Origin of the sequence: Streptomyces sp. AC602_WCS936 (assembly GCF_019049125.1) — a bacterium.
GTDB lineage: Bacteria > Actinomycetota > Actinomycetes > Streptomycetales > Streptomycetaceae > Streptomyces.
The window spans coordinates 110,274-166,892 of the sequence record NZ_JAGMUF010000066.1; the positions used below are offsets into that span (position 1 = coordinate 110,274).

At 72.9% G+C, this 56,619-nt stretch carries 50 protein-coding genes (2 of these 50 running past the window's edge); 26 read left to right on the plus strand and 24 right to left on the minus strand.

Annotation, left to right across the window (positions count from 1 at the left end):
• Positions 1-540 carry the 3' portion of a flavin reductase family protein gene (locus KUM03_RS22350; protein ID WP_254399710.1) on the plus strand. It extends 33 nt beyond the left edge of the window, so only the last 540 of its 573 coding nucleotides appear in the window; its start codon lies beyond the left edge, outside the window; its stop codon occupies positions 538-540.
• A gap of 37 nt (positions 541-577) precedes the next feature.
• On the opposite strand, the gene KUM03_RS22355 is transcribed toward KUM03_RS22350, so the two are convergent.
• Complete coding sequence (locus tag KUM03_RS22355) at positions 578-1,483, minus strand: IclR family transcriptional regulator (RefSeq protein WP_374225365.1); 906 nt, start codon at positions 1,481-1,483, stop codon at positions 578-580.
• Positions 1,484-1,729: 246 nt separating this feature from the next.
• Between KUM03_RS22355 and KUM03_RS22360 the strand changes: the two genes are divergently transcribed.
• Positions 1,730-2,494, plus strand: coding sequence for a glucose 1-dehydrogenase (locus tag KUM03_RS22360; protein ID WP_217251058.1), 765 nt, complete (start codon positions 1,730-1,732; stop codon positions 2,492-2,494).
• The gene (locus KUM03_RS22365; RefSeq protein ID WP_308406384.1) at positions 2,491-3,441 is read left to right on the plus strand and encodes an alpha/beta hydrolase; all 951 of its coding nucleotides are present in this window, start codon (positions 2,491-2,493) and stop codon (positions 3,439-3,441) included. Before KUM03_RS22360 ends, KUM03_RS22365 begins: the two co-directional genes overlap by 4 nt.
• On the opposite strand, the gene KUM03_RS22370 is transcribed toward KUM03_RS22365, so the two are convergent.
• The 7 genes from KUM03_RS22370 to hsaA form a co-directional block, all read right to left on the minus strand.
• The gene (locus tag KUM03_RS22370; protein WP_217251059.1) at positions 3,428-5,044 is read right to left on the minus strand and encodes an NAD(P)/FAD-dependent oxidoreductase; all 1,617 of its coding nucleotides are present in this window, start codon (positions 5,042-5,044) and stop codon (positions 3,428-3,430) included. The genes KUM03_RS22365 and KUM03_RS22370 overlap by 14 nt on opposite strands.
• A 16-nt stretch (positions 5,045-5,060) precedes the next feature.
• Complete coding sequence (locus KUM03_RS22375; RefSeq protein ID WP_217251060.1) at positions 5,061-5,843, minus strand: glucose 1-dehydrogenase; 783 nt, start codon at positions 5,841-5,843, stop codon at positions 5,061-5,063.
• 16 nt (positions 5,844-5,859) lie between these two features.
• Positions 5,860-6,642, minus strand: a complete 783-nt coding sequence (locus KUM03_RS22380) for an SDR family NAD(P)-dependent oxidoreductase (protein WP_217251061.1) — start codon at positions 6,640-6,642, stop codon at positions 5,860-5,862.
• A gap of 27 nt (positions 6,643-6,669) precedes the next feature.
• Positions 6,670-8,352 (minus strand): FAD-dependent oxidoreductase, encoded by a 1,683-nt coding sequence (locus KUM03_RS22385; protein WP_217251062.1) that lies wholly within the window; start codon positions 8,350-8,352, stop codon positions 6,670-6,672.
• A gap of 64 nt (positions 8,353-8,416) precedes the next feature.
• Entirely contained in the window at positions 8,417-8,917 is a 501-nt protein-coding gene (locus KUM03_RS22390; protein ID WP_217251063.1) for a flavin reductase family protein, read from the minus strand.
• Positions 8,905-9,798, minus strand: a complete 894-nt coding sequence (locus KUM03_RS22395; protein WP_217251064.1) for a VOC family protein — start codon at positions 9,796-9,798, stop codon at positions 8,905-8,907. Before KUM03_RS22395 ends, KUM03_RS22390 begins: the two co-directional genes overlap by 13 nt.
• Positions 9,799-9,893: 95 nt before the next feature.
• The gene (gene hsaA / locus KUM03_RS22400) at positions 9,894-11,060 is read right to left on the minus strand and encodes a 3-hydroxy-9,10-secoandrosta-1,3,5(10)-triene-9,17-dione monooxygenase oxygenase subunit (protein WP_217251065.1); all 1,167 of its coding nucleotides are present in this window, start codon (positions 11,058-11,060) and stop codon (positions 9,894-9,896) included.
• A 275-nt stretch (positions 11,061-11,335) separates the two neighbouring features.
• On the opposite strand from hsaA, the gene KUM03_RS22405 reads away from it, so the two are divergent.
• Positions 11,336-12,214 (plus strand): IclR family transcriptional regulator, encoded by an 879-nt coding sequence (locus KUM03_RS22405; RefSeq protein WP_308406385.1) that lies wholly within the window; start codon positions 11,336-11,338, stop codon positions 12,212-12,214.
• Between the two features lie 46 nt (positions 12,215-12,260).
• On the opposite strand, the gene KUM03_RS22410 is transcribed toward KUM03_RS22405, so the two are convergent.
• From KUM03_RS22410 to KUM03_RS22425, 4 genes are all read right to left on the minus strand, one after another.
• Positions 12,261-12,704 (minus strand): SRPBCC family protein, encoded by a 444-nt coding sequence (locus KUM03_RS22410; RefSeq protein ID WP_217251067.1) that lies wholly within the window; start codon positions 12,702-12,704, stop codon positions 12,261-12,263.
• A 135-nt stretch (positions 12,705-12,839) separates the two neighbouring features.
• On the minus strand, positions 12,840-13,634 hold the full coding sequence (locus KUM03_RS22415; RefSeq protein WP_217251068.1) for an SDR family oxidoreductase: 795 nt from the start codon (positions 13,632-13,634) through the stop codon (positions 12,840-12,842).
• Complete coding sequence (locus tag KUM03_RS22420) at positions 13,627-13,854, minus strand: ferredoxin (RefSeq protein ID WP_217251069.1); 228 nt, start codon at positions 13,852-13,854, stop codon at positions 13,627-13,629. The genes KUM03_RS22415 and KUM03_RS22420 overlap by 8 nt, the downstream gene beginning before the upstream one ends.
• A gap of 1 nt (position 13,855) precedes the next feature.
• Positions 13,856-15,043: a Rieske 2Fe-2S domain-containing protein gene (locus tag KUM03_RS22425; protein ID WP_217251070.1), complete on the minus strand. Its 1,188-nt coding sequence runs from the start codon at positions 15,041-15,043 to the stop codon at positions 13,856-13,858.
• Between the two features lie 322 nt (positions 15,044-15,365).
• Between KUM03_RS22425 and KUM03_RS22430 the strand changes: the two genes are divergently transcribed.
• The 8 genes from KUM03_RS22430 to KUM03_RS22465 all read left to right on the plus strand — a co-directional run bounded on the left by KUM03_RS22430 (position 15,366) and on the right by KUM03_RS22465 (position 27,059).
• Entirely contained in the window at positions 15,366-16,256 is an 891-nt protein-coding gene (locus KUM03_RS22430; protein ID WP_308406386.1) for a tyrosine-protein phosphatase, read from the plus strand.
• A gap of 226 nt (positions 16,257-16,482) precedes the next feature.
• The gene (locus tag KUM03_RS22435; protein WP_254399712.1) at positions 16,483-18,825 is read left to right on the plus strand and encodes a beta-N-acetylglucosaminidase domain-containing protein; all 2,343 of its coding nucleotides are present in this window, start codon (positions 16,483-16,485) and stop codon (positions 18,823-18,825) included.
• 98 nt (positions 18,826-18,923) lie between these two features.
• Positions 18,924-20,165, plus strand: coding sequence for a sensor histidine kinase (locus KUM03_RS22440; RefSeq protein WP_217251073.1), 1,242 nt, complete (start codon positions 18,924-18,926; stop codon positions 20,163-20,165).
• On the plus strand, positions 20,162-20,857 hold the full coding sequence (locus KUM03_RS22445; RefSeq protein WP_217251074.1) for a response regulator transcription factor: 696 nt from the start codon (positions 20,162-20,164) through the stop codon (positions 20,855-20,857). The genes KUM03_RS22440 and KUM03_RS22445 overlap by 4 nt, the downstream gene beginning before the upstream one ends.
• Positions 20,858-20,996: 139 nt before the next feature.
• Positions 20,997-21,818 carry an ABC transporter ATP-binding protein gene (locus KUM03_RS22450; protein ID WP_217251075.1) on the plus strand — a complete coding sequence of 274 codons (822 nt, stop codon included), beginning with the start codon at positions 20,997-20,999 and terminating at the stop codon, positions 21,816-21,818.
• The gene (locus KUM03_RS22455) at positions 21,815-24,334 is read left to right on the plus strand and encodes an ABC transporter permease (protein WP_217251076.1); all 2,520 of its coding nucleotides are present in this window, start codon (positions 21,815-21,817) and stop codon (positions 24,332-24,334) included. The genes KUM03_RS22450 and KUM03_RS22455 overlap by 4 nt, the downstream gene beginning before the upstream one ends.
• 37 nt (positions 24,335-24,371) lie before the next feature.
• Positions 24,372-25,841 (plus strand): MFS transporter, encoded by a 1,470-nt coding sequence (locus KUM03_RS22460; protein ID WP_217251077.1) that lies wholly within the window; start codon positions 24,372-24,374, stop codon positions 25,839-25,841.
• A 3-nt stretch (positions 25,842-25,844) separates the two neighbouring features.
• Positions 25,845-27,059: an FAD-dependent monooxygenase gene (locus KUM03_RS22465; protein ID WP_217251078.1), complete on the plus strand. Its 1,215-nt coding sequence runs from the start codon at positions 25,845-25,847 to the stop codon at positions 27,057-27,059.
• Between the two features lie 90 nt (positions 27,060-27,149).
• Here KUM03_RS22465 and KUM03_RS22470 read toward each other — a convergent pair whose 3' ends face one another.
• Positions 27,150-29,636: a glycoside hydrolase family 3 protein gene (locus tag KUM03_RS22470; protein WP_217251079.1), complete on the minus strand. Its 2,487-nt coding sequence runs from the start codon at positions 29,634-29,636 to the stop codon at positions 27,150-27,152.
• A gap of 151 nt (positions 29,637-29,787) precedes the next feature.
• Here KUM03_RS22470 and KUM03_RS22475 point away from each other — a divergent pair, with 151 nt between their 5' ends.
• Positions 29,788-30,480 carry an alpha/beta fold hydrolase gene (locus KUM03_RS22475; RefSeq protein ID WP_217251080.1) on the plus strand — a complete coding sequence of 231 codons (693 nt, stop codon included), beginning with the start codon at positions 29,788-29,790 and terminating at the stop codon, positions 30,478-30,480.
• A gap of 106 nt (positions 30,481-30,586) precedes the next feature.
• Here KUM03_RS22475 and surE read toward each other — a convergent pair whose 3' ends face one another.
• From surE to KUM03_RS22495, 4 genes are all read right to left on the minus strand, one after another.
• Complete coding sequence (gene surE / locus KUM03_RS22480; RefSeq protein ID WP_217251081.1) at positions 30,587-31,639, minus strand: 5'/3'-nucleotidase SurE; 1,053 nt, start codon at positions 31,637-31,639, stop codon at positions 30,587-30,589.
• 110 nt (positions 31,640-31,749) lie between these two features.
• Complete coding sequence (locus KUM03_RS22485) at positions 31,750-33,048, minus strand: MFS transporter (protein WP_217251082.1); 1,299 nt, start codon at positions 33,046-33,048, stop codon at positions 31,750-31,752.
• Between the two features lie 247 nt (positions 33,049-33,295).
• The gene (locus KUM03_RS22490) at positions 33,296-34,321 is read right to left on the minus strand and encodes a LacI family DNA-binding transcriptional regulator (protein ID WP_217251083.1); all 1,026 of its coding nucleotides are present in this window, start codon (positions 34,319-34,321) and stop codon (positions 33,296-33,298) included.
• A gap of 160 nt (positions 34,322-34,481) precedes the next feature.
• Positions 34,482-34,967 (minus strand): VOC family protein, encoded by a 486-nt coding sequence (locus KUM03_RS22495; protein WP_217251084.1) that lies wholly within the window; start codon positions 34,965-34,967, stop codon positions 34,482-34,484.
• Between the two features lie 314 nt (positions 34,968-35,281).
• Here KUM03_RS22495 and KUM03_RS22500 point away from each other — a divergent pair, with 314 nt between their 5' ends.
• From KUM03_RS22500 to KUM03_RS22510, 3 genes are all read left to right on the plus strand, one after another.
• On the plus strand, positions 35,282-36,595 hold the full coding sequence (locus KUM03_RS22500) for an MFS transporter (RefSeq protein WP_308406387.1): 1,314 nt from the start codon (positions 35,282-35,284) through the stop codon (positions 36,593-36,595).
• A 31-nt stretch (positions 36,596-36,626) separates the two neighbouring features.
• The gene (locus tag KUM03_RS22505) at positions 36,627-37,469 is read left to right on the plus strand and encodes an aldo/keto reductase (protein WP_217251085.1); all 843 of its coding nucleotides are present in this window, start codon (positions 36,627-36,629) and stop codon (positions 37,467-37,469) included.
• Between the two features lie 214 nt (positions 37,470-37,683).
• On the plus strand, positions 37,684-39,468 hold the full coding sequence (locus KUM03_RS22510) for a beta-ketoacyl synthase (RefSeq protein WP_217251086.1): 1,785 nt from the start codon (positions 37,684-37,686) through the stop codon (positions 39,466-39,468).
• 25 nt (positions 39,469-39,493) lie between these two features.
• On the opposite strand, the gene KUM03_RS22515 is transcribed toward KUM03_RS22510, so the two are convergent.
• On the minus strand, positions 39,494-40,102 hold the full coding sequence (locus KUM03_RS22515; protein WP_254399714.1) for a TetR/AcrR family transcriptional regulator: 609 nt from the start codon (positions 40,100-40,102) through the stop codon (positions 39,494-39,496).
• A gap of 88 nt (positions 40,103-40,190) precedes the next feature.
• Here KUM03_RS22515 and KUM03_RS22520 point away from each other — a divergent pair, with 88 nt between their 5' ends.
• The 3 genes from KUM03_RS22520 to KUM03_RS22530 all read left to right on the plus strand — a co-directional run bounded on the left by KUM03_RS22520 (position 40,191) and on the right by KUM03_RS22530 (position 43,955).
• Positions 40,191-41,174: an NAD(P)-dependent alcohol dehydrogenase gene (locus KUM03_RS22520; protein ID WP_254399715.1), complete on the plus strand. Its 984-nt coding sequence runs from the start codon at positions 40,191-40,193 to the stop codon at positions 41,172-41,174.
• Between the two features lie 474 nt (positions 41,175-41,648).
• The gene (locus tag KUM03_RS22525) at positions 41,649-42,959 is read left to right on the plus strand and encodes a phytase (protein ID WP_217251088.1); all 1,311 of its coding nucleotides are present in this window, start codon (positions 41,649-41,651) and stop codon (positions 42,957-42,959) included.
• Between the two features lie 69 nt (positions 42,960-43,028).
• Positions 43,029-43,955, plus strand: coding sequence for an NAD-dependent protein deacetylase (locus KUM03_RS22530; protein ID WP_217251089.1), 927 nt, complete (start codon positions 43,029-43,031; stop codon positions 43,953-43,955).
• 12 nt (positions 43,956-43,967) lie between these two features.
• Here KUM03_RS22530 and KUM03_RS22535 read toward each other — a convergent pair whose 3' ends face one another.
• The 6 genes from KUM03_RS22535 to KUM03_RS22560 form a co-directional block, all read right to left on the minus strand.
• Positions 43,968-44,777 carry an endonuclease/exonuclease/phosphatase family protein gene (locus KUM03_RS22535; protein ID WP_217251424.1) on the minus strand — a complete coding sequence of 270 codons (810 nt, stop codon included), beginning with the start codon at positions 44,775-44,777 and terminating at the stop codon, positions 43,968-43,970.
• A gap of 176 nt (positions 44,778-44,953) precedes the next feature.
• Positions 44,954-46,546, minus strand: a complete 1,593-nt coding sequence (locus KUM03_RS22540) for a hypothetical protein (RefSeq protein WP_217251090.1) — start codon at positions 46,544-46,546, stop codon at positions 44,954-44,956.
• Between the two features lie 197 nt (positions 46,547-46,743).
• Positions 46,744-47,757 (minus strand): DUF2891 domain-containing protein, encoded by a 1,014-nt coding sequence (locus tag KUM03_RS22545; RefSeq protein ID WP_217251091.1) that lies wholly within the window; start codon positions 47,755-47,757, stop codon positions 46,744-46,746.
• Positions 47,757-48,407, minus strand: a complete 651-nt coding sequence (gene pcp, locus KUM03_RS22550; RefSeq protein WP_217251092.1) for a pyroglutamyl-peptidase I — start codon at positions 48,405-48,407, stop codon at positions 47,757-47,759. The genes KUM03_RS22545 and pcp overlap by 1 nt, the downstream gene beginning before the upstream one ends.
• A gap of 14 nt (positions 48,408-48,421) precedes the next feature.
• Positions 48,422-49,396 carry a DUF979 domain-containing protein gene (locus tag KUM03_RS22555; RefSeq protein ID WP_217251093.1) on the minus strand — a complete coding sequence of 325 codons (975 nt, stop codon included), beginning with the start codon at positions 49,394-49,396 and terminating at the stop codon, positions 48,422-48,424.
• Entirely contained in the window at positions 49,393-50,112 is a 720-nt protein-coding gene (locus KUM03_RS22560; RefSeq protein WP_217251094.1) for a DUF969 domain-containing protein, read from the minus strand. Before KUM03_RS22560 ends, KUM03_RS22555 begins: the two co-directional genes overlap by 4 nt.
• Before the next feature lie 194 nt (positions 50,113-50,306).
• Between KUM03_RS22560 and KUM03_RS22565 the strand changes: the two genes are divergently transcribed.
• The 7 genes from KUM03_RS22565 to KUM03_RS22595 form a co-directional block, all read left to right on the plus strand.
• Positions 50,307-51,059: a LamB/YcsF family protein gene (locus KUM03_RS22565; RefSeq protein ID WP_217251095.1), complete on the plus strand. Its 753-nt coding sequence runs from the start codon at positions 50,307-50,309 to the stop codon at positions 51,057-51,059.
• Positions 51,056-51,718, plus strand: coding sequence for an allophanate hydrolase subunit 1 (locus KUM03_RS22570; protein WP_308406389.1), 663 nt, complete (start codon positions 51,056-51,058; stop codon positions 51,716-51,718). Before KUM03_RS22565 ends, KUM03_RS22570 begins: the two co-directional genes overlap by 4 nt.
• On the plus strand, positions 51,715-52,572 hold the full coding sequence (locus tag KUM03_RS22575) for a biotin-dependent carboxyltransferase family protein (protein ID WP_217251097.1): 858 nt from the start codon (positions 51,715-51,717) through the stop codon (positions 52,570-52,572). Before KUM03_RS22570 ends, KUM03_RS22575 begins: the two co-directional genes overlap by 4 nt.
• A gap of 100 nt (positions 52,573-52,672) precedes the next feature.
• Complete coding sequence (locus tag KUM03_RS22580; protein WP_217251098.1) at positions 52,673-53,050, plus strand: TraR/DksA C4-type zinc finger protein; 378 nt, start codon at positions 52,673-52,675, stop codon at positions 53,048-53,050.
• A 42-nt stretch (positions 53,051-53,092) separates the two neighbouring features.
• The gene (locus KUM03_RS22585; protein ID WP_217251099.1) at positions 53,093-54,154 is read left to right on the plus strand and encodes a P1 family peptidase; all 1,062 of its coding nucleotides are present in this window, start codon (positions 53,093-53,095) and stop codon (positions 54,152-54,154) included.
• Positions 54,155-54,299: 145 nt separating this feature from the next.
• The gene (locus tag KUM03_RS22590; protein WP_217251100.1) at positions 54,300-55,214 is read left to right on the plus strand and encodes a diiron oxygenase; all 915 of its coding nucleotides are present in this window, start codon (positions 54,300-54,302) and stop codon (positions 55,212-55,214) included.
• A 23-nt stretch (positions 55,215-55,237) separates the two neighbouring features.
• A protein-coding gene (locus tag KUM03_RS22595) for an FAD-dependent oxidoreductase (protein ID WP_217251101.1) crosses the window boundary here: on the plus strand, positions 55,238-56,619 show its 5' portion. 142 nt of this gene lie beyond the right edge of the window; the window shows 1,382 of its 1,524 coding nt (coding positions 1-1,382); the start codon lies at positions 55,238-55,240; its stop codon lies beyond the right edge, outside the window.

A 56,619-nucleotide genomic window follows, 5' to 3' on the forward strand; every position in this document is an offset into this window, starting at 1 on the left:
TGCCAGGAGACCGACCCGACACCCCAGCGGATGCGCGGTGCCCTCGGGACGTTCGCGTCCGGGGTCACCGTGGTGACGGGGGTCGGCCGGGACGGCACCCCGGTGGGTTTCGCGTGCCAGTCCTTCGCGTCGGTCTCGCTGGAACCGGCACTGGTGCTGTTCTGCGCCGATCACCGGGGGCGCGCGTGGCCGAGGATCAGGGAGTCGGGGCGGTTCGCCGTGAACATCCTGGCCGCCGAACAGACGGATCTGTGCGGCCGGTTCGGTTCGGGCAAGGGGCGCAAGTACGAGGGCCTGGACTGGGAGCTGTCCCGCTGGGGGACGCCGTCGCTGCCCGGCGTCCTGACCCGGGTGCACGCCGATGTGTACGACGTGCACACCGCGGGCGACCACGACGTGGTGGTGGGCCGGGTCCTCGCCCTGGAGACGGTGACCGACCGGGAGCCGATGCTCTTCTTCCGCGGCGGGTTCGGCGTCGAGAGCCCGGCCTCCGGCCCCCTCGCCCCGGAGCTGTGGGGCTGGGGCGACAACTGGGGGTGAGCCGTGGTCGCCCCGCGGGTGGCGCCGACGGCCCGCCCTACTGCCAGTCGCCGTACTGACCGGCCGCCAGGAGGCGGTCCATGGTCTGGGGCGACCAGGTGCCCTCGGCGGCGTCCGTCGCGCGGCGCGGCGGTCCGGCCTGGATCTCCGCCTGGGCCTCCGCGCCGGGGAACAGTTCCCGGGACACCTGCCGGGCCGCGTCCACGACCAGCGGGGCGACCTTCTCCAGCGGCGACCAGGCGTCTCCTACCAAGGAGATCGCGGCGACGGGTCCCTCGGGGCCGCGGACGGCGGTGGCGACGCACGCGATGTCCGGGAAGCACTCGCCGCGCTCGAAGGCCAGGCCGTGACGGCGCCGGATGCGGTTCAGCTCCTGGTGCAGCGTGCCGAGGTCGCAGATCGTGCGCTGGGTCAGGCGGCCGATGGTGCCGCCCGCCCTGGCCTCGACGTCCTCCGGTTCGAGCCAGGCGAGCATGGCCTTGCCGAGGGCCGTGGAGTGGGCCGGTGCCCGGCCTCCGACTCGCGAGGGGACGGTGGTGGCGAACCGGCCTCCGACCTTGTCGAGGTAGTAGACCTCCGCCCCGTCCAGGACGGCCAGGTGGACGACGAGACCGGTCCTGATCTGCAGGTGGTGCAGTCGCGCGGCGGCCGCCTCACGAATCCTGCTCTGCGACCCGTCTCCCCCGCCGAAGCCGAGTGCCCGGCGGCCGAGTCCGTAGCCCAGGCCGGTGTGCTCGAGCCAGCGCAGCCGCACCAGCTGGTCGAGTATCCGGTGCGCCGTCGACCTGGGCAGCCGGGTGCAGCGGGCCACTTCCTCCAGGGACAGCCGGGCCGTGCGGCCCTCGAACAAATCCATGATGAGCGTCACCCGCTCGACCATCGACGGCGGCAACTCGCGACGGGCCGGCGCGTGCGTGGTGGGAAGGCCATCGACAACCGTCATGGGAGCCTCCAGTCACAGACTGAAATGAATTCTTGTTTTCCGGAATGTAACAGCGCGCCCGTGCCTGGAGAAGACATGCGCACGTGCTGTTTCGTACGAGACCTCCGGGAAGCGGCTCGCCGCCCCTCCCACTCACCGGGAAAGGACACTGCCGCCGCCGCGGCCCCTACCGGCACGCTCGAAGGGCGCCCCGCGTCGGTGAGACACGGGGCGCCTTCCGAGCAACCGCCAGAAGGGGAGACGCTGATGCCCGTCGATCTGACAGGGAAGGTCGCGCTGGTCACCGGCGCGGCGCGTGGCATGGGCCGGGCCGAGGCGCGCCTGTTCGCCGCGCTCGGGGCCGAGGTGGTCCTCACCGACGTGCGGGAGGACGAGGGCCGGGCGACGGCCGCCTCCCTCGGCCCGGCCGCCCGTTTCGTACGGCACGACGTGACCGACGAGAAGTCCTGGGAGGCCGCCGTGGCCGCCGCCGTGGACGCCTTCGGCCGGCTCGACGTGCTGGTCAACAACGCGGCGATCTACACCACCTCCCCCGTCGTCGACGAGGACCCGGCCCGCCTGGAGGCGCTGCTCCGGGTCAATCTCATGGGCCCGTTCCTCGGCATCCGGGCCGTCGCCGCGGCCATGCGGGCCGGCGGTGGCGGGTCCATCGTCAACATCTCCTCGCAGGCCGGTTTGCAGGGCATCTGGGGGCACGGTGCGTACGGGGCCGCCAAGTGGGGGCTGCGCGGCCTGACCAGGACGGCCGCGTTGGAGCTGGGCGCGGACGGCATCCGGGTCAACTCCGTGCACCCGGGGGCCATCGCCACGGCGATGACCGGCCACCTGGAGACCAAGGAGCACCCGGGCGCTCCGCTCGGGCGGGTGGGGGAGCCGGAGGAGGTCGCCCGCCTCGTCGCGTTCCTGGCCTCGGACGACGCGTCGTACCTCTCCGGTGCGGAACTCGCCGTGGACGGCGGGGCGTCGGCGGGTCGGATGCCGGTCTTCGGGCAGAAGGGGGCGGTGGCGTGATCCGGCCCGCTCCCGAGGTGCGGGCGGTCATCGACCTGGCCGCCGCGCACTTCCCGCCGCTCGGCACGGAGATGACGGACATCGCCGAGGTGCGTGCCTTCTTCGACGCGCGTCCCCGGCCGGCCGGCGTGCCGCATCCCGTCGCCCGGGTTTCGGACCGGGACGCGGACGGTGTACCGGTGCGCGTCTACCACGGGAGCCTCGGCGAGGGCGCCCCCGTGATCGTGTTCTGCCACGGCGGCGGCTTCGTCGTGTGCGATCTCGACAGCCACGACGGCCTGTGCCGGTCGATGGCCGACGCCACGGGTACGGTCGTCGTCTCCGTGGACTACCGCCGCGCCCCCGAGCATCCCTTCCCCGCCGCCCCCGAGGACGCGTACACGGCCCTGCTGTGGGCGGCACGGACGTTCCCGGGCCGCCGGATCGCCGTCGCCGGGGACAGCGCGGGCGCCACCCTCGCCACGGTCCTGACGCTGCTCTCCCGTGACCGGGGCGGCCCCGCGATCGCCTTCCAGGCACTCTACTACCCGATGCTCGACCCCGCCCGCTCCCGGCCCTCCCACCGCGAGAACGGCCAGGGCTACTTCCTCACCGGTGACCATCTGCGCTGGTACTGGGACGCGTACCTGCCGACGGCGGCCGACCGGACCCACCCCTACGCCGCTCCCCTCCTGCGCGCCGATCTGACCGGGCTGCCTCCGGCGTACGTCGTCACGGCCGGCTTCGACCCGCTGCGGGACGAGGGCCTGGCCTACGCGCGGGCCCTGGACGCGGCCGGAGTGCCGGTGACGGCGCGCCACTACCCGGGGATGTTCCACGGCTTCCTGTCCATGGCCTCGGCCCTGCCGGAGGTGGCGGCGGCCTGCGAGGCCGCGTTCGCCGCCCTGCGCACGGCGCTCGTCGGCGAACGGCCGCCGGGCGCGGCGCCGCATCTCAACGGTTCCTGATCAGGTCGAAGCCCTTGTACCCCGAGTCCGCCACGTCCGCGATGATCTCCCCGTACGTCCCGAGTCCGCCGATGAACGGCATGAACACCCGGGGCTTGCCCGGTATGTTGGCGCCCAGGTACCAGGAGTTCGCCGACGGGAACAAGGTGGCGTCCGCCCGGTCGCGGCACTCCGCGACCCAGTCGTCGACGGCCTCCTCGGTCGCCTCGATCGCGAGGTGGCCGTGCTCGCGGAGGTGGTGCAGGCAGGCGCCGAGCCAGTCACCGTGCTGCTCGGCGCACAGCACCACGTTGGCCAGTACGGACGGGCTGCCGGGCCCGGTGAGGTTGAAGAGGTTCGGGAAGCCGTCGACGGCGAGGCCCAGGTAGGTGCGCGGGCCCGCAGCCCAGGCGCTCCGCAGTGTCCGGCCGGCGCGGCCACGGACGTCGATCCGGTCGGCCGCGCCGGTCATGGCGTCGAACCCGGTCGCGAAGACGATGGCGTCGAGTTCCACCAGCGTGCCGTCCGCCAGCACGAGCCCGGCCGGGTCGATCCGTTCGATCGGGCTCGCGCGCAGGTCGGCCAGGCGCACGTGGTCGCGGTTGAACGTCTCGTAGTAGTCGGAGTCGGTGACGATCCGCTTGGTGCCGATCGGGTGGTCGGTGGGGACCAGCAGGTCGGCGGTGGCCGGGTCGTCGACGAGGGCGCGGACCTTCTCCTCCCAGAAGGTGCGCGCCGCCTCGTTGGCCCGCGGGTCCGTCAGCTGGTCCGGGAAGGTCTTCGAGTACAGGACTCCGCCGAGTTGCCAGCGCTTCTCGTATGCGGCCCTGCGCTCCTCCTCGGACACCTCGAAGGTGCGGGACGGGTGCGTGCTGTGCGGTGAGCCGCCGCCGCTGCTTCGAGACAGCCGCCGCCGCTCGGCGTAGTCCGCCTTCAGCCGCCTGCGCGTCTCGTCGTCCAGGGGCTTGTTGCCGGCGGGGATGCTGTAGTTGGCGCTGCGCTGGAAGACGGTCAGGTGCGCGGCCTGTGCGGCGATCAGCGGGACGGACTGGATGCCGGAGGAGCCGGTGCCGATCACGCCGACGCGCAGCCCCGTGAAGTCGACGCCCTCGTGCGGCCATTCGCCCGTGTGGTGGGTGTCTCCGGCGAAGTCCCCGGCTCCGGGGATGTCCGGCGTGTGAGTGCTGGAGAGGCAGCCGACGGCGAACACGCAGTACTGGGCGGACACGGTGTGCCCGCGGTCCGTGCGCACCGTCCAGCGCAGCGTCTCCTCGTCCAGTTCGGCCGAGGTCACCGAGGTGGCGAAGGTGTAGTCGCGTCGCAGGTCGAAGCGGTCGGCGACATGCCCCAGGTAGCGCATGATCTCCGGCTGGGTGGCGTACTTCTCGCTCCAGTCCCAGGTCTGCTGGAGGTCGTCGTCGAAGGAGTACGAGTAGTCCACGGACTCCACGTCGCAGCGGGCGCCGGGGTAGCGGTTCCAGTACCAGACGCCGCCCACGTCGGCGCCGCGTTCGAAGCCGCGCACCCGGAAGCCGAGTTCGCGCAGCCGGTGCACGGTGTACAGGCCGGTGACGCCGGCTCCGACGACCACGACGTCGGCCGTCTCGGTGATGCGGTCGTTCACGTGCGTACGCTCCTCATCATTTGCTGTTGATGTCCCGGCCGGTGAGCTGCTGGACCGTGGGGCCCGCGGTCCAGCCGCCGTCGACGGCCAGTTCGGCGCCGGTGACGTAGGAGGCGGCGTCCGAGAGCAGGAAGGCCACCGCCTCCGCGATCTCCGGGGCCTCGCCGACCCTCGCCATGGGCGTGCGCGGGTACTTGCCCTCGCCCCGCTCGATGCCGAGGTGGGCGGTCATGGGGGTGTGGACCATGCCGGGGTGGACCGAGTTGACGCGGATGCGGGCCGTGCCCAGCTCCACCGCGCCGACCTTGGTCAGTCCGCGCACGCCCCACTTGGCCGCGCCGTAGCCGGCGGTCAGGGCGAGGCCCATGAGCCCTGCGGCGGAGGAGATGTTGACGATGGAACCGCCACCGCCCTCCCTCATCACCGGGATCACGGTCCGCATGCCGATGAAGACACCGGTGAGGTTGACGTCGACCACCCGGCGGAAGTCGTCCACCGACTGCTGCTCCAGCGGGTGCGAGCCGCCCGATACGCCCGCGTTGTTGACCAGCCCGTCGATCCGGCCGTACGCCGCCACCGCGAGGTCCACGACCTCGCGCCAGCCGTCCTCGCAGGTGACGTCGTGCCGGACGAACAGCGCGTCCACGCCGAGCCGTTGTGTGGCCTCGCGGCCCTCTTCCTCCCGTACGTCGGTCAGCACTACCCGGGCCCCCGCGGCGGCGGCCGCCCGGGCGGCCGCCGCGCCGATCCCCCGGGCCCCGCCCGTGACGATCACCGTCCTGCCCCGCAGATCCGTCATGAAGCTTCCCTCCCGTTCACATGTGGGTGCCGCCGTCGACGCGGATCTCGGTGCCCGTGATGAAGGCGCCGTCGTCGGAGGCCAGCATCGCGACGACGCCCGCGACGGCCTCCGGGGCGGCGAAGCCGGTCGCCGGGTCGGCGAAGCCCTCCCCCGCGAGGGCGGGCCGCAGCTTGGCGTACAGGTCCCAGTCGGTGTCCTCGGGCAGCCCCGGGTCAGCGGTCATGCCGCTGGCGATGCTGCCCGGCGCGACGCACACCGCCCGCAGCCCCTGCTTGGCGTACTCGGCGGCTATGGCGTGGGTGAAGGACTGGATGCCGCCCTTCGTCGCCGCGTACGCCGCCATGTAGGGGTGGGCGAAACTCGCCGACGTGGAGCTGAAGTTGACGATTACGCCCCGTCCGGCTGCCAGCAGCGCGGGCAGCGCCTCCCGGGTCATCAGGAATGTGCCGGTGAGGTTGACCGCGACGAGCGTGTTCCAGAAGTCGAGCGTGGTGTCGTGGGTGTGTGACGAGCGCAGGACGCCGGCCGCGTTGACCAGGACGTCGAGGCCGCCGAGGCGCCCGGTGGCGGCGCCGACCGCGTCCCGCACGGAGGCCTCGTCGGCGATGTCCACGACCACGGTGGCAGGCGGTTCCGCGTGGCCGGCGGCCAGGGCGGCCGTCTCCTTCAGCCCGGCCGCCGAGATGTCGGCGGCCACGACGGCCGCACCCTCCGTCAGGAGCCGCAGCACCGTCGCCCGGCCGATGCCCGACCCGCCGCCGGTGACCAGCACCCGTCGGCCTTCGAAACGCCGCATGTGCGCTCCCTCCCCTTCTCTCCTCAGTCAGCGCGCGTCACGTGGCCACGTGCGTGCGATGTGGTTGACGGCGATCCAGCTGAACGTCATGGCGGGACCGATGGTCGCGCCGGGCCCCGGGTACGTCTCCCCCATGACCGCGGCCGAGACGTTGCCGGAGGCGTACAGGCCGTCGATCGCCGTCCCGTCCTCCCGCAGCACCCGGGCCGTGGCGTCCGTGACCAGTCCGCCCTTGGTGCCGATGTCACCGGGGTGCACGGGGATCGCGTAGTACGGGCCCTTCTCCAGCGGCGCGAGGTTGGGGTTGGGCAGGGTCGGGTCGCCGTAGTAGCGGTCGTAGACGCTGTCGCCGCGGTGGAAGTCCTCGTCGCGGCCGGCGCGGGCGAAGCCGTTGAAGCGGTCCACGGTGGCGCGCAGCCGCTCCGGGGGCAGGCCCGTGCGGGCGGCCAGCTCCTCGACGGTCCCGGCCCTCTTGACGAACCCGCTCTCCAGCCACGGCTTGGGAAAGGACTGTCCCGGGAAGAGCCCCAGGACGATGTAGCGCGACTTGGACGTCGCGTCGAGGATCATCCAGGACGGCACGGTGGACGCCTCGGGCCGGTGGTGCGCGTACATCGCGTCGACGAACTCGTGGTACGGCGCGGCCTCGTTGGCGTAGCGCTCCCCCGCCGAGTCGACGATCACCATCCCGGGGACGCCGCGGTCGGCGACGAGGAAGAAGGGCCTGCCGCCCGGCGGCACCACGGACGGTGCGCCCCACACCCGGTCCATCAGGTCGACGGCGGCCCCGACGGACTGGCCCAGTTCCAGCCCGTCGCCCGTCTGGCCGTCGGCCGCCGAGCTCCACTCGGTGGACGTGGGTGCCGGGAGGTACTTCTCCCGCAGGCGCTGGTTGTGGGAGAAGCCGCCGGAGGCGAGGACCACGCCGCCGGTCGCCCTGATCGCGCGCTCCCAGCCGCCGTCGCGGGTGACCCGGACGCCGGTGATCCGGCCGTTGTCCTCCACCAGTGAGGTCAGCGGTGCGGAGAGCCACAGTTCGCCGCCGAGGACGTCCAGGGAGTGCCGCATCCGGGCGATGAGAGCCTCGCCGAGGGACAGCGGCTTCCGGCGGAGCAGGAGGGCCCCGGCCGCTCGGGCGGCGACCCTCACCGAGGTCCGCCGGCCGGCCCAGGTGCGCGCGACCATGTTCAGGTGGCGGAAGTCCTTGGAGGTGATGGTGAGTCCGTAGGTGGGGAGCCCGGCCCGGTTCAGGGTGGCCCGCTGGTCGGGCGGGAGCTTGGTGAGGTCGAAGATCCGCGGTTCGATGGAACGGCCCTCGGGGAAGCCGCCGAGCCGCTCGGGGTAGTAGTCGGAGTATCCGGGGGTGTGGACGAACCTCACGGCCGTGCGGTCGTGGAACTCGCGCACCATCCGCGGCCCGTGCGCGACGTAGGCGTCCTTTCGCTCGGCCGGGACCCGGTCCCCGACGGTGGCGTCGAGGTAGGCGCGGGCCTTCTCGGGTGTGTCGCCGAGTCCGGCGGCGTCCAGGTGGAAGTTGTCCGGTACCCAGACGGCGCCGCCGGACAGGGCGGTCGTGCCGCCGTAGACGTCGTTCTTCTCCACCACCAGGACGGTCAGTCCGCGCAGCCGGGCGGTGATGGCCGCGGCCATGCCTGCCGCGCCGGAGCCGACCACCACCACGTCGTAGGTGTGGTCCCACCTGTCGTTCATCGCTTCCACCTCGTCGTGTCGTTGCGGTGTGCGGGGTGCGGGGGCCGGGTACAGGGAGGAACGCTCAGCTCGGGAACGTGCCGGTGGCGTAGCGGCTGCGGAAGTAGAGCAGGGGCAGCCCGTGCTCCCGTGCGGCGAGGTCGACCACCTCGCCGGTGACGATGTAGTGGTCGCCGGCTTCCTGAACGGCGGCCAGGCGGCAGTCCACGGTGCCGAGGGCGCCGTCGAGGACCACCGTGCCGTGCGGCGAGGTGTGCCAGGGCACGTCGGAGAACTTGCCGGCGCCGCTGCGGCCCAGTGCGACGCACGTGGCCCGCTGGTCCTCGGCGAGGATGTTGACGCAGAAGCGGCCGGCCCGCTCGATCCTCGGCCAGCTGGTGGAGGCCTTGCCGACGGCCAGCATGACCAGGGGAGGGTCGAGGGAGAGCGAGGCGAAGGACTGGCAGGCGAACCCGACCGGTTCCTCGCCGTCGAGGGCGGCCACCACCGTGACGCCGCTGGCGAACCGGCCGAGGACGTCCCGGAAGACGTCCGGGTCCACCCGGCGGACGTTCAGCCGTTCCACTGGTGGCCCCAGAAGCTGTCGGCGGTGATCTCCTTGGCCACCCAGGTGTCCGGGTCGACGAGCAGGCCGTCCCAGCCGTACTCGACCTGGAAGCCGCCGGGGGCCTGCGCGTAGAACGACACCATGTGGTCGTTGGTGTGGCGGCCGAGGCTGGAGGCGATGGGGATGCCCGCGGCGTTCATGCGGTCCAGGCCGCGGCCCACGTCGTCCAGGGTCTCCAGCTCCACCATGAAGTGGACGATCCCGGGGGGCAGCGCGGCCGGGTACAGCCCCAGGCTGTGGTGGCGCTTGTTGGGGCTGAGGAAGTGCATCCAGTGGAAGTCCCGCTGCTCGGCGGCGGTCGGCACGGCCTGAGGCGGCAGCTTCATCGAGTCGCGCAGCTGGAAGCCGAGCAGGTTCTCGTAGAAGTCCAGTGCCGACTCGATGTCCGGCACCGGCAGCACCACGTGGCCCAGGCCGAGGTCGCCGGTGACGAAGCGGTTGCCGTACGGGGTACCGAGCGCGCTGTGGTCCTGGGCTTGGCCCCAGTAGATCTCCAGCGGGTTGCCGCAGGGGTCCGTCACGTGGATCAGGCCCCGGACGCGGCGGTCGGCGAGTTCGGCGGCGTCGGCGGGCTTGACCGCGACGCCCGCCGCCTCCAACTCCTGGCCGACCCGCGCCAGGGCGGCGGCGTTCGCCACCTCCCAGCCGGCCGCCAGCAGCCGGTCGCTGCTGCCCGCCTGGACGACGATGCGGTGGGCACGGTCGTCCATGCGCAGTCGGAGGGTGTCCTCGGTGGTGCCGGGGGCCTCCACCATGCCGAGGATGTCGAGCGCGTACGTGCGCCACTCGGCGAGCCTGGTGGTCTCCAGGCGCAGGTATCCGAGAGCACGGATGTCCATGATCATTTTCCTTTCGAGGTCTTCGGTGTCCGGTGCGACGAAGTTCAGTACGGAGGGTGTTGGGGTTCTCGGCCGGAAGAAGTCGACGGCGCCTGTCAGGCCATCGTGTCCCGGGTCTCGATGCCGAGGGCGCACTGCCCGTACATGACCAGCGCCCGCTCCGGGTCGTTGGCGGCGTGGCCGCGGCCGTTGTGCGCGTCGCGCCAGGCGCGCTGGATCGGGTTGGGGCCGTTGCGCATGGCGCCGCCGCCCGCGTTCTCCATCAGCAGGTCGATCGCGGCGACCGCCCGCTCGGTGGCCATCACCTGGTCCCGGCGGGTGCGGATGCGCAGTTCCATCGGGAGTTCCTCGCCGCGCCGGGCGTGGGCGTACATCTCGCCGATGTTGCGGCTCAGCTGGAGCCAGGCGGCGTCGATGTCGCCGGCCGCGCGGGCGATGCGCACCTGTGCGAAGGGGTCCTCGGCGACCTTCTGCCCGTAGGAGACGCGGAACCGCTGCTTGGTGGCCTCGACGTAGGACTCGTAGGCGCCCTCGGCGATGCCCACGATCGGGGTGGAGATGGTGGTGGTGAACACGCCGGCGTACGGCAGCCGGTACAGGGGTTCGGGGTTGAGCTCGTGGCCGGGCACCTGGAGGGCGGTCACCGGGCCGAAGCTGAGCGCGCGGTGGTCGGGGACGAAGACGTCCTCGACGGCGATGTCGTTGCTGCCGGTGCCGCGCAGGCCGACGGTGTCCCACACGTCGTGGACCCGGTACTCGGAGCGGGGCACCAGGAAGGTGCGCATGTCCACCGGCCGGCCCTCGGCGTCCGGGACGAGGCAGCCCAGCAGGGCCCACTGGGCGTGGTCGCAGCCGGAGGAGAAGTGCCACCGGCCCGACAGCCGGAAGCCGCCCTCGACCGGGGTCGCCTGGCCCGTGGGCGCGTACGAGGACGCGATGCGGGTCTTCGGGTCCTGTCCCCACACCTCCTGCTGGGCCCGCGGGTCGTACAGGGCGACGTGCCAGGGGTGGACGCCGACGACGGAGGCGACCCAGCCGGTCGAACCGCACGCCTTGGCGATCTCCTTCACCGCCGAGTAGAAGAGCACCGGGTCGGCCGCCCGGCCGCCGAAGGCCCTGGGCTGCAGCAGCTGGAAGAAGCCGGTGTCCTCCAGCTCCTTGACGGAGGCGTCGGGCACCCGGCGCAGCTCCTCGGCCTCGGCCGCGCGCTCCCGCAGACTCGGGGCGAGGTCTCGTACGGCAGCCAGCACATCGTCGGCCATGGAGTGTCCCTTCTCGGATCGTCCTGGTGGAATGTCCCGGTGAGTGGAGGTGGCAGGACCGTACGTCCGGCCGTCGGCGCGGCGGAACGGGCTTCTCCCACTGAGCGGGAGGTGTGGTGGCGACCGGGTGCGCGGGGTGGTGACGGGAGGCGCCGCACGCGTTACCGTTCCGCAACTGAACAGCCTCTTTGCAGCGGTCACCACTGCCTGCAATATCCATGCAATACCGGAGATCACGGCCGCGGCCACGGGCTCGCCGGCCGTCCGTGCGGGAGGTGCCGTTGACGACGCATGCTGCCGAGGCCTCAGGCCCGCCCCCGTCCCTGCTGGAGAAGGCGGCGAGGGTGCTGAGCGCGTTCCAGACCGGGCAGCCCCGGCTCACCCTGACCGAGGTCGTGCAGCGCTCCGGTCTGCCCCGGTCCTCGGCGCACCGCATCCTCGACCAGTTGGTGCGGCAGCGCTGGCTGGAGCGCGAGGGTCGCGACTACCGGCTGGGCATGGGCATGCTGGAGCTGGGCGCGCTGGCCTCGCACCACAACCGGCTGCGGCGGGCGGCGCTGCCCCATCTGCACGCGCTGCACGAGTCCACCGGCCATCTGGTGCACCTCGCGGTGCTCGACGGCGCCGAGGTGGTCTATCTGGAGCGGATCGGCGGATCGCTCGACTCCGGCGTGCCGTCCCGGGTGGGTGGCCGGCAGCCCGCGTACTGCACCGCGGCGGGCAAGGCGATCCTGGCCTTCAGCGACGACTCGGTGGTGGAGTCGGTGATCCGGCAGGGGCTGCGGCCGCGGACACCGCGCACCATCACCCGGCCCGAGGCCTTCCGCAGCGAGCTGGCGATGGTGCGGGAACGCGGGGTGGCGTTCGACTGCGAGGAGGGTTTCCAGGGCGTCTTCTGCGTGGCCGCGCCCCTGCGCGGAGCGGGCCGGGCGGTGGCCTCGGTGTCGGTGTGCGGCAACGGCGTCCACCGCGAACTGGAGCGGATCGCCCCGGCCGTGCGGGGTTGCACCCGCTCGGTGTGGCAGGCCATGTTCGGGCCGGGGCAGCGCGCGAAGCAGCGGGCGCGGACGGCCGCGGCCCGGCCCGAGGCCGGTGTGCCGCAGCCCGTGATGGACAACATGATGTCCTGGCTCCGCTCCAGCGAGTGGATGTGACGTGACGTGACGTAACCGATGTGACGCCCTGCCGCGTGTGCTCCGGTCAGTCGCGGACGAAGCGTGCCCGCAGGGCGTCGAGACCGGTGCCGTAGGTGCCGTCGCCGAAGAGCGACTCCACGCGCGGCACCACGTCGTCGGGGCTCCGGTACACGGCCGACCACCGGACCTCGGCCCCGTCGGCGTGCGGGTGCACGGCCAGTGTCGCCACGTACTCGTCCACCGGCAGCGCCACCGGGTCGAGGAGCACGTAACGGTACCGGCGGGCCTCGGTGTCGTGGTCCAGCAGGAGCTCGCGGGCGACGACCTGCCCGCCGACCGCGAAGGCCCGTACGGTGCCGGGCACTTCGGCGTCGGCTCCGTCCTCGAGCGTGGACGGCGGCAGGTGCGGGTGCCAGTCGGCGAGCCCGCCGAAGTCACCGACGACCGCCCAGACCTCGTCGGGGTCGGCCGTCAGCACGGCGGAACGTTCGAGCGTTCGGGTGTCCATGGGTGTCTCCTCACCATGTGTGGTCACCAGATCCGTGTGTCACCGGTCCCCCGCGTCACCAGTCCTGTGTGTCGCCAGGTGCGTGCGTCACCGGTCCCCCGCGTCACCAGTCCTGTGTGTCGCCAGGTGCGTGCGTCACCAGGTTCCGTCGCCGCGCAGGACGGCGTCGGCTCCGCCGTCGGCGAAGACGACCTGTCCGGTCACCAGGGCGTTCTCCGGGGAGGTCAGCCACGTGATCAGCGGGGCGATCCGTTCGGGGCGGGCGTGTCCGTGCAGGGGCATCGGCACGCTCCGCTCGACGAGCCCCCGCGTCTCGGGGTCGTCCAGCATGGGGCGGGTCATCGGCGTGACGACGACGCCGGGGGCGACGGCGTTGAGGGGGATGCCCGCGCCCGCCCACTCGGCGGTGACCGCGGAGCGGCGGACCCAGCGGGAGATCGCGGCCTTGGAGGAGGAGTACACGAGGTGCCCCTCGCCCCGGTCGACGGCCGCCCGGGAGGCGGTCACCGCCGCCTCCTCGTCACCGGCGAGCGCGGCGTCCACGATCGCCGGGTCGGTCGGGTGCACGGAGTCGATCGAGCCGATGACCAGGGCCCGCGGGTCGGTGCCGGCCGCCAGCAGGGGGCGCAGCCCTTCCAGGGTTGCCACGGCACCGAAGTGGTTGACGCGGATGGTGACCGGGTCGAAGTGCGCGACTCCCGCGCAGGCGACGACGGCGTCGAGCCGGCCGCCGGTCAGCTCGCGGGCACGGGCGACGAGTTCGGCCCGGCCGTCGGCCGTGGACAGGTCGGCGCGGATGTCGCCGCCCGCCAGGTCGGCCCGAACGACGGTGTGGCCCCGCGCGCGTAGGTGGGCCGCGGCGGCCTCGCCGATGCCGGAGCCCGCTCCGGTGACCAGGCAGGTGCGCGACGTGCTGGCCGGCTCACCCATGGGTGACCTCCAGGGTCCCGTCCTCGACCGCGCGGTCGATGCTGTCGCGCAGCGCACGGCACGTGCGTATCCGGGCGCTGGTTCCGCCCTCGGCCACTCGGCCCCGGAACTCCGCGCAGACGACGACCGCGTCGGCGGTCCACTGCACCGAGGTGTGGGCCATGCTGAACTTCTCGCAGAGGACCTGGTTGCCGCAGGTCCCGCACTCCACCTGCCGCATGTCAGACTCCGGATTCCGTCGTCCCGGCCGCCGCCGTGTCGTCGGTCTGCTTCTGAGCCTCGGCGCGGGCGAGGTTCTCCTGGACCTCGGCGCGCCAGGCCCGGTTGGCGCGCTCGGTGTCGACCTCGAACTCGAAGCGCCGCACCATCTCGTCCTTCACGTCGCCGACGTCGACGTAGAACTGCTCGTACCAGCGGCGCAGTTGGTAGACCGGTCCGTCTTCCTCGGTCAGCAGGGGGTTGTCGATCCGGGTCTTGTTCTGCCAGATGGCCACGTCCTGCTCGAAGCCGACGGTCGCGCCGTCCGCGGTCAGCCGGGCGGCCTCGGCGGCCTCCTCGTCCGTCATCCCGGGGAGCCTCCGGACGATCGCCCCGTACTGCAGCAGGAAGCTGTTCTCGTCGATCGGGTAGTGGCAGTTGATCAGGACGATCTCCATCTCGGCGCCGCCGCCGACGTCGCTGTACAGGTTGTCGATCATGTACGAGGGCCCGTAGTAAGAGGCGTCGGACCGCAGGCGGCCCGCGCTCAGGGTGCCGAGCTCCATGTCGCCGCGCGGGCTGCTCTCCATGTACTGGGTGGCCACGTGCCCGTCGAAAACGTTCTTGAAGTACTCCGGGAAGGCGTAGTGGACGTAGTAGAAGTGCGCCATGTCCACGACGTTGTCGACGATCTCGCGGCAGTTGGCGCCGTCGACGCGGAGCGTGTGCCAGGTCCAGTCGCTCCACTCGTCGGCGTCCGGGCCGTGGATGCCGGCGATCTCTGGGACGGTGACCTCGGGCGGCGGGGGGTTGCCCTGGGGGTCGTTCCAGACGAAGAGCTGCTTGTTGCGCTCCAGGGTGGTCCAGGCGCGGGTGCGGGCGCGCAGCGGGACCCGGCGGGCGTAGGGGATGCCGGCGCAGCGGCCGTTGCCCGACCAGCGCCAGTCGTGGAACGGACAGGCTACCGCGTCGCCCTTGACGCTGCCCTGGGCGAGGTTGCCGCCCATGTGCGGGCAGTAGGCGTTCAGGACGTGCAGTTCGCCGTCGTCCCGGCCCTGGAAAACCACCAGTCTGGTACCGAAGGCCTCGATCTCGTGCGGCCTGCCGTCTTTGAATCCGTCGGCGAGGCCGAGGCAGTGCCAGCCCCGGGCGAAGCGCGCGGGCGGCCTGCCCGCGTCGATGACCCGGACCTCGTCGTTGAGAGCAGTCATCTTCTCCTCCAGTGGTGAGCACGGATGTCCGTCGCGGGGCGTCGGGGCCGTTCCGGGAGGCTAGGCGGGGTGCGCCGCGAGCGGTGAGCGTGAATTCCCGCTCACCGGGAAAGCCGGCGCCGTGCGGTGACGGAAGGGTCCCGGGGGCGGCCGGCCGCTGCTAACTTCCGCCTGACAAACGTTTGGTCGGCCCGTACTCCCCTCGGTCGACGCGTGCAGCGGCCGGCACTCTCCGCCGCGCACTCCCCCGTCAGGTCCCTCCCCACAGCCTGGAGTTGATCTCATGCGTGGTTCCCATGTCCGCCGTAGCGCCGGAGCCCTGGTGACCGCCCTCGCACTCGGCGCCCTCCCCGCCTGCGCCGTCCCGGAGGCGATGGCACAGCCCACCGCGACGGCCGCTCGCGCCGCCGCCACCACCGGCCAGGTCCACCACATCGCGCTGCAGGGCGCGGTCAACGTCCGCGACCTCGGCGGGTACCGCACAGAGTGGGGCCGTCAGGTGCGCTACGGCCGGGTCTTCCGCGCCGACGCGCTCAGCAGGCTCACGGATGGGGACGTCTCGAAGCTGTCCGGACTGCGGTTGCGCACCGTCGTGGACTTCCGTCTCTCGCCGGAGGTCCGGCGCGACGGCGCCGACCGCGTTCCGGAGGGCGTCACCGTGGTCTCCCGACCGGTGGACGACCTGGGTCTGTACGCCAGGACGACGGAGGTCATCGGCTCCAAGGACCCGGTCGCGCAGGAGGCGGCGCTGGGTGACGGCAGGGCCGAGCGGATGATGCGGTCCATATACCGCACGTTCGTCACCGACGCGGACAGCCGCCGTCAGTTCGCCGCGGTGGTGCGGGACGTGGCCCACACCAAGGGCACGCCACTGCTCTTCCACTGCACCTCGGGCAAGGACCGCACCGGCTGGATGAGCTATCTCCTGCTGCGCGCCGTCGGAGTCCCGGCGCGAGCCGCCGAGCGGGACTTCCTGCTCTCCAACACCTTCCGCCGGGAGGCGGACCGCGAGGTCCGCGAGGGGTTGAGGGAGTCCGGCTACATGCGCGACCCCGGCCTGCTCATCCCTCTCCAGGAAGTCCGCGAGGACTACCTGGAGGCGGCGTTGGAACAGGTCGAGGAGGACTACGGCAGCCTGCGCGGCTATCTGACGGAGGGCCTCGGCCTGGACACGCGGACCCTGATGCTCCTCCGCGCCCGGCTCCTGCGGTAGCCGCCGTCAGGACCGGTGGCCGCATGGCCAGAGGCGGGTGTTGGCCAGGGTAAAGGGCAGCGCCAAAGAGGTCTAGACCCCACACGTCTTACGTCTTTGCTCCCTGGTCCTCCATCATCACTCAGGACAAGGGAACTTGTTGGTCCAGACCAAGCTTGGAGAGTCCATGCAAAGACGCGCGAGCATCATGACATCGGTCAGTCTCTGCTTCGCACTCGCAAGTACCATGGCACTCGAGACCCTGCCGGCCGCCGCCGCGGACCCCCGACCCCGCGCGGGGTCCGCCGTGCCGACCGTGTCACCGACCCCGCAGTCCCTCACTCCCGCAGGTGAGGACGCCGTCGTGACCGGCCGGGTGATCGTCGTGGCCGACGAGAAGACCGACGCGGCCGCCCGGGAGCGTCTCGTCAAGGAGCTGAAGGCACACGGCGCCGCCCGGGTCGACGTCGTGGCCCCCGGAAAGGTCCCCAGGGCCGCCGCCGGTCTGCTCACGGTGCGGCTGGGCCCCGGTACGCGCCCCGACATCGCCGAGGCGCTCGGCGGCACGGCGGTGCCGGACCGTGCGGAGGGCTACGCCCTGCGGGCCACGGGAGCCGGCAAGGGCTCGCGGATCACGCTCGGCGGGAAGGACGCCGCCGGGCAGTTCTACGCCGTGCAGACCCTGCGCCAGCTCTTCGTCCGCACGAGCGGCAAGGACTGGAAAGTGGCGGGCGTGCGGGTCAGCGACTTCCCGTCGATGCCGCTGCGGGGCACCATCGAGGGCTTCTACGGGCAGCCGTGGACGCACGCCGAACGCCTCGACCAGATGGACTTCTACGGGGACGTCAAGGCGAACACCTACATCTACGCGCCCAAGGACGACCCCTACCACCGGGGCAAGTGGCGCGAGCCCTACCCGGCGGACAAGCTGGCGGAGCTGGGCGAGCTGGTGGACCGGGCCACGGCGAACCACGTGCGCTTCACCTTCGCCGTCTCCCCCGGCGAGTCGATCTGCTACTCCGACCCCGCCGACCGCAAGGCGCTGAAGGACAAGCTCCAAGCCCTGTACGACCTGGGGACCCGCGCCTTCTCCATCCCGCTCGACGACATCGACTACACCAGCTGGAACTGCGAGGCCGACCGGACGGCCTACGGCGAACCCGACGCGGGAGCCGCCGGAAAGGCGCAGGTCGACCTGCTCAACGACGTACAGCGCACCTTCGTCGCCACCCACGAGGGCACGTGGCCGCTGCAGATGGTGCCCACCGAGTACTACAACAACACGGACTCGGCCTACAAGCAGGCCCTGCGCGGCGCGCTGGACCCGGCGGTCGAGGTCCAGTGGACCGGTGTGGGCGTCGTGCCGACGCGGATCACCAAAGAGGAGGCGGAGCAGACGTCGAAGGTCTTCGGCCGCGACGTCTTCGTGTGGGACAACTACCCGGTCAACGACTTCGGCAACACCAGCGGGCGGCTGCTCCTCGCGCCGTACGACAAGCGTGAGGCCGGCCTGTCCGAGCACCTGTCCGGCATCGTGGCCAACCCCATGAACCAGCCGTACGCCAGCAAGGTGGCCGTCTTCGGCACCGCGGACTTCACCTGGAACGACCGCGCCTACGACCCGGGGAAGAACTGGCGCAGCGCCATGGCCTACCTCGCGGGCGGCGACCGGAAGGCCACCGAGGCCCTGCTCGTCTTCGGCGACCTCGAACACATGGCCCCGACCTTCGGCGACACGCCCTGGCAGCCCCAGGCTCCCGAACTCGCTCGCCGCGTCGCGCAGTTCTGGGCGTCGTGGGACGAGGGAGACCGGACCGGGGCGGTCAGGTCCCTGCGCGCCTACGCGCGGGCCGTCGAACGGGCCCCGGCCACCATCCGCGGCGGCTCCGTGGAGAAGGGCTTCACGGTCGACGCCGCCCCGTGGCTGGACGCCACCGAGCTGTGGGGCACGGCGATGGTGAGGATGCTCGACGCGCTCGCGGCTCGGCAGGCCGGCGACAAGGAGATCTCCGACCGGCTGCTGGCCGAGTCCGACGAACTGCAGCGGCAGGCGCGTGCCGTGCGGACCGACCCGCCGCGCAACTCCTGGGGATCGGTCCAGCCCAAGGTCGGTGACGGCGTGCTCGACACGTTCCTCTTCCGGGCCGGCCTCCGGCTCCAGCTGTGGGACTCCGCGGGCGGCACGGAGAACCTTGCCCTGAAGGGGACGGCGTCGGCGTCCAGCGTGGAGCAGGACCTCGACCGGCTGGCCCCGCGCCACGTCAACGACGGGCTGATGGGCACCCGCTGGGCCTCCGGCTACTCGGACGACGAGTGGGTGCAGGTCGAGCTCGCCGCCCCGGCGAAGGTGGCCGCGGTGACCGTCGCGTGGGAGAGCGCGTGCGCGACGGAGTACGCCGTCCAGACCTCCACGGACGGCGTGCACTGGAAGACGGTGTCCACGCAGCGCCCGCAGGACTGCGGCAACGACGTCGTACGACTCGCCGGAGACGAGGCCGTCAGCCACGTCCGCGTCCAGGGCGTCGAACGGAAGACGACCTGGGGCTACTCGGTCCACGAACTGGGGATCTTCGGGACCTCCGTCTCCTGATCTCTCCCGACGCGAAGGATGCCGCCGGTGCGGGCACGTCACGCGCCCGCACCGGCGGCGTGAGCGGCTGCGCACGCGACACGCATAGGGTGATGCCCATGACGTCAGTGGAGGAGGAACGCCCGCGCGCGCTGCTCGCGGGCGCTTCGCGCCGGTGGGTGCGGCTGCTGCCGTGGGGCGTGGCGTTCGTGCTCTGCGTCGCCCTGCTGCCCACCACCATCCAGGTCCTCACCGCCGACTACGGCCTCAACGGCGGCCTGGCGAGCGCGCTGGCCGTCGCGCAGTCGGCACCACTGCTGCTCGCCGTCGTGCGCCCGCTGCGGGCCTGGTACGTGGTCTTCGCCGCGGATGTCGCCGGGGCGCTCGCCCTGCTCACCGTCGACTTCGAGGAGCGGCTCCTGTGGCCGTTCCCGCCCATGGAGATCGTCGGGTACGTCGGCCTCTGCCTCGCCCTGGGCCTGCACGAGCGGCGCCGGACGCTGCTGCTGGTGTGGCTGGCGACGGCGGGCGCGAACGTCGGCCTGGGGTTCGCCGCGCCGCACGACACCGATGCCATGACCCTGCTGCTGACCATCCTCGGCGGCATCACGCTCCTGCTCGCCGCCGCGCTCCGCGAACGGTACGAGGCACAGCGCAGGCTGGCCGAGCAGGAGACGATCAGCGAGGCCGAGCGTGGCCGGCGGACGCTGCTGGAGGAGCGCGCCCGCATCGCGCGCGAGCTGCACGACGTGGTGGCGCACCACATGTCCGTCATCACGGTGCAGGCGGACACCGCGGCGTACCGTCTCGACCGGCTGCCGCCGGACGTGCAGGAGGAGTTCACGTCCATCGCGGCGACCGCGCGCGAGTCCCTCGGCGAGATGCGGCGGCTCCTGGGCGTGCTGCGCAGCGAGGAGGCGCGCGGCGAGCTCGCGCCCCAGCCGGGCCTGACGCGGATCGGCCAGCTGGTGGAGGCGACGGTGCGGGCGGGCGTGCCGGTGGAGTTCACCCCCTGCGACGCCGACGTGTCCGAGACGGTGGGCCTCTCGGCGTACCGCATCGTCCAGGAGGCCCTGGCGAACGTGGTGCGGCACGCGCCGGGTGCTCCGACGCGGGTGTCGGTGTCGGCGTCCGCCGCCGAGGACGGTGCGCGGCTCACCGTCCTCGTCGTCAACGGGCCGCCGCCCGAGCCGCCCGTCGCGCCGCTCGAGGAGGGCGGCACCGGGCACGGTCTCGTCGGCATGCGCGAGCGGGTGCGGCTCATCGGCGGCACCCTCGACACGGGACCGCTGGCGGACGGCGGTTTCCGGGTGGCCGCCCGACTCCCCCTCGATGAACTCGATGAAAAGGACCTCACGTGACCACGCGCGTCATCATCGTCGACGACCAGGCCATGGTGCGGGCGGGTTTCGCCGCGCTGCTGGCCGCCCAGAGCGACATCGACGTGGTGGGTGAGGCCCCCGACGGCGCGCAGGGCGTCGAGCTGAGCCGCCGCACCCGTCCCGACGTCGTGCTGATGGACGTCCGCATGCCCGAGATGGACGGCCTGGAGGCCGCACGCCGCATCCTCGGGCCCCCGCCGGGCGGTGGCGGCTCCGCGTCAGCGGGTGAGCACCGGCCGCGTGTCCTGATGCTCACCACGTTCGACGTCGACGACTACGTCTACGAGGCGCTGCGGGCCGGTGCGAGCGGTTTCCTGCTGAAGGACGCCCCGCCGGCCGACCTCATCGCGGCGGTACGCGTCGTCGCCTCGGGCGACGCGCTGCTCGCCCCCTCCGTGACGCGCCGGCTCATCGCGGACTTCGCCCGGCAACGCCCCGCCACCAGGGGCAGGCCCGCGCTGCGGCTGAAGGCCCTGACGGAACGCGAGACCGAGGTCCTCACCCTGGTGGCCCGGGGCCGGTCCAACGCGGAGATCGCCCAGACGCTGGTGCTGGCCGAGCAGACGGTGAAGACACACGTGAGCCGCGTCCTGACCAAGCTCGACCTGCGCGACCGGGCGCAGGCGGTGGTCTTCGCGTACGAATCGGGGCTGGTGGCGCCGGGCGAGTAGGCCGGTCCCCGCCACTTGTCCCTCGTCCACCCCCTACCGCGGTAGCACCTCCAGGTTGGCTCCCCGGTATGACGCCCCAAGCGCGTCCGTCCTCGCACTCTTGATCCCGTCAGCACGGAAGATCACGAGAGGGCCGAAGATGAGGCTGCGCAGCACCAAGAGGCAGGAGGCGGACGACCGACCGGAGGAGGCACCGCCCGCCACACCCGGTCTCGCCGTCGAACTGCGCGGGGTCCGGCGGCAGTACGGCCGGGGCGCGGGCACCGTGCACGCGCTGGCGGGCGTCGACCTCGCCCTCCCGCGCGGCACGTTCACCGCCGTCATGGGCCCGTCCGGGTCCGGCAAGTCCACCTTCCTGCAGTGCGCCGCCGGGCTCGACCGGCCGTCGGCGGGTTCCGTGCGCCTCGGCGGTACGGAGATCACCGGCATGAGCGAGAACGAGCTGACCGAGCTGCGCCGCAGCCGTCTCGGCTTCGTCTTCCAGGCGTTCAACCTGCTGCCGTCGCTCACCGTGGAGCAGAACGTCCTGCTGCCCATGCGCCTCGCCGGACGGCGCCAGGACCGCGCCCGGGCGGCGGCGGTGCTGGCTCAGGTGGGGCTCGCCGACAAGGCGCGGCGCCGGCCCGGCGAGCTCTCCGGAGGTCAGCAGCAGCGCGTGGCCGTCGCCCGCGCCCTGGTCACCGCCCCCGACGTGGTGTTCGCGGACGAGCCCACCGGCGCCCTCGACACCGGCACCGCCGCCGAGGTCCTCGGCCTGCTCCGGCAGGCGGTGGACACCCTCGGCGCCACCGTCGTCATGGTCACCCACGACCCGGCCGCGGCCGCCTGGGCCGACCGCGTGCTGTTCCTCGCCGACGGTGCCTTCGCCGACCACCTGGAGCGCGGCTCGCAGGAGCAGATCGCGGCGCGGATGACGGCGCTCACCGGCCGTACCCGGGCGATGGCGGGGGCGGCGGCATGAGGAAGTTCGCGCCCAACGGCCTCGCTCGCGCGGCCGTGCGCTTCAAGCCCGCCTCGTTCGCGGGCACGTTCGTCGCGCTGATGATGTCGGCGCTGATCGTAGCGGCCTGCGGCGTGCTGCTGGAGACCAGCCTGAGGGCGTCGGTGCCGGCGGAGCGGTACGCGAAAGCGCCGGTCGTCGTGGCGGCCGACCAGTCGGCGCGGGTCGTCGCCGACACCATCGACGGTCCCGAGGAAACCGCGTACCCGCTGCCGGACACCGCCCGCGTGGACGCCGGGCTGGCGGCGAAGGCCGCCGAGGTGCCGGGTGCGGCCACCGCCGTCCCGGACTTCACCTTCCCGGTGCACCAGGGCACCTCCCCGTCGAGCGCGCTCACCGGCCACGGCTGGGGCGCGCACACCTTCACCGGCAGCGAGCTGACCGACGGCGCCGCGCCCCGCGCGGGCGAGGTCGTCCTCGGCGCCGACGCGGCCCGCGCGGCGGGGGCCGGCGTCGGCGACACCGTCACGCTGGAAACGGCCGACGGCCGCGCCGGCTTCCGGGTGTCCGGGCTGGCCGAGGCCGGTGCGGGTGAGACCACGAAGCAAGAAGTGGGCGGCGGGGCCACGGCCTGGTTCGCCGACGCCGAGGCGTCGGTGCTGGCCGGGCACCCCGGCAAGGCCGACGCCATCGCCGTCACGGCCGAGGACAGCTCCGACCCGGACGCCCTCGCCGCCGCCGTCGAGAAGTCCCTGACGGGCTCCGGCGCGCGGGTGCTCACCGGCGACGACCGCGGCGAGGTCGAGGACCACGGTCTGGCCTACGCCAAGGAGACGCTCTTCGCGGTCGGCGGCTCCTTCGGCGGGATCGCGACCCTGGTCGCGATATTCACCGCGGCCGGCACGGTCGCCCTCTCCGTGGGCCAGCGCTCCCGCGAGTTCGCGCTGCTGCGCGCCGTCGGAGCCACGCCGCGGCAGATCCGGCGCGCGGTCGCCGCCGAGGCGCTGCTGGTCGCCCCGCTCGCCGGGCTGCTCGGCTGCCTGCCCGGCATCGGGCTCGCCCACTGGTGGTTCGGGCAGATGCAGGACCGCGGGGCCGTCCCGGAGGCGGTCGAACTGCACGTCTCGGGGTTTCCGCTGCTCGCCGCCGTCGGAGTCGGCCTGCTCACGGCACTCGGCGCCGGCTGGACGGCCGGGCGCAGGCCCGCGCGGATCAAGCCGGGTCAGGCGCTGGCCGAGGCCTCGGTGGAACGGCTGCGGCCGGGCGTCGTGCGCACCGTCCTCGGGCTGGGCGCGGTCGGCGGCGGCTCGGCACTCGCCGGCGTCGCCGCCTCCGCCGCCGGTTCCGACGCGGCCAACGCCTCCCTCGGCGTCGTCATGCTCTTCATGCTGGCCGTCGCCCTGCTCGGCCCGATCCTGGCCCGGCTGTGCGCGGCGCTCTTCGGCCTGCTGCTGCGCGGCGGCGGCGCCTCCGCGTCGCTGGCCGCCGCCAACTCCCGCACCAACGCCCGTCGGCTGGCCTCCGCGATCACGCCGATCGTGCTGGCGATGGCCTTCGCCTCGACGCTCGTCTTCATGCACACGAGCGAGAGCCACGTCGCCTCGCAGCAGCTCCGCGAGGGCATCACGGCGGACCATGTGGTCACGAACCCGGCGGGCCTGCCCGCCGACGCAGCCGACCGGGCCGCCCGCGCCCCCGGCGTCGACGCGGCGGTGAGCCTGCTCGACACGCAGGTACTGGTGCCCGTCGAGGGCGGCGGCGAGACGTCGCTGCAGGCGACTGCCACCCAGGGCATCTCGGGCGCCGGGGCCCAGCTCGCCGAGGTCCAGGACCTGGACGTGCGCGGCGGCAGCCTCGACCGGGTGGGCGAGGGCCGTATCGCCATCGACAGGACCCTCGCCACCGCGGCCGAGGTCGAGCTGGGCGACAAGCTGCCGCTCTACCTCCCCGACGGCACGAAGGCCGAGCCGGAAGTCGTCGCGGTCTACGGCCGCGGCCTGGGCCTGCCGGCGGTGACGATGGACCGCGCCTCGCTGGACGGGCACGTCACGTCGGCCTTCGCGGACACGCTGCTGGTGAGCGGCGGCGACGCCGGTCCGCTCACCGCGCTCGGCGAGGTCACCGACGCCTCCGGATACGCCGTCGCGCAGAACGTGGACCGGGAGTTCGGCGCCTGGGCCAACTACATGATGGCCGCGGTCCTGGGCGGCTTCGCCGCCGTCGCCGCCGTCAACACGCTGGTGATGACGGTCCTGGACCGCCGGCGCGAACTGGCCACGCTCCGCCTCGTTGGCTCCACCCGCCGCCAGGTGATGCGCATGCTCGGCTGGGAGAGCCTGCTGGTGTCGGCGGCGGGCGTGGCCCTGGGCACCGCCATCGCCATGGTCACGCTGACCCCGATGATGCGCGGTCTGACGGGCGAGCTCCCGTACGTGCCCCCGTTGCTGTACGCCACGTTCGCCGCGGCCGCGGTGTGCCTCGGCCTCGTCGCCGTGTCCCTACCGGCCCGCGCCGCACTGCGTGACCGCAATGTCTGAGACCGCCCGCGGCAGCACCTCCGACAAGGAGTCAGCCATGCAGCAGAGCAGGACCGGAAGCACGGATCCCGCACGCACGGACGCCGGACGGCACACGAGGTGGAGCGGACGGCTCGTCGGCCTGGTGGCCGTCCTGGCCCTGGTGAACTTCGTAGTCGACTCGGCCGTCACCGCGCCGCTGGTCGTCCTCCCGGAGATGCTCGACCATTTCGGCACCGACCAGGCGGCGTGGCTCAACGCCACCGCGATGCTGGCGGGTGTGATGTGGGCCCCCCTGCTCGGGAAGGCCGCCGACCTCCACGGCAGGCGCAGGGTACTGGTCCTGGCACTGCTCCTCAGCTGCGCGGGGGCCCTGCTGTGTGCCGTGGCGCCCAGCCTCTGGCTGTTCGTGCCGGGACGCGTGCTGCAGGGGGCTGCCCTGGCCACGGTCTTCCTCTCCGTGGCGATGGTCCGGGGCCTCTGCGCGCCCCGCATCGCGATGATCGTCGTGGGCATCGTGACCTCCGGCTCCGCGGTCCTCAACATCGCGTCGCGTTTCGTCATCGAGGACCTGGCCGAGCGGTTCGGCTTCCAGATCCTGTTCCTCGTGTCGGCCCTCGTCGCGGCCGCGATGGCGGTCTGCGTGCACCGCGTCCTCCCCGAGGCCCCGGTCAGGACGCCGGGCCGGCTCGACGTCGGTGGTGCCCTTCTTCTCGGCGGGGGTCTGGTCGGCGTACTCGGCTACGTCAGTCTCGGCTCGGACCTCGGCTGGCTCGCTCCGGGGCCGCTGGCCCTCCTCGTCGGCGGCGTCGGGGCACTGGCCAGGTGGTTCCTGGTCTCCAGCCGGAAGCCCGACCCCCTGATCGACGTCAGGAACCTGGGCGGCCCCTTGGTGCTCACGCTCCTCGTGGTCTTCCTCGCCGCGGGTTCGTACCAGAGCGTGCTGCAGCTCATCCCCCTCATCGGTGACGTGTCGGCGGATCAGCGGCTCGGGTACGGACTGGCCGGCCAGGGGTCGGTGGCGCTGCTCCTCGCGGCGCCGGGGCTCGGCGTCACGCTCGGTGGCCCGTCGGCCGGATGGCTCGCCGCACGCGTCGGACCGGCTCGGACCCTCGCCGGCGCCATCATGCTCGGAACGGTGGTGACCGTCGGGATGTTCGCCGGGGTGTCCCGGCTTCCCGTCGCGCTCTGCTGCGGCTTCCTGCTGGGTGTCACGGTGGGAGCGCTCGGGACGTCCGGATTCAACATGGCGGGGAGCCTGGCTCCCCCCGAGCGGCAGGGCATCGTCTCCAGCCTGGTCATGGTCATGGTCTCGATCGGGTCGGTGGTGCTGAACTTCGTGGGTGCCGCCGTGCTCGAGTCGACGTCGGTGGTCGTCGGCGGGGAGACGGCGAACTCGGCCACGGGTGTGTTCGGTTACATCGCGATCGCTTCCGCCGCGTTCGCGGCCGCCGCGGTGCTGGCCGTGCTGCTCGTACGAAGCGGCCCCCGCCTCAGCGCGGTACCTCGTCACAGCAAGGAGAGCTGACACATGGTCATGGGAACAGCGTCCAGGGGTACGGTCCTGGTCTCCGGAGCGAGCATCGCGGGCCCCGCCGTGGCGTACTGGCTGCAACGGTACGGGTTCACGGTGACGGTGGTGGAGAAGTCCGCCGGGCTGCGCGCCGGCGGTTATCCGGTCGACGTGCGTGGCACCGCGGTGGAGGTGGCCCGCCGGATGGGAATCCTGCCGCAGCTCCGGGAGGCGCATGTCGAGTCGCGCCGGGTGTCCTTCCTCGACGCCGACGGCGGCGAGGCGGCGGTGGTCCATCCCCAGGTGGTGGCCGGCGGTGTCGAGGGTCGTGACGTCGAGGTGCGTCGCGGCGATCTGGCCCGAGCCCTGTACGGGGCCGTCCGCGACGAGGTGGAGTTCGTGTTCGACGACTCCGTCGACGCGCTCACGGAACACGAGCACGGCGTCGACGTCACCTTCCGCAGCGGCGACCGGCGCAGCTTCGACCTGGTCCTGGGCGCGGACGGGTTGCACTCCCGTACCCGGGAGCTGGTGTGCGGTCCCGAGCAGCGGTTCCACCACTATCTGGGGTACTGCTTCACCGTCTTCACCATGCCCAACACCTTCGGTCTCTCCCACGAGGTACTCATGTGGAACACCCCCGGGAGGGCCGCGGCGCTCTACGCCGTCGAGGACGCCGACGAGGTGCACGCCTTCCTCACCTTCGCGGGCCCGGAGCCCGGGTACGAGGTGCTCCGTGACCCGGAGGCGCAGCGTGACCTCGTGGCCACCACGTTCGCCGACGCCGGCTGGGAGATCCCGGCCATGGTCGCCGCCATGCGCCGCGCGAGCGATCCGTTCTTCGACACCGTGAGCCAGGTCCGCATGCCACGCTGGTCCAGTGGCCGGACCGCGCTCGTGGGCGACGCCGCCTACGCACCGTCGTTCCTGACCGGGCAGGGGTCCAGCCTCGCCCTCGTCGGCGCCTACGTGCTCGCCGCCTCGCTGGCCGCGCATCGCGACCACACCGCGGCCTTCGCCGCCTACGAGAGGGACCTGCGCGGATTCGTCGAACTGAACCAGGCACAGGTCACGGAAGGCGACGCGGCGCTCTTCCCCACCACGGCCGCGGCACTCGAAAGGCGCAACGCCAGACTCCGCGCCCTCACCGCCTCGCCGCCGGCCACCGGACGCCCGGCGCACACCGCCCTCACACTGCCCGAACCCGTCCAGGACCGCCCCAGAGACCGCTGACCCCTCGCCACCGAGCCGGACGGCGCTCCGGGGCGGCGGGTCAGGTACCGCCCCGGAGCCGATGGTGGGCCGCCGCTCCTCCGCCGCTCCTCAGAGCGTGAGCGACGCGGTGAGGCGGACGTCGGTGAGGGAGTGGCCCGCGAGGACGTCGTAGGTGCCCGCGACGCGGCGCCAGCCGTCGCCGTCCCAGATCTCGAAGGCGCGGTCGGGCAGTTCGACCGTCACTGTGGCGCGCTCGCCGGGCGCGGCCGTGACCTGGGCGAAACCGGCCAGCCACCGGGCCGCCCGGTCCGGTCCCGGGCCGGTCGGCGCGACGTACAGCTGGACGATCTCGCGGCCCGTCCGGGTCCCGGTGTTGCGGACGGTGACGGTAGCCGTGGTGCCGTGCAGAGCGATCGACTCGTACGTCCAGGCCGTGTAGCCCAGACCGTGCCCGAAGGCGTACGACGGTGTCCGGCCTGCCCGCTCCCAGGCGCGGTAGCCGATGAAGACGTCCTCGTCGTAGTGGAGTTCGCCGCGGGTGGGGGTCACCTCGGTGACCGGTGCCCGGTCCAGGTCGCCCCAGGTGGTGGGCAGGCGCCCGCCGGGTTCCTCCGCTCCGAGCAGCACGTCCGCGAGGGCGGCGCCGCCCTCCTGTCCGGGGAACCAGCTGAGCAGCACGGCGGCGACCTCGTCCCGCCACGGCAGTTCCACCGGCGAGCCGGCGTTGACGACCACGATCGTGTGCGGGTTGGCCCCGGCCACCGCGCGGACCAGGTCGTCCTGGCGGCCCGGCAGCCTCAGGTCCTCGCGGTCGAAGCCCTCGGACTCGACGCGCTCGGTCGTGCCCACGACGACCACGGCGGCGTCCGCCTGCCGTGCCGCCTCGACGGCCTCGGCGATCATCTCGTCCAGGTCCCGGCGCGGACCGAGGTGCACGAGCGAGAACATCACACCGAACACCGGGGCGGCCGGTCCTTCGGGCAGGGTGTGGAGGAGGGACACTTCCACCGGTTCGCCTTCGGTCAGCGCGAGCGTCCCGCGTTCGGCGGGGGCGCCGAAGAACGCCTCGAACGGATCGGCCTCCGGGTCCAGCGCCTGCTCCCCGTCGAACAGCACCCGGCCGGCGACCGTCAGGCGGTAACCGCCGATTCCCCGGGTGCCGAAGCGGTGCACTCCGCTCTCCCGGGGCCGGAAGGTGCCGGTGACCTCGATGCTGTGCAGGTTCTCGCGTGTCACTCCGTCGGGCAGGTCGTCGCCGATCCACTGCACCTGCCCGTTCGGCAGGCGGCCCTCGCCGAGCGTGTTCCCGGCGGCGTCCCGGCAGACCGCCCGCAGGGAGAAACCCTGTCCGGCGACGGCGAGTTCGTCGCTCGGGTCGGCGCCGACCGCGTACGTCAGGGTGCCCTCGGGCAGCGCGGCGCTCAGTCCGTCGAGGGGGGAGACGGTCCGCAGGGGGAACACGGTCGCGGAACCGCCGCCGAGGATCCTCGCGTCCCGCGCCGCGGCACCGAGCAGGGCGACCCGGCGGGTGCGGGCGGGGTCCAGCGGAAGGGCGGGGCCGGCGTCCGGCACGGACTCGTTGCGCAGGAGCACGAAGGAGCGGCGGGCGATCTCGCGGGCCAGCCCGGCGCCGTCGATCTCGGCCGGGGGCTCGGCGACCACCGGCTCCGCGCCCTCCAGGGCGCCCACCCGTGCGGCGAGGCGCAGTACGTTGCGCACCGCCTCGTCGACGGCGCTCTCCTCGGCCTCGCCCGCGCGGACGGCGGCGGCCAGGGCCTCCCCGTAGACGGTGTGCGGTCCCGGCATGGCCACGTCCAGGCCGCCCTGGATGTCACCGGTGGTGGAACGGGCCGCCATCCAGTCGGACACGTTGACGCCGTCGAAACCCCACTCGCCGCGCAGCACCTCCCGCACCAGGCGGCGGTGCTCGGTCATGGTCACACCGTTGACCCGGTTGTAGGCGGTCATGACGCCCCACGGACGGGCGCCCGCGACGATCGCCTCGAACGGCGCCAGGTACAGCTCGCGCAGCGCCCGCTCCGAGACGACGTTGTCGACGGTGAGGCGGTCGGTCTCGGCGTCGTTGGCGACGAAGTGCTTCATCGTGGTGCCCACACCGCCGGACTGCACACCCCGCACGTAGCCGACGCCGATCTCACCCGTCAAGTAGGGGTCCTCGCTGTAGGCCTCGAAGTGGCGCCCGCCCAGCGGGGACCGGTGCAGATTGACCGTCGGCGCGAGCAGCACGTGCACTCCCTTGCGGCGCGCCTCCTGCGCCAGCAGCTCCCCCGCGCGCCGGGCCAGTTCCGGGTCCCAGGTGGCGGCGAGCGCGGTGGGGGACGGCAGCGCGACGGAGGGATCGTCGGCGGTCCAGCGCACACCGCGCACACCGACCGGGCCGTCCGACATCACGATCGGCGCCAGCCCGATCTGCGGCAGGGCGGGCAGCGACCACATGTCGTGGCCGGCCAGGAGCCGCGTCTTGGAGTCGAGGTCGAGCTTGCCAAGTGCCGCCTCGACCACTGCCTCACGGGCCTGGTCATCGTCCACCGCTGCGTTCTGTGCTGCCGTGAGGTGCTGCTGGGGGTCGGGCATGGCGGTCTCTCCTTGGTCGGTTCGTCCCGTATGCATTGCTCAACGGATCTCTGGGTGTATTGCTTGCGGATTCCTCTTGCGTGTTCGGGGTGCGATACACATGCTTACACGTGTAACCACTCCTCGGACAGCCCTGGAAGGTCTCATCCTGATGAAGCTGAACGTCCATCAGCGCGGCTCCGGTGACAAGGTGGCGCTGCTGATCCACGGCGCCATGTCGGACCACCGCACCTGGCACGCGGTCGAGGACCACCTCGTCGGCCTCGGCTACCGCGTCCTCGCCCCCGACCTGCGCGGCCACGGTCGCAGCCCGCGCGGTACGTACCGCCCCGAGCTGCTCGCCGAGGATCTCGCGGAGAGCCTGCCGACGGACGCCGACGTGGCGATCGGCCACTCGATGGGCGGCCTGTCCCTCGCCCTCGCCGTCGACCGCCTGCGCCCTGCCCGCGCCGTCTACTCCGACCCCGGCTTCCAGCTCGGCAACCTTCCGGACGGGGCCACCGCGGGCATGGAGCAGATGGTCGCCTCCGCCACCGCCGAGAGCGTCCGGGCCATGAACCCCCGCTGGTCCGACGCGGACGTGGCGGCCGAACTGGCGGGGTTCTCCCTCTTCGACCCCGGCTTCCTGCACGCGACGAGGCGTTTCGAGCGGGACTACCTGCCGAAGTCGGCCGTCGTGCCCTCCCTGGTCCAGCTCGCCGACCCCAGCCTGTGCGTCGACGCCGCGGGTGCGGCGCTGCTGGAGGAGCGCGGCTTCCAGGTACGCGTCGTGCCGCGGACCGGGCACTGCATACACCGTGACGACCCACAGGCCTTCCTCCAGTCCCTCGACGGCTGGATCTGACGCCTCCGACGACGCGAGGGCCCCGTCGCCTCCCCTCCTGGGCGACGGGGCCCTCGTGATGGGCGGGGCGTGAGGGCGGGCGGCGCCGCCCTACCGCCGCGCCCCGTCAGCGCCCGGTGCGCACGTACCGTTCGAGCCGGCGGGTCTCCCTGCCGGTGTGCGTACGGTCGAGGCCGACCGGGGTGACGGTCACATGGCCCCGCTGGAGAAGGGCGAAGTCCGCACGGCGTTTCGTCTCGGGACGGCACTTGGGCTCGTCCGGCACGCACAGTGCCCCGCCGATGGTGAAGGTGTCGCCCTGCGCCGAGTACCGGAACTCCACGAGCTTCCGCGTGCCGACCGAAGTCCACGCGGTGCCCCGTGGACGCTCTCCCCTCTCGTGGTGCGGATAGTTCACGTTCACGACGAACTCCGTGGTGAGCAGTCCCCGTTCACGCAGGTCTGCGACGAGGTTCGCCCCGAACTCGGCCGTGGCGCGGTACGTGTGGTCCGCCACCTCGAAGGAGTCCGTGACGGCCGGGTCGTACGAACTGTTGAGGGCGACCGCGGGCACGCCCTCGTCGATCGCGGCGAGCGCGGCGCCGACCGTGCCCGACTCGTTGACGACGGAGGCGACGTTCGGGCCGTAGTTGCTGCCGGTGACGACCAGGTCGGGGCCGTCCGTCCAGCCGGCCTTCGCCGCGAGCCCGCCGCCGATCCCGAGGCGCACGGTGTCGGCGGGCGTCGCGCTGGGAGTCTCCGGCCCGCAGGGCGAACCGCCCTTGCACACCCCGTACACCGCACCGCCGCCCGGCGCCCGGGAGCAGTCGTTCTCGTAGCCGGCGGGCAGGGCGGTCCGGCGCTGGACGGTCAGCCGGCCACTGCTCGTCGCGCTGGTGCCGGCGCCGCTCTGGTTCGCCCACGGCGCCATGACGACGACGTCCGCACCGCCCGCGCACAGGGCGCGGCGCACCTCGTACAGGCCCTTGCCGTCGGAGGCGTCGGGGCGGGCCATCCGCATGGAGTCGTCGTTGCTGAGCAGTACGCGCAGGCCCGCCAGCGGCGCCCGGCCTCGATGGTCCTGGCGCTCGGGCCGCTCCGGGACGGCCTGTGCCTGGGCGCAGGCCAGCAGCAGGGTGCCCGCGGCGGCGAGTGCGGGAAGCGTTCGGAAGCGGTTCATGGTGCTCCTCGTGAGAGTCGGTTGGGGTGCCGTTGCGGTGTGGTGCCGGAAGGGTTGGCTCTCGGGTGCGGACGCCCGACGGGACCGCGGCGCGCGCGGGAAGCCGCCGTTCAGCGCACCGTCCGCACCGGCAGCACCCCGAGCGCGCCGACGAGGGAGACGGCCGCGGCGACCGGGAACAGCGCCTCGTAGCCGCCCGCGGCGACGATCCATCCGGCGAGGGTGGGGGCGAGGATCTGCGGTCCGGCGTTGGCGATGTTGATGACGCCCATGTCCTTGCCCGCGTCGGCCGTGCGCGGCAGCACCTTGGTGATCAGCGCCATGTCGACGGCCATGTACACCCCGAACGCCAGGCCGCCGAAGATGTTGTACGCGAGCATGCCGCCCTCCGTCGGCCACACCATCGGCAGGACCAGGGCGAGCGCCGCCGCGATCCCGGAGGTGAGGACGAAGGGCTTCACCCTGCCGACCCGGTCGGCGAGCGGGCCCACGACGAGGGCGGCGACGACGGTGCACACCGCGTTGACGATCATCAGGAAGCCCTGGGTCGGCAGCAGTTCCTGCGGCGGGATCTCGATGTGCTCCGCGAGCAGGTACATGTTGTACGTGAGCACGATCATGTAGCCGAGCATCACTCCGAGCCGTGACAGGAAGGCCCAGCCGAAGTCGGGGTGCCCCTTGGGACTGACCCAGAAGTTGGCGAGGAACCCCTTGAGGGAGAACCGTTGCCTCGGCAGGGAGCGCGCGTCCCGGTCGGGTGAGACGACCACGAACACCAACGCCGCGACCACGACCACCACCGCGATCAGGTAGTAGCCGTTCTCGCCCGCGAACCGGCCGCCGAAGCCGCCGACGACTCCGTCCAGGCCGAACCTCTCGCCGGGCACACCGCCGACGACCAGCGCGGCGACGATCGTGCCGAGGGGCACACCGAGCCCGACCAGCGCGGAGAAGGTGCCGTACCGGCGAGCCGGCACGCGGTCGGGCAGCGCGGCGGTCAGGGCGGCCTGATAGCCGTTCATGATGAACTGCACGACGCCCCAGCTCATCCCGAGCATGGCGATGCTCGCCGCGTGGGCCTGCATGACCAGTGCGAGCGCACCGAGCGCCGCGCAGAACAGGATCCACGGGGCGCGGCGCCCGAAGCGGGACCGGGTGCGGTCGGAGAGCTGGCCGAAGACCGGGTTGCCGACGGTCGCGAGGACGGCGCCGATGGTGCTGGCCGTGGACAGGGCGGCGGTGTCGTTGGTGCCGGTGATCCGGGCGACCTGCAGCGGGAGCAGGAAGCTGCCCACCCCCATCCACAGGAGGTACAGCGCGACGTTGGCCATCGGCAGCGTGAGGTAGAGGGGACGGAGCCCGGAGCGGCCGGCGGGTGCGTCGTCGGGGCCGGCCGCGTGGTCAGACACGGCTGGCGCCGGCATGTTTTCAGGAAGTGAACGAGTCATGTGAGGCCCCTAGGGAGGCGATGCCGGAGAAACGGGACGCGGGTGGGGCTCGCGTTGGGCAGGAGCGTAGGTGACACGTGTAAGCATGACTAGATGTCGCGCACCGCGCGATAGTTTCGTTACTTGGCGGCGAGAGGCCCGGCGAAGGCGACTGCTACTTCCTGGGTTTGAGAAGTTGAAGGCCGAGACCTGCGAACTGCGCGGCGGATCAGGCCGATTCGCGCACGACGAGTGTCGTGCGGAGCATGTCGTGCGTCTCCGGCGGCGTGCCGGGCGCGCCGATCAGCCGGTCGAGCAACCCGGCGATCTCCCGTGGCGGCAGGTAGTCCATCCGCACCGTCGTGAGCCGCGGCCTCAGCAGCCGTCCGATCAGCAGGTCGTCGGCACCGACGACCGCGACGTCCTCCGGCACCCTGCGCCCGGTGTCCTGCAGGGCACGTACGGCGAGGGCGGCGTACTCGTCGTTGTACGCGAACAGGCCGTCGGTCCCGGCCTCGGCGCACCGCTGCGCCCAGCCCCTGGCCGCGTCCTCGTCCATCGCGAGTTCCTGGCGTACGACGGTGACGGCGCCCTGCGCCCGCGCGGCCCGTTCGGCGCCCGCCAGCCGGGACTCGGCGAAGGCGCGCAGCGACGCGTCGGCCGGCACGAGGACACCCAGGGTGCGGCGGCCGGCTGCCCCGAGGTGCTCCACCGCGCGGAATCCGACCTGCTCCTGGTCGGTCACCAGGGCGTGCGCGCCCGGGACCGGCACCGGACCGGCACTGAGCACCACTTCGACGCCCGCCTTGTGCAGCACGGCGACGGCGTCCTCGTCCATGCTGTCGTCCATCAGCGACAGCACGGCGTCGGGCCGCAGCTCGGCCCAGCGCCGGCCGGCCCCCGCTCCCCTCGCGCCGGTCGGTCCGTAGAGGACGGCGGTGTGGCCCAGCTCCGCGAGGGCCTGCTGAAGGTCGGCGTAGGCCTGTGCGAACAGCGGCCCCACGGTCACCGCGGGTGCGGTGAGCAGCACGATCCCGCTGCGCCCGGCCCGCAGCGCCCGCGCCACCGCGTGCGGCACGTAGCCGAGCTGCCGGGCCGCTTCCCGCACCCTGTGCCGGGTGGCCTCACTGACCCGGCCGCCCTCGGTGTCGTTGAGGACGTAGGAGACGGTGGCCCGGGACACCCCCGCGGCGCGCGCGACATCACCACTGGTGGGCGGGGTGCCGGCGGCGCGGGGCGAGGATGCGGAGGCCATGCCGGTCATCATCGCAGACGAGGCGGCGCCGGACGCGGGACGGCGGGGCGGGCACGGGCGGGCGGGGCGGTCTCGCCCTCACGGGCCGAGCGGACCGGTCGAACGGACCGGGCGCCACCGTCAGGCCGAGAGGTTCCTCGGCACGCGTGCCGGCGACGGGTCACCCGGCGGCGGCCAGACGGCGCAGGAGCTCCTCCTCCGAGACGTCTTCCACATGGGTCAGGAAGACCCACATGTGCCCCGAGGGGTCCCTGAGGACCACGGTGCGGTCCCCGTGGAACATGTCCGTCGGCGGCTGGAGGATCTCGGCACCCGCGGCCTCCGCACGTCGCGCCAGGCTGTCGACGTCCGACACGAAGACGTGCAGCGTCACCGACGTTCCCCCGCCGAGCGCGGCCGGTGAGCGGAAGTCACCGAACTCCGATCCGTCCGCACCGGCGTCTCCCAGCATCATGGACGAGCGTCCCACGGTGATCTCGGCATGAAGGACGCCGCCGCCGGGAGCCTCGATCCGGAATTCCTCATGGGCGTCGAACGCCTGCTTGTAGAAGTCGATCGCGGCGGCCGCGTCGTCGACCATGATGTGCGGGATCACGGCATAGCGGTAGCGGTCGGGAATCTCGATGGGGGCGGTGCGCTCTGCCATGGCGTATCTCCTCGGACGGTGCCACGCGTCGGTTCCCGCGGCTCTGGAACGAACCTAGAAGCTCAAGTCCGCTCAAGGTCAAGCGGCCACCCCTGCGGGCGGGTTAGTGTGTGCGCCGAGAGTGACCGGGAGGAGCGGAGCATGGTCGGTCGTCAGAGCACGCGTTGACGTTCGAGGCCGTGAGCGGCCTGTCATCGCGTGCTGCTCGTACCACGCGGCACAGCGAGCCTTCCTCTCCCGCTGCCTGAAACGGCCGGCGTACCTGTCGTGCGCCGGCCGGCGGGTCTCGTCTTCGGTCCTCCGAGGGGTCCTCCGTGCCGTGCGCTTCCTCCACCTCACCCGATTCCGGTCGGTCTCCCGCGTCACGTCTGTGGCGGGACGGCGACTTCCGCATGCTCTGGCTCGGCCAGACCTCCTCCCAGCTGGGTGAGCACGCGACGCTGGTGGTTCTGCCGCTCTTCGCCGTCCTGACGCTCGATGCCGGTGCCGGCCAGTTGGGCGTCCTGCGCGCGGTGGGGCAGGCGCCGATCCTGCTGCTGTCGCTCTTCGCGGGCGCGTGCGTGGACAGGTGGCGGGCCCGCACGGTGATGGTCCTGACGGACGCGGGCCGGGCGCTGGCGCTGGGCGCGGCCGCCGTGGGCGGCCTCCTCGGCGCGCTCGGTCTGCCGGCGCTGCTCGTGGTGGCCTTCGCCGTCGGGGCTCTCTCCGTGTTCTTCGACGTGGCGTACCAGGCGTCGCTGGTCCGGCTGGTGCGGCGCGATCAGCTGGTGCGCGGCAACAGCGCGCTGGAGGGCAGCCGGTCCGCCGCGCAGACCGGCGGTCCCGCCCTCGGCGGCGCGTTGGTGTCCGCGCTGTCGGCGCCGGTCGCCGCCGCTTCCGGCGCCGTCTTCTTCGCGCTGTCGTTCCTGTCGATCCGGCGGATCGGCCGCCACGAATCCGTCCCGGTGCGCCCGGAAGGTCCTCCTCGGGTCCGGCGGCGCATCGGTGAGGGCCTCCGCTTTGTCGCGGGCGACACCTGGCTGCGGGCCGTCTGCCTGGCGTCGGCCGCGTTCCAGCTCTTCTTCTCGGCCGTGATGACCGTCTATCTCCTGCACCTGCCGAGGGAACTGCACCTGTCGGGCACCGCCATGGGCCTGGCACTCGCGGCGACGGGGCCGGGCGCGCTGTTGGGGTCACTGCTGGCCGCCCGGCTGCCCGGCCGTTTCGGGCACGGCGCCGTCCTCGTGTCCGCGGCGGCGATCGGTGACGGCGTCTTCCTGCTCGTGCCCGCGCTGCACGGCGGTTCCGCCCTGACGGTTCCTGCGCTCATCGCGGTCAACTTGGTGTTCGGGGCGTTCAGTCAGCTGGTGAACGTCACGGTCATGGCCGTGCGGCAGGCCGTCACGCCGGACGGGATGCAGGGACGGGCCGCCGCGACGATCACCTTCGTCGGCATGGGGCTGATCCCGCTCGGGTCGCTGCTCGGCGGCTGTCTCGCCGAGGCGTGGGGGACGCGCACCGGCCTGCTGGCCGCCGCGGCCGGCATGCTGCTGTCGCCGGCGCTGATGGCCCTGTCCCCACTGGCCCGCGTGGGACGGGCGCTTCCCGTCCCGTCCAAGGCCCCGGAGCCGTCGCGAGGGGGCGCCTAGGATCGCTTCGGACGAGGGGGAGGGACCGCACGTGACAACGACTGTGTTTCGTATCGCCGGGGACCTGGAGGTGCGGAGGCTCGGGTTCGGGGCCATGCACCTGCCGACGGAGCCCGGCCCCGCCCGTGCGGCCTCCGTGGCGGTGGCCCGGCGGGCCGTCGAGTTGGGTGTCACGCTGATCGACACCGCGTACTTGTACGGCGGGGGCGCCAACGAGGAACTGCTGGCCGAGGCTCTGTACCCCTACGCGGACGGGCTGTTCGTCACCACCAAGGTCGGTGTCGCCCGTTCGGGGCCGTCGGGCGAGTGGAGGCTCGACGGGCGGCCGTCCGTGCTGCGGGAGCAGGTCGAGCGGGCGCTGCGCCGACTGCGCGTCGAGCGGATCGAGCTCCTTCAGTTGCACCGCGTCGATCCCGAAACGCCGCTCGCCGATCAGCTCGGGACGCTGCGGGACCTGCGGGCCGAAGGCAAGATCGGGCGGATCGGGCTGTCCGAGGTCACGGTCGACGAACTCGACCGGGCCCGCCGGATCGTCGACGTCGCCAGTGTGCAGAACCGCTACAACCTGCTGGACCGTGAGCACGAGCCCGTACTCGCGGCCTGCGAGGCGGCGGGGATCGCCTTCCTGCCGTGGCGCCCCGTCGCCTGGGGAGACGCGGGAAGCAGGGCCGAGGTCGCCGCCGTGGCCGCCGAGACCGGTGCCACCCCCACGCAGGTCGCGCTCGCCTGGCTCCTCGGCCGCTCCCCGGTCGTCCTCCCCATTCCCGGCACCGCCCGGATCGACCACCTCGAGGAGAACCTCGCCGCCGGACGTCTCCACCTGACACCGGCTCACCGCACGCGGCTGGACCGACTGGCGGAGGCCTCCGCCTAGGACGGGTTTCGTGACGTTTCGCACAGACTCGCTCCACGGGGTCAACCCCCTCATGCCGTGGGCGACTTGGACACTGTGTCACGCGTCACCCGGCCGGTATACCGGAGCAAAACGGACATGTCCTGAGTTCAACAATGGCCGGTTCGCACTTCGTACAGAACACTCATAAACGCTTCCAGTACGACAGTTCGGACCAAAGAGAGCATGCTCGGACATGACCCACTGCCCCGAAACGCCTGAAGTACCGATACGCCCCTACACGGTCAGCGCCGCCGAAGTCGTCCCCGGCGATCTGCTCGCCCTGTCCCCCGAGGACGCGGCCGAGAACCGGTGGTACGTGGTCACTCACACCCAGCCCGCCTCCCCGGAGGTGATCCTGGTCGCGCTGCGACCGCCGCTGGGCGGGGTGGACCACGAGGAGGAGCTGCGGCGCGAGCAGCGGGTGAGCGTCGCCGGGCGGCGGCTCGACGTGTCCGCGGTGCCGCTGGTGAGCTCGCCCGCCCTCGACGACGTCGCATTCCACGACGGGGACCGGCTGACCCGCCTCCGCGCCGTCGATCCGGGGGCCCGGCAGGCGACGTACGTCCGCCGCTGGGGCGCCTGGCACCGGGACACGGAACCGGACTCGGACGGCGGCGTGACCGACGCCGACGTACGACGGTGGGCCGCCGGGGCCGACCGGGAGGGCGACGTCGTACGGCACGAGCCGCGCCCCGCACGGGAGGCCCAGGCGGCCGGCGGGCGGCGCGTCGTCGTCACCGGGCTCGGCGCCGTCACCCCGCTGGGCGTCGGCACGGGCGAGTTGTGGCACGGGCTGCTCGAAGGACGGCACGGCATACGGGAGTTGGCGGACGAGGAGTTCGACGGGCTGCCGGTGCGGATCGCCGGGACCGTGCCGGTGGACCCGGCCGGGCTGCTGCCCCGGCAGGCGGCGCGCCGGATGAACCGCGCCGCCCAGTTCGCCGTGCTGGCCGCGCGCGAGGCCTGGGCCGACGCCGGTTACCAGGACGGCGGTACCCGCGAGAGCGGGCTCGACCCGGAGCGGGTCGGAGTGAGCCTCGGCGCCATCCTCGGGGACGCGTCGGTGCTCGTCGGCGGGGACCGGAAGCTGCGTGAGAAGGGGCCGCGCGGCGTCTCCCCGCTCACCACGCCCATGACGGTCCCCTCGCAGGCGGCCTCTCAGGTCTCGCTCGACCTGCACATCACCGGCGAGGCGCGCACCGTCACCAGCGCGTGCGCCTCCGGCACCGAGGCGATCGGGCAGGCCGTCGACCGCATCCGGTACGGCCGGGTCGACGTGGCCCTCGCAGGCGGCGCCGAGGCGGTGGTCACACCGGCGATCATGGCGTCCTTCGCCGCCATGCGGGCGCTGGCCGAGGGTGACCCGTCGGCGGGTACGCCCTCGCACCCGTTCGCCAAGGACCGTGACGGCTTCGTCAACGCGGAGGGGGCCGGAATACTCGTCCTGGAGTCCGAGGAGCACGCCCGTGCCCGCGGGGCGCGCATCTACTGCGAGGCGGCCGGCTGGGGACTGTCCGCCGACGCCCACCACGTCGCGGCGCCGGATCCGTCCGGCGACGGCATCGCGCTCGCGCTGCGGCGGGCGGTACGGGACGCCGGGGCCCGCATCGAGGACGTCGTCCACGTCAACGCGCACGCCACGGCCACGGTCGACGGCGATCTCGCCGAGGCACGGGGCGTACGCGGCGTGCTGGGGCGACGCGAGGTGCCGGTCACGGCGCTCAAGGGCCACCTGGGACACCTCCAGGGCGCCGCGGGCGGGGTCGAGGCCGTCGCCGCGGTGCTCACGCTGCACCACGGGGTGGTGCCTCCCACGGTCGGCTGCGCCGAGCTCGACGACGCGGTCGATCTCGACCTCGTACGCGGCGGACCGCGGACCCTGCCGGGCGCGGGCGACCTCGTGCTGAGCAACTCCTTCGGCTTCGGCGGACACAACGCGGTGCTGGCTCTGCGCCGGGTGGGCCGACCGGCGGAGTAGGGAAGGGACCGGGCCCCTCCCCCTCCTACGCCGGAGCGTGCAGGTGTGTCAGGTCGAGGCCGGTCGGCGGTGGCAGTGCCGCCCGTCCGGGGCCGGCGCGGAACGCGTCGAGGAGCAGGCCTACGAGCCGCCTGGACGCGGCCTCGGGGTCGGGGGTCCGGGACAGCGCACTGTTGGCGAGCAGCAGCACGGTGATGTCGGACGGGTGGAAGTCCGGCCGCAGCTTCCCGGCCCCCTGCGCCCGGCGCACGAGGGTCGCGAAGCCGCGCTCCCCGTCCAGGCGGCGGCGCGAATGGTCCGCGGCCCGCTCCGGGAAGGCGCCCAGGAAGGCGGTGGTGAAGCCCCGCTCAGCGGCCTGCAGGGCGCAGATCTTCTCGATCACGTGGCAGAAGCCGCGCCACGGGTCGGGGTCGTCCAGCGCCTCGTCCAGTGCGGCGGTGCAGGCCTCGACCTGCTCGGCGAACACCTCCCGGACCAGGTCGTCGCGGGTCGGGAAGCGCCGGTAGAGCGTGGCGACGCCCACGTTCGCCCTGCGGGCGATGACCGACATCGGCACGTCCACGCCGTCCCGGGTGAAGACCTCCTGGGCGGCTTCGAGGATCTGTTGCCGGTTGCGCCGTGCGTCGGCGCGCAACCGAGAGGATTTCCCGTCGATCCCTCTCACCTCCGGCACAAGTGGACGCCACCCTCCACTTGGCATCGTACGTTCGACGGCGAGAGCCATGACGAACGAGGTGCAGACAGTGTCCGAGATGATGCGAGCCGTGATGTACGACCGCTTCGGCGGCCCCGAGGTGCTCTACGTGGGAAAGGCGCCGAAGCCCGTGCCGGGACCCGGAGAGGTCCTGGTACGGGTCCGGGCGACCAGCGTCAACGGTGGTGAGCTGCTGGCCCGCGCGGGGCGGGTGCGCCTGGTGACGGGACGGAAGTTCCCCCAGCGGACGGGGCTCGACTTCGCCGGGGAGGTCGTGGCGCTCGGCGCGGCCGTCACCGGGCCCGCCGTGGGCGACCGCGTGTGGGGCGTCATGCCCCGTGCCTCCGGCTTCGGCAGCGCGGCCGAGTACGTGGCCGTCCGCCCTCGTCAGCTGGGCCGGGTCCCGAAGGGGCTCGACCTGGTCGAGGCGGCGGCGCTGCCCGCGGGCACCACGGCGATCACGGCGCTGCGCGACAAGGCACGGCTGCGCCCCGGCGAGCGCCTTCTCGTGCGCGGCGCCGCGGGCGGCGTCGGTCATGTCGCCGTTCAGCTGGGCAAGGCGATGGGGGCGCACGTGACCGGGCTGGCCCGCGCGGACAACCTCGCTCTCGTCCGCGACCTCGGCGCCGACGAGGTCCACGACTACCGTGCCACCGGCCCGGCCGGCCTCGGCGAGTACGACGTGGTTCTCGACACCGTGGGCAAGGACCTCGACGCCCACCGCCGGCTGCTCACTCCCGCGGGCCGCATGGTGTCCATCGCCTTCGACGTCGAGCGCCCGGTCGCCTCCCTCGGCTACCTCCTGGCCAGTGCCGTGCACGGCCGCCGCCGGGTGCGCTTCTTCAGCGGCAACCCGAGGACCGCGCTCTTCAACGACCTCGCGGCCCACGTGGCGGACGGCGCGGTCCGCCCGGTCGTGGACACCGTGTTCCCGCTCGAGGAGATCGGGGCGGCCCACCGGGCGCTGGAAGCGGGAGGCGTGCGGGGCAAGTTCGTCGTGCGGATCGACTGACGGGTCACGCCGATCTGAGGAGGTTGTTGTAGAGGCGTCTGAGGTGTTTGGCCACCGGGCACCTCGCGCCGTCCGCCTCGCACTGACGGCAGGTCCGAAGGTGGGTCTCGTAGTCCTCGCGCGCCTGCCCGAGACGGTCGTACGACGGATTCATCGGCTTCTTTCTGTGTTGGTACGCGCACTCAGAGTCACGAGCGCACGGAAACGGGGAGCCGCCTCGACGGGTTCTGTGAGGGGCGGAGACCAACTGTGATCTTGTTACTTGCAGTACAGCAAGCCGAGCCGAGCATCGTGCCCGCGCGGACCGTCCGGCGGTGCCCCGGAAGCAGGCCGTTCGCGCAGCGGAGTGCGGAAGGCGGCGCCGTTCACCTCGTGGCCGTTCGTCCGTCGTCGGCGGGTGGCCGGCGCGACGCCGGACCTCCGCCTGGCTTCGTGAGCATGTCACGCATCGCTCCCCGACGAAGGAGACCGTTCGTGCACGCGTTCCTGAAACGCCGTTCCGGTGCCGTCGCGGTGGCGGCGACCCTGGTGTTCGCCGCCGCTGTCGCGGCCGTTCCCCCGGCGGGTGCGGCGGCGGGGGCCGCCCCGCCCGAGGTCGCCCCGCGCGCCGAGACCGACGCGATGTTCGACGACGACGAGGGCCGCAACGCCGACGCCGACGACCCGGCGATCTGGCGCAACGCCGCCGACCCGGACGCCAGTCTCGTCATCGCCACGGCGAAGGAGGGCGGCCTCAGGGTCTACGACCTCGACGCACGGGAGGTGCAGTCGATCCCCGCGCCGGCGGCACCCGGTCCGGACCACGCTCCGGGCCGCTTCAACAACGTCGACCTGGTGCACGGCGTGCCCCTGGGCTCCGGCACCGCGGACCTGGCCGTCGTCAGCGACCGCGGCAGCGACAAGCTGCGCGTCTACCGCGTCGACGGGGACCGGTCCGACGCCCCGCTCACCGATGTCACGGACGCCTCCGCGCCGTGGATCTTCTCCGGCTCCCAGGAGGAGGTCGACGGGGAGAGCACCGCGTACGGCCTGGCCACGTACACCGACTCCGCGACCGGCAGGTCGTACGCCGTCGTCAGCCAGAACGCGACCACCCGTGTCGCGCTGCTGGAGCTGACCGCGGCCCCCGGCGGCAAGGTGTCCTACCGGAAGGTCCGCACCCTGGACCTGCCCGCCGCGTTCACGATGCCCGACGGCACCCGGTGGACCCCCTGCGGGGAGCCCGGGGAGGGGCCGCAGGTCGAGGGCATGGTCGTCGACCCGGAGACGGGAACGCTCTTCGCCGGGCAGGAGGACGTCGGCATCTGGCGCATGCGGGCCGACCTGCGGGGCCGGCCGGTCCTCCAGGACGAGGTCCGCGAGTACGGCGTCCCCGCCCGGTACGACGCACCGTCCGACGCGTGTGTGGCGGGCGAGGACCCCGGCTTCGGGGGTGAGCGCGTGTCCGCGGACGTCGAGGGCCTGACCCTGCTGAAGCAGGAGGACGGGGACGGCTACCTGCTCGCCTCCAGCCAGGGCGACGACACCTTCGTCGCCTACGACCGCGAACGGTCCGACGGCTACGAGTACGAGGGCGGCTTCCGGGTGACCGCCGCGTCCGGGGCGCTGGACGGCTCCGAGGAGTGCGACGGCGCGGACGTCCTCGCCGAGCCGCTCGGCGCCAGGTACCCGAACGGCCTGCTCGTCGTCCAGGACGGCCACATGGCTCCTCAGGACGGCGACCGGGAGGCCACGGGCTTCAAGTTCGTCGATCTCGCCGACGTCCTGGAGGCCCTCGACGACTGACGGGTGTGCGGCGGCCCGGAGCAGGACCTACGGGCCCTGCCCGGGCCGCCCGTTACGTACCCTTGCCGCATGCGCATGCGCCCCACTCTGAGCTGGACCCCCGCCGAGGACCTGCCGCCGGGCACCACGGATCTGCGGCCGGTCGCCGACGCCGTGGGAGCCGGCGGGGTGCTCGTGCTGAGCGGTGCCGGCATCTCGACGGAGTCAGGCATTCCCGACTACCGGGGCGAGGGCGGGAGCCTGAGCCGGCACACTCCGATGACGTACCAGGACTTCACCGCCCATCCCCTGGCCCGGCGCCGGTACTGGGCACGCAGCCACCTAGGCTGGCGCACCTTCGGCCGCGCCCGGCCCAACGCCGGGCACCGCGCCGTGGCCGCGTTCGGACGGCGGGGCCTGCTCTCGGGCGTGATCACCCAGAACGTCGACGGCCTGCACCAGGCAGCCGGCAGTGAGGACGTCGTGGAACTCCACGGCAGCCTGGACCGCGTCGTCTGCCTGACCTGCGGCACCTTCAGCCCGCGCCGTGAACTCGCCCGCCGGCTCGAGGAGGCCAATCCGGGCTTCGACCCGGTGGCCGCGGGCATCAACCCGGACGGTGACGCCGACCTCACCGACGAACAGGTCGGGGACTTCCGGGTGATGCCCTGCGCGGTCTGCGGCGGCGTCCTCAAACCGGACGTCGTCTTCTTCGGCGAGAACGTCCCGCCGGGGCGCGTCGAGCACTGCCGGACGCTGGTGCGGGAGGCGGCCTCGCTGCTGGTCCTGGGCTCGTCGCTGACGGTGATGTCCGGGCTGCGCTTCGTCCGTCAGGCGGCCGAGGCCGGGAAGCCGGTGCTGATCGTCAACCGCGACCCGACCCGGGGTGACCGGCACGCCCTCGCCCGGGTCTCGGTCCCCCTGGGAGCGGCCCTCACCACCGTGGCGGACCGGCTGGGCATCCCGGCCGACGGCGACGGACCCGGCCGTCAGCCGGCTGCCCCGCCCGCGCCGTAGCCCCTGCCCGGTTCAGGCGTCCCGGGCCGGGACCACATCCGTGTGCAGCAGGTGGTGGTCGGAGTACGTGGTGGGGTGCACGTGCTGTTCGACCGAGCCGACACCGCGCAGGAAGACGTAGTCGAACCGGCTGTTCCAGTCGGTGGTCGGCTCGCAGGCGGCGGCGGGAGACGGGCGGCACTCGGCGTCCGAGCCGGCGGCCAGTGCCCACAGCGGGGAGAGTTCGGAGGCGTCCGGCACCGCGTTGAAGTCGCCCAGTACGATCGCGCGGTCGTGGCGCTCGACGGCCGCGGCGAGCACCCCGGTCTGGTGTGCCCGGACCGGCTGCTGACGCCGGTGGGCGAGGTGGGTGTTGAAGACCCGCACCGGGTGGCCGCCCACCACGGTGGTGACCGCCATGTACCCGCGGTCCTCGGAACCGCCGTCGGGATACTCCACGCTGACGCGGTCGGTCATCGGTGCCGCGGACAGGATCGCCTGCCCGAACGCTCCCGGATTCCACGGCGTTCCTCCGCAACGGCTGCGCTTGCGCAGGACGGTCCCGTACTCGACGTGGTACGCCAGCCCGTAGAGGCTCCGCAGGTAGGCCCGGATCTGCTCGACGTCGCGCACGCACGCTTCCTGGAGGCCGATGACCTGCGGCGCGTAGGTGGCGATGTCCGCCGCCCGGTCGACGTTGCTGACCTCGCAGGGGTTGCAGATGTTCCACGTCATGACCCGGTTCGGTACGACCTCCTCGGCGGCGTCGTCGGGCAGCTCTCTGCCCAGGAGGGCGCCGACCGGTGCGCTGGGACCGAGCAGCACGAGACAGGCCACGGTCATGACGCCCGCGAGCAACCGCGTCCCCCTTGCGAACACCGCCGCCCCTTCCCTTCACCGTGGCACCACGCATGGCATCCGACGTCTGCACGCAGGAGACTACGGGAACGGGGCGGCGGCATCCCGGGGAGGGCGCGGAACGGCCGTGCGCCGGCCCTCGCCTCACCGGTCCGTCGGTGTTACGGCCGGCCGTCGAGCCAACTCAGCTTGTGCGCGTAGAGCACGCGCTGGCAGTAGTCGGTGCCCGCCGGGTCGCCGGGGCCCGGGTCGGCCGTGCAGTCGGCCGCCACTCCGGGGCGGTGCTCGGAGACGGACCACAGGCGTCCCGTGCCGCGCTCGACGTACAGGTCCTCGGCGCCGCGGGCGGTCTTGACGGCCTGGCCGTCCTGGACCAACTGCCCGTTGTCCCACCTGTAGCGCCACAGGTTGCCCGGCTCGTCCGTGCCCGCGGACTGGTTCACGTACAGCGTCCCGTCGTACGCCGCCGCGCCCTGCGCGCCGCCGCTGGTCATCGGCAGGTAGTTGGCCCAGCCCTGCGCGGGGACGTCGGCCGAGCGTCCGGCCAGGTCGGCGACCGGGTAGGAGGTGATGCGCCCGGTGGACGGGTAGCCGCTCTGCGGACGGCAGTACTCGCCCATGAGCAGCCGGTCCGGGACCGTGCTGCGGTCCAGGGAGATGTGCGAGGCCTTCGGAGCGCCGGTGGAGACACAGGCGTAGGAGCCCTTGGGGTTGCTCTGGGTGGCCTTGAACCTCCACGCGGCCACCTGCGGCATGACGTAGCGGTAACCGAAGCTGTACCAGACGTTGTTGTGCCGGCCGGCCTTCGTCTTGTCCCGCACGTCGGCGGTGGTCTGCACGCCGTCGGTGTCGGAGCCCATCGGGTCGTTGGTGCTCGCGTCGCCGTCCGGGTTGAGGTCCATGATGTAGCGCATGTCGAAGACGCGCAGGCCGTTACGGGTGTCGGCGAGGTAGAGGTAGTTGCCGTACCAGACGATCCCGCCGGCGTGGACGCCCTTCTGGATCGGGTACTCGGAGGCGTGCAGTCCGTCGAAGGAGATGTGGTCGGCCGAGTTCACGTACGTCCATCCCAGCAGGACGTGCCGGTACTTGATCTCCGGGCTGCCGGTGGCCGGGTTGGTGCGGCTCTGTACGAAGGTGACGCGGACGCCCTTCTGGTTGCAGGCGTCGTTGTCCTCCAGTTCGCCCGCGGTGCAGTCGCCGCCCGGGTCGGGGTCGTTCTCCCGGCCCGGGTCCCAGCCGTCGTAGGAGGCGTACAGCTGGATGTTCCCGGCGTCGCCCCACAGCTCGTTGTCCTTGGCGTCGGAGACGCCCGTGAAGCCCTGCGGTACCCATTCGCGTGAGACGGAGTCGTCGTTCTGCAGGCAGTACTTGAGATCGGGGTCCGGTGCGGTGCCGAACGGGTCGCGCGAGCACCACGGCCGGGCGTCGCGGTTCGCGCCGGCCAGCAGGTTCCGCACGCCCGTCTTGGGCAGCACCGAGTCGAGGCGGGTGACCCGCCGCGTGGTCTCGGCGTTCATCGCGCCGGGCGACAGCGTGAAGTCGCCGGGCGAGGCCGCGCCGCCGGGGCCGGTCCAGTCCCGGGCCAGGCTCGGCGAGGGGGTGCCCTCGGTCGCGCGGGGCTCCTGGATCCAGGAGTCCGGCACGTCCGGCGGGAGGTCGTCGGCGTGACCGGGCACCGCGAGGCCGGTGAATGCGAGCGTGGCCGCGGCGGCGGACGTGAGCCAGACACGGCGTATTCGACTTCTCAGCATGTGGGGGAGCCTCCGTCGCTCGTTCGACGCTCGATTCGAACGGAGGCTCCCAAAACACTTGTGCGAGCGCAACGCTGATTACGCGTCAGCGAGGCCGGAACCCGTGGCGACGGCACGGCTCCTCGCGGCGGCTCGACGTGGGGGGGCGACGTGGGGCGGCCGTGCCCGGCGCCCGGCCGGGCGTCACGCGCCGCTGATCAGCGGAGCTCGACGGGGTCGAGGGCGAGGGCGGCGAACGTCGCCAGCCAGTGGTCGGTGGTGAAGTCGCCGCGCTCCACCGCGGGCAGGCCCGCCGCGAGGTGGGCGTCGGCCGCCTCGTCCAGGCGGCCGCGGGCGGGCCCGTCGGGCAGGGCGTCGGCAAGGGAGCGCAGGGCGGCGGCCCTGCTGAGGGTCAGGCCCAGCAGGTGGCCGATCTGCGGGTCGGCGTGGTCGGAGACCACGGGCACGTCCAGCGGCGGGCAGGGGGCGCCGGAGCGCAGCGCGGGCAGGAAGCGGTCGAGCCAAGCCGCGAACCCGTCCTTCGGCAGCACCCGGCGCATGGCATCGGCCTCGCTCAGCGCCGGGGACAGGAAGTCCTGACCGGACGGTTCCCAGTGCGCGGGCGCGTCGTGGTCGTCGGCGAACCAGGCGAGGAGGCGTTCACGCACGGCACGCCCGGTCGCCGGCGACAGCTCTCCCGAGTCGAGCGCGAGGCCCAGCGCGAAGGCGCTGTTGGGGTGGTTGCCGTGGCGCACGGGGTAGGTGGCCTTGGGCAGCCAGTCGGCCAGCAACTCGTCGACGGCGGCGACGGCCGGCTCGAGCGCCTCGGCCCAGCGGGCGCCGGACTCGTCCTGGAGGGCCCGGCACTCCGCCGCGAGGACGAGCAGCCACGCCCAGCCGTAGGGCCGCTCGAAGGACGGGCGGTCGCGGAGGTAGGAGGCTTCGGCGGCGGCGTTGTCGCGGGTGAGGTGCCGGTCGAGTACGGCGACGGCCTGCGCGGTGTCCGGCAGTGCGGGTGTGCCGCCGTGGCGGCGCAGCAGGCGGACGAGCAGCCAGTGCATGTGGACCGAGGAGTGCCAGTCGTAGGCGCCGTAGAAGGCCGGGTGCAGTGAGCGGGGGGCGAGGCGCTCGTCGGGCGAGGTGATCAGGTGGGCGGGGAAGTTGGGGTACTCGCGGGTGATGTTGGCGAGGGCGAGCCGGGCGAAGGGCGCGGCGTGGGTGCTCAGCGGCATCAGTGGGTGGCTCCTTCGGTGACCTTGAGGTCCTGCCCCGCCGGGGTGCGGGCGGCGGTGGACAGGAGGGCGCGCAGGCCGTGGGCGACGGTGGCGGGCGGCAGGGACGGCGCGGTGCCGTCGGTTACCTGTTCCGGCGCCCAGGGCACGTGGACGAATCCGCCCCGTACGTGCGGGAACTCGGTGGCTATGAGGTGGCCGAGGCCGTAGGCCACGTGGTTGCAGACGAAGGTGCCGGCCGTGTGGGAGACGGCGGCGGGGACGCCGGCCTCCCGCATCGCGGCGACGCAGGCCTTGACGGGGAGGGTGGAGAAGTAGGCGGCCGGGCCGCCCTGGACAACGGGTTCGTCGACGGGTTGCCGGCCCGCGTTGTCGGGGATGCGCGCGTCGTCGACGTTGAGGCCGACGCGTTCGACGGTGACGCCGGGGCGTCCGCCCGCCTGGCCCAGGCAGAGCACCAGGCCGGGAGTGTGGGCGCGGACGGCGTCGCGCAGGACGTCGAGGGAATCGCCGAAGACGCAGGGCAGTTCGGCGGCCCTGACGTCGAGCCCGGCGGGCGGTTCGGCGGCCACCAGGGACGCCGCCTGCCAGGACGGGTTCACGCTCTCCCCGCCGAAGGGGGCGAAGCCGGTGATGAGGACACGGGTCATGGATGTTCCTTGGCTCAGAAGGCGAAGAGGGCCATGATCACGGTGCAGCACCCGAGCAGCGCGATGCCCGTCGGCAGCTGTGCCTTGATCGGCCCGTACTGGTCCTTCAGTTCGAGCAGGGTGGCCGGGACGATGTTGAAGTTGGCGGCCATCGGGGTGCACAGCGTGCCGGCGAAACCGGCCAGCATGCCGATCGCGAGGACGGCGGGCTCGTTGCCGTGCATCTGCTGGATGAGGATGGGCCAGCCGATCGCCGCGGTCATCACGGGGAACGCGGCGAAGGCGTTGCCCATGATCACCGTGAACAGGAACATGCCGACGCAGTACGCGATCACCGCGAGGTACTTGGAGTCCTCGGGCAGGACGTCGTTGACGATCCTGCCGACCTGGTCGCCCACGCCCGCGGCGGCGAAGATCGAGCCGAGCACGGCCAGGAGCTGGGGCAGCAGCAGGGCGGAGCCCATCGCCTCCAGCATGGAGCGGCCGGAGTGGAGCGGGACGGTCACCTTCTTCTCGCCGGTGATCAGCATGCCGACGACGAGCGCGGCGACGCAGCCGACGCCGAGCCCGAGGAGCGTGGCCTTGCCCGACTCGAACAGGCCGGACTCGTCCAGCACGGAGGCGCAGACGATGGCGACGAGCGGGATGGTCAGCGCGGGAATGAAGATCTTGTTGCCGAGCCGGGCGGCGGACGCCTCGCGCTGTTCGCCGGTGGTGGTGACCGGGACGCCCTTGCCGAGGAAGTTGAACCCGGCGAGCACGATCAGGGTCAGGACGGCGACACCGAGCGGTTCGGCGGGCAGGGTCCAGCCGCCGCCCGCGGCCGTGGCGTTCGCCACTCCCGTGCCGTAGGGGAAGGTGAGTCCGAGCAGGCCCCAGAACGCGGCGGACGTCCAGCGCTTGGGGTTGCTGCGGTCGGTGGCCATCTGGACGGCCATGACGACGAAGACCAGGCCTATCAGCCAGTACAGCCATTCGACTTTGATCACTTGTCGGCCCCCTCGGGAAGCGGCAGGTCGTGCTCGGCGGCGGCGACGGCCATCTCGCGCTCCAGCTGCTTGTCCATGAGCAGCAGCCGGGCACCGTGGATGACGAAGGCGCAGACCGCGAGCGGGATCGCCCACAGGGCCAGCTGGGTCGGTTCGATGTGCTGGTGGTACGTGGAGTTCACGAAGCCGGTGATCAGCAGGATGGAACCGATGGCGATGAAGCAGTCCTCGCCGAAGAAGACGCCGACGGTGTCGGCCGACGCGGAGTAGGAGCGCACCTTCTCGCGCAGCCGGCCGGGCAGCTTCGCGCCCGTGGAGCGTTCGGCGGCCGCCTCGGCCATGGGTGCCACGAGGGGGCGTACGGTCTGCGCCGGGCCGCCGATGCTGTTCAGGCCGAAGGCCGCGGTGACCTGCCGGACCAGCAGGTAGACGGTGAGGAAGCGGCCGGCGCTGAGCTTTCCGAGGCGGGCGATCAGATTGCGGGCCTGCTCGCGCAGGCCGTAGCGCTCCAGCAGGCCGATCACCGGGAGCACGATGGCATAGACGGTGACCGAGCGGCTGTCGGCGAAGGACCGGCCGAAGGCCGCGAGGACCTCCAGCGGGTTCATCTTGCCGAGCAGTCCGGTGACGATACCGGCGACGCCCACCACGAGGACGGGGTTGCGGCGCGTGACGAATCCGAGGATCACCACGACCACACCGAGTAGAACGATCATTCGGTGGCCTTCTTCAGGCATGAGGGGGCAGGGCGCGCATCCGAGACAAACGGAACCGACGCTTCATCGGTCCGGACCATAGCCCCAGATACGTGGCAGATGCACGGACACTAGCGATCGTTCAACGATCTAACAAGAGTCGACCAGCCATCGATCTCTTGTCGGATCGTTCAACGATCGTCTAGGTTCGAAGTGTGATCGACCTCAACGCAGATCTCGGTGAGGGCTTCGGCCGCTGGACCCTCACCGACGACGACGCCCTCCTGTCCGTCGTCACCAGCGCCAACGTCGCCTGCGGCTTCCACGCCGGCGACCCCTCGGTGATGCGCCGCGTCTGCGACCTCGCCGCCGAACGCGGGGTACGGATCGGAGCCCAGGTCTCCTACCGCGACCTGGCCGGCTTCGGACGGCGCGCCATGGACGTGCCCGCCGGGGAACTGGCGGCCGAGGTGGCGTACCAGATCGGCGCGCTCCGCGTCTTCGCCGAGGCCGCGGGGGCCCAGGTGGCGTACGTGAAGCCGCACGGCGCGCTCTACAACCGCACCGTCCACGACGCCGACCAGGCCCGCGCCGTCGTGGCCGGCGTACGGCTCGCGGGCGGCGCGCTGCCCGTGCTCGGCCTCCCCGGCTCGCTGCTGCTCACCGCCGCCGCGGAGGCCGGGCTCACGGGTGTGCCCGAGGCTTTCGCGGACCGGGCCTACACCCCGCGCGGCACCCTCGTGCCCCGGCGCGAGCCGGACGCGGTGGTGACGGACGAGGACGCCGTGGTCCGGCGGGCGCTCGCGTTCGCGGTGCACGGCTCGGTGGAGGCCGTGGACGGCACGACCGTGGAGGTCGCCCCCCGGTCGCTGTGCGTGCACGGCGACACTCCGGGGGCCGCGAGGATCGCGGCGCGGGTCCGCGAGGAGCTGGAGGCGTCCGGGGTCGCGATCGGGGCCTTCGCGTGACGCGGAGCCCGGCCCTCACGACCCGTCCCGTCGGCCGGCACGCGCTCCTCGTCGAACTGCCCGACGCCGAACGCACCGCCGCCTTCCACGCCGAGGTGCTGCGCCGCCGGGCCACCGGGACGCTGCCGCCCGTCGAGGAGGTCGTGCCGGGAGCGAGGACCGTGCTGCTGGACGGCGTCCGGGACCCGGAGGCACTGGCCCGGGTGCTCGGCGGCTGGGAGGTGCCGCCGGCCGCCGACGACCACGGGGACGTCGTGGAGATCCCGGTGCGCTACGACGGACCGGACCTCGCCGACGTGGCGGCCCTGTGGGGAGTCGCTCCGGAAGAGGTCGCCGCACTCCACACCGCCCACGCCTACCGCGTCGCGTTCTGCGGCTTCGCCCCCGGCTTCGGCTACCTCACCGGGCTGCCCGAGGAGCTGCACGTGCCCCGCCGGGCCACGCCCAGGACCCGGGTGCCGGCCGGTGCGGTCGCCCTCGCCGGGCCCTACAGCGCCGTCTACCCCCGCGCCACACCGGGCGGCTGGCAGCTGATCGGCACCATGCCCGACCCCGGACCGCTGTGGGACCCGGCGCGGGAGCGGGCGGCGCTGCTCGCGCCGGGGACGCGCGTCCGGTTCGTCACGGCGGACACCGCCCCCGAGGCGGTCGCGGCATGACGGCCGAAATCACGGTCGTGCGGGCCGGAGCGCTCACCACGGTGCAGGACGCGGGCCGGCCCGGCCATGCCCACCTGGGGGTACCCCGCTCCGGTGCTCTGGACGAGCCCGCGATGCGGCTCGCCAACCGGCTGCTCGGCAACGATCAGGACGCGGCCGTCCTGGAGACCACGCTGACCGGCTGCGCCCTGCGGCCCGATCACGCCGTCACCGTCGTGGTCGGCGGCGCGCACTGCGCCGTCACCGTGGACGGGCGCCCCGCGGCCTGGGGCGTCCCGGTGCGGGTGCCGGCCGGTGCGGTCCTGGACGTGGGGACGGCGACGGCGGGCGTCCGCTCGTACGTGGCGGTGGCGGGAGGCGTCACCGTCGAACCCGTCCTCGGCAGCCGCTCGACGGACCTCCTGTCGGGGCTGGGCCCACAGCCGCTGCGGGACGGCGCCCTCGTCCCGGTGGGCACCCCGGCCCCACCCGTCGCCGTACCCGTCGCCGCCCCCTGGCCCGCACCCCCCGCCGAGCTGGTCCTGCCGGTGCGGCTGGGGCCCCGCGCCGACTGGTTCTCCCCGGGCGCCCTGCGCGTCCTCACCTCGGCCGCCTACCGCGTCTCCCCGCACAGCAACCGCATCGGCCTGCGCACGGAGGGGCCTGCGCTCGAACGGGCGTCGGCGGGGGAACTGCCCAGCGAGGGCATGGTCCTGGGCGCGGTGCAGGTGCCGCCCGACGGACGTCCGGTGATCTTCCTGCACGACCACCCGACGACCGGGGGCTACCCCGTGGTCGCGGTCGTCGCGCAGGGTGCCCTCGCCGCGGCGGCCCAGGCCGTGGCCGGGACGCCGGTGCGCTTCACACTCGGCTGAGGGGCGGGCGAGCGCGCCGGGCGGTCCGTGTCCGGACAATGGGGTGAGGACGGCGAAGAACGCCGACCGTGCGGGAGGCCACCGTGGAGGCAGGACGACCATGACCGACGACCGGCCGGCCGACGGCACCCCCGCGGCCGACGAGGAGTCGCGCCGCCGGCTCACCGAGCAGGCAGCGGTACTCCGCCGTCAAATCGCCGCGGCCCCGTCGCGGGACGAGGCGTTGCGGGCCGACTGCCTGTTGGACGCGGCGGACGCCGGCGCGGCGGCCGAGGCGCTGGACCGGCACCGCAGGGAGACGGGCGACGCGCGCGATCTGCTGGCCCGCACGGAGGAGGCCTTGGCCCGCCTGGACACCGGCGGCTTCGGGCGCTGCGCGCGGTGCGGCGAGGCGATCGACCCCGAGCGCCTGCACGCCTTCCCCCACCTCGAACGGTACCTGCGCTGCGAGGCGGAGGGCAGGGCGAGGTCCCGCTGATACGGCTCGTCGGCCAAGGGACGCGACGCGTAGCGTCCCCGCATGGAACAACCGCCTCTCCCCCAGCGCCCGTCCGCCCGCGCCCGGCACCGGTCCCGGGACCTCGGCATCGTCATCGGAACCGCCGCCCCCGGTCCCCTCAACGCCATCACGGATGTGCCGGGCGTCCGCGTCGGACACACCACCGTGCGGCGCGAACCCGGCATTCACAGCGGAGTCACCGCCGTCGTACCCGACCTCGTCGGCCCCCGGACGCCCCTGCCGGCCGGGGTGTTCACCGGCAACGGCTACGGCAAGCTCATCGGCACCACCCAGCTCGCCGAACTCGGCACGCTGGAGACTCCGGTGCTGCTCACCTCCACCCTGTCCGCCTTCCACGTCGCCGACGCGCTCGTCGGCTGGATGCTTGAGCGGCCCGGCTGCGAGAAGGTGCTGAGCCTGAACCCCGTGGTGGGCGAGTGCAACGACGGCCTGCTGTCCGACATCCGCGCCCGGCCGGTGCGGGAGGAGCACGTGCGGGCGGCCCTCGAGACCGCCTCCGGCGGGCCCGTGGACGAGGGGTGCGTCGGCGCGGGCACAGGCACGGTGGCGCTGGGCTTCAAGGCCGGCATCGGTACCGCGTCACGCGTCACGGACCTGGCGGGCCGCCGCTGCACCGCGGGCGTCCTGGTGCAGGCCAACTTCGGCGGCACGCTGCGGGTTCTCGGCCGCACCCTCACCCCGCGATCCCTGGGCGCCGGCGCTCCGGCACCCGATTCCGACGCCGGTTCCTGCATGATCGTGGTGGCCACGGACGCACCGCTGGACGCCCGGCAGCTCACCCGTGTCGCGCGGCGCGCGGTGTTCGCGCTGGCCCGCACGGGCGCGGCGTACAGCCATGGCAGCGGGGACTACGCCATCGCCTTCGGCACGGACTCCCCCGCGGCCGGCCCGGTGGCGGACGCCGAACTCGGCCCGCTCTTCGAGGCCGTGCTCGACGGCGTCGAGGAAGCGGTGCTCAACTCCCTGCTCGCGGCCACCACGACCACCGGTTTCGGCGGACGCACGGCACCCGCGCTCCCGGCGGACCTCCTTCTCGCCGCCCTCGCCACTCCGCCTCGCTGACCGGTGGCCCCGCACTTCCCGGTTACCAGTGGGTAGTCACACGACGACCCTTGCTATAAAGTCCGTCAACAAGGAGACTGCGTTACCGACGGTAATAGCAGCGCTGGGCGAGGACCGTCCCCGACTCGACTCGAGGAGCCCCTGCATGGCCATCCACATCCCGCGGCCAAGGACCAAGAGCCACACCCCGGACGAGAGCATCGCGCGGCGACTGCTCGACTCGTCCGCGCAGCTCTCGTACGACCCCCTCACCGAGGTCGACTGGGAGACCCCGCTCGACGAGGACTTCCACGGGGCCAGCCCGGAGTGGAGCACCCTCTACGGGACGCGGTACTGGGACGAACTGACCGACGCCCAGCGCAAGGCCCTCACCCGCCAGGAAGCCGCGTCCGTGGCCAGCACCGGGATCTGGTTCGAGATGATCCTCCAGCAGATGGTGCTGCGGGACGTCTACGCGAAGGACCCGACGGACGACACCGTCCAGTGGGCGCTGACCGAGATAGCCGACGAGTGCCGCCACTCGATCATGTTCGCCCGCGGGGCAAAGAAGCTCGGGGCGCCGGCCTACCGACCGCACCGCGTGGCGGTCGAACTCGGCAGGGTCTTCAAGACCGTCGCGTTCGGCGAGGCGGCCTACGCGGCGATCCTGGTCGCCGAGGAGGTCCTCGACGTGATGCAGCGGGACTGGATGCGCGACGAGCGGGTGGTGCCGTTCGTCCGCACCATCAACAACATCCACGTCGTGGAGGAGTCGCGGCACATGAAGTTCGCCCGCGACGAGACACGCAAGCACCTCGCGCGCGCCGGACGGATACGCCTGCGGGTCCACGCCCTGCTCATAGCGGTGGCCGCCTACGTCATCGTGACCAGCATGGTGAACCGCAAGGTGTACGCCAACGCCGGGCTGGACGAGGAGCGCGCGCTCCGCGAGGCGAAGGCCAACGAGCATCACAAGGCGATGATGCGCTCCAGCTGCTCGGGACTGATGACGTTCCTGAGCTCGGTGGGCCTGCTCACCAAGCCCGCGCTGTTCTTCTACAAGCGCGCCGACCTCATCTGACCATCACCCGGCGAGCGGACGACATGACCTTCGCGATCACCCAGAACTGCTGCACCGACGCCGCCTGTGTGGCCGTCTGCCCGGTCAACTGCATCCACCCGGCCCCCGGGGAACGGGACTTCGGTGCCACGGAGATGCTGTACATCGACCCGGCCGCCTGCATCGACTGCGGCGCCTGCGCCGACGCCTGCCCGGTGGACGCCGTACGTCCGGCCGAGGAGCTGACGCCGGCGCAGCAGCCGTACGCCGCGATCAACGCCGCCTACTTCGAGCGGTCCGGGCAGCCGGAACCGCGGGAGGCGGTGGACCACGGGCCGAACTTCCACGCCTGGGGCACGCCGGACTTCGAGCGCGTGCTGCCCGCCGACTTCGCGCCGCTGCGGGTGGCGATCGTCGGTACCGGACCGGCCGGGATGTACGCCGCGGAGGACCTGCTGCTGCACACCCGGTCGCAGGTCACCCTCGTCGACCGGCTCCCCGCGCCCGGCGGGCTGATCCGGTACGGCGTGGCACCCGACCACCTGGCGACGAAGCGGATCGGCGAGACCTTCGCCCGCTTCCACACCCACCCCCGGGTGCGCATGCACCTCGGCCTCGACGTGGGCAGCCACGTCACGGCCGCCGAACTCGCCGCGCACCACGACGCGGTGATCTACGCGGTGGGCGCGGCCACCGACCGGCGCCTGGGCATACCCGGCGAGGACCTGCCCGGCAGCATCGCCGCGACCCGGTTCGTCGCCTGGTACAACGCCCACCCGGAGGTCGCCCCTGACGCCGTCGCCCTCTCGGCTGACCGGGTCGTCGTGGTCGGGAACGGCAACGTCGCCCTCGACGTCGCCCGCATCCTGGCCTGCGACCCCACCGCCCTGACCGGCACGGCCGTCGCCGGCCACGCGCTGGACGAGCTGCGCCGCAGCAAGGTGCGCGAGGTGGTGCTCCTCGGACGCCGGGGCCCGGAGCACGCCGCCTGCACCGGGACCGAACTCCTCGCCCTGAAGAACCTCCCGGGCGTCGACCTGGTCGTGGACGACCACGATCCGCGCGTCGGCACGGCGATCGACGCGGCCGGGGCGGCACAGAAGGCCGCACTGTTCCGGGACGTACCGCGCGAGGCCGTCGACTGGTCAACACCGCCGGACCCGTCCGGGCAGCGGCGCCGCATCGTCTTCCGCTTCCACTCCGAGCCACTGGAGATGCGCGGCGACGAGAACCTCAGGGCCGTGCGGGCCACCGGAGGCGCCGGTGAGCAGGAGATCCCGGCGGGCCTGGCGCTGCGGGCCGTCGGGTACCGCGGGGTGCCGCAGTCGGGTCTGCCCTTCGACGAAGGTTCTGGGACCGTTCCGCACGAGCGAGGACGGGTGACCGGCCTGCCCGGCACCTATGTCGTGGGCTGGATCAAGCGCGG

Excerpts from the sequence above, each read along its gene's own strand:
- KUM03_RS22535 (WP_217251424.1), bottom strand. The coding sequence starts at position 44,777 with ATGACCGTGGCCTGTCTCGTGCTGCTCGGTCCCAGCGCACCGGTCGGC.
- KUM03_RS22470 (WP_217251079.1), bottom strand. The coding sequence starts at position 29,636 with ATGCCCGACCCCCAGCAGCACCTCACGGCAGCACAGAACGCAGCGGTG.
- KUM03_RS22585 (WP_217251099.1), top strand. The coding sequence starts at position 53,093 with ATGGAACAACCGCCTCTCCCCCAGCGCCCGTCCGCCCGCGCCCGGCAC.
- KUM03_RS22375 (WP_217251060.1), bottom strand. The coding sequence starts at position 5,843 with ATGACGGATCTGCGGGGCAGGACGGTGATCGTCACGGGCGGGGCCCGG.
- KUM03_RS22520 (WP_254399715.1), top strand. The coding sequence starts at position 40,191 with ATGACGAACGAGGTGCAGACAGTGTCCGAGATGATGCGAGCCGTGATG.
- KUM03_RS22415 (WP_217251068.1), bottom strand. The coding sequence starts at position 13,634 with ATGGGTGAGCCGGCCAGCACGTCGCGCACCTGCCTGGTCACCGGAGCG.
- KUM03_RS22435 (WP_254399712.1), top strand. The coding sequence starts at position 16,483 with ATGGCACTCGAGACCCTGCCGGCCGCCGCCGCGGACCCCCGACCCCGC.
- KUM03_RS22450 (WP_217251075.1), top strand. The coding sequence starts at position 20,997 with ATGAGGCTGCGCAGCACCAAGAGGCAGGAGGCGGACGACCGACCGGAG.
- KUM03_RS22410 (WP_217251067.1), bottom strand. The coding sequence starts at position 12,704 with ATGGACACCCGAACGCTCGAACGTTCCGCCGTGCTGACGGCCGACCCC.
- hsaA (WP_217251065.1), bottom strand. The coding sequence starts at position 11,060 with ATGGCCGACGATGTGCTGGCTGCCGTACGAGACCTCGCCCCGAGTCTG.
- KUM03_RS22420 (WP_217251069.1), bottom strand. The coding sequence starts at position 13,854 with ATGCGGCAGGTGGAGTGCGGGACCTGCGGCAACCAGGTCCTCTGCGAG.
- KUM03_RS22580 (WP_217251098.1), top strand. The coding sequence starts at position 52,673 with ATGACCGACGACCGGCCGGCCGACGGCACCCCCGCGGCCGACGAGGAG.
- KUM03_RS22590 (WP_217251100.1), top strand. The coding sequence starts at position 54,300 with ATGGCCATCCACATCCCGCGGCCAAGGACCAAGAGCCACACCCCGGAC.
- KUM03_RS22380 (WP_217251061.1), bottom strand. The coding sequence starts at position 6,642 with ATGCGGCGTTTCGAAGGCCGACGGGTGCTGGTCACCGGCGGCGGGTCG.
- KUM03_RS22495 (WP_217251084.1), bottom strand. The coding sequence starts at position 34,967 with ATGGCAGAGCGCACCGCCCCCATCGAGATTCCCGACCGCTACCGCTAT.
- KUM03_RS22475 (WP_217251080.1), top strand. The coding sequence starts at position 29,788 with ATGAAGCTGAACGTCCATCAGCGCGGCTCCGGTGACAAGGTGGCGCTG.
- surE (WP_217251081.1), bottom strand. The coding sequence starts at position 31,639 with ATGAACCGCTTCCGAACGCTTCCCGCACTCGCCGCCGCGGGCACCCTG.
- KUM03_RS22385 (WP_217251062.1), bottom strand. The coding sequence starts at position 8,352 with ATGAACGACAGGTGGGACCACACCTACGACGTGGTGGTGGTCGGCTCC.
- KUM03_RS22530 (WP_217251089.1), top strand. The coding sequence starts at position 43,029 with ATGCGCATGCGCCCCACTCTGAGCTGGACCCCCGCCGAGGACCTGCCG.
- KUM03_RS22360 (WP_217251058.1), top strand. The coding sequence starts at position 1,730 with ATGCCCGTCGATCTGACAGGGAAGGTCGCGCTGGTCACCGGCGCGGCG.
- KUM03_RS22355 (WP_374225365.1), bottom strand. The coding sequence starts at position 1,483 with ATGACGGTTGTCGATGGCCTTCCCACCACGCACGCGCCGGCCCGTCGC.
- KUM03_RS22560 (WP_217251094.1), bottom strand. The coding sequence starts at position 50,112 with ATGATCGTTCTACTCGGTGTGGTCGTGGTGATCCTCGGATTCGTCACG.
- KUM03_RS22460 (WP_217251077.1), top strand. The coding sequence starts at position 24,372 with ATGCAGCAGAGCAGGACCGGAAGCACGGATCCCGCACGCACGGACGCC.
- KUM03_RS22465 (WP_217251078.1), top strand. The coding sequence starts at position 25,845 with ATGGTCATGGGAACAGCGTCCAGGGGTACGGTCCTGGTCTCCGGAGCG.
- KUM03_RS22545 (WP_217251091.1), bottom strand. The coding sequence starts at position 47,757 with ATGCCGCTGAGCACCCACGCCGCGCCCTTCGCCCGGCTCGCCCTCGCC.
- KUM03_RS22425 (WP_217251070.1), bottom strand. The coding sequence starts at position 15,043 with ATGACTGCTCTCAACGACGAGGTCCGGGTCATCGACGCGGGCAGGCCG.
- KUM03_RS22510 (WP_217251086.1), top strand. The coding sequence starts at position 37,684 with ATGACCCACTGCCCCGAAACGCCTGAAGTACCGATACGCCCCTACACG.
- KUM03_RS22455 (WP_217251076.1), top strand. The coding sequence starts at position 21,815 with ATGAGGAAGTTCGCGCCCAACGGCCTCGCTCGCGCGGCCGTGCGCTTC.
- KUM03_RS22440 (WP_217251073.1), top strand. The coding sequence starts at position 18,924 with ATGACGTCAGTGGAGGAGGAACGCCCGCGCGCGCTGCTCGCGGGCGCT.
- KUM03_RS22395 (WP_217251064.1), bottom strand. The coding sequence starts at position 9,798 with ATGGACATCCGTGCTCTCGGATACCTGCGCCTGGAGACCACCAGGCTC.
- KUM03_RS22540 (WP_217251090.1), bottom strand. The coding sequence starts at position 46,546 with ATGCTGAGAAGTCGAATACGCCGTGTCTGGCTCACGTCCGCCGCCGCG.
- KUM03_RS22490 (WP_217251083.1), bottom strand. The coding sequence starts at position 34,321 with ATGGCCTCCGCATCCTCGCCCCGCGCCGCCGGCACCCCGCCCACCAGT.
- KUM03_RS22575 (WP_217251097.1), top strand. The coding sequence starts at position 51,715 with ATGACGGCCGAAATCACGGTCGTGCGGGCCGGAGCGCTCACCACGGTG.
- pcp (WP_217251092.1), bottom strand. The coding sequence starts at position 48,407 with ATGACCCGTGTCCTCATCACCGGCTTCGCCCCCTTCGGCGGGGAGAGC.